A 56,908-nucleotide genomic window follows, 5' to 3' on the forward strand; every position below is an offset into this window, starting at 1 on the left:
CGGTGACGGCGACCTTGGCGGCCACTGAATCGGGCATCATGCGGTGAAAGTGGTGCAGGCCCCGACGGGCCAGACCCGGCGTCAATCGAGTCATCCACAGTGCGGCCGTGCCGAGAGGGTTCTCCAGATGTTCCGGGCGGCGCACGATGGCGTCGACCATCATCTCGACGGCGTCCTCGATCGGCAGGGCCTTATACCCGGACCAGCCGGTGGGCCCGATCATGTCGGTGTCGACGAGCGGGATATGCACATTGGTGAAAACCACTCCGTCGGAGAGGCATTCGACCGCCGCCACCCGCACGACAGCTTCCAGCGCGGCCTTGGATCCGATATAGGCCGAGAAGCGCGGCAGATCGGAGACGACACCGATGGAGGAGCTGGTGATCACCTGGCCGGACCCGCGGCGGCGCATGGGCGGCAGCATTCGCAGCATGAGCCCGACCGCACCGAGATAGTTGGTGCGCATGGTGCGCTCGTAATCATGCAGGCGGCGTTCGGAATTGGCGATCGAGCGCCGGATGGAACGGCCCGCATTGTTGACCAGGATGTCGGGTGCACCGAATTCGGCGAGCACCTCATCGGCCAGCCGGTCGATACCGTCATCGGTGGACAGGTCCGCGACGAGTGCGAACGCTTGGCCGCCCGTCGCCCGGATCTCCTCGACCAGTTCCGCCAATTCGCTTGCGCGGCGTGCGGTTACCAGCGTTATCGCGCCCGCCGCCGCGACCCGCAGCGCCAGCCCGCGACCGATGCCGCTGGACGCGCCGGTGATCAGCACCGTCCTGCCGTCGACCCGTTCCCGCAGACCCGGCCCCCACGGACGCGGAAAACCGCGTGGTGGCGTGAGCGCGTTGATGGTCAGCCGAGCCAGCTCGTTCTGGGTCCGCGCCAGTTTCTTTCGGACGCTCACCGCGCCACCACCCGATACTTGTCCAGGTCGATCCGGCGGGTGCGGCGGCGGTACTCACTCATCAGGCCGGGCCAGTTATTGGTGACCTTGCCCTGGTCGTTGCGGTACCAGGTGCTGCAGCCGCCCTTGGCCCACACCGAACCCGCCAGTCGCCGTTGGGCTTCCGTGCTGAAGGCGTCGAAGGCTGTCTGCAGGACGTCGAAATACTTTGCGCCGCTGCGGTCGAGCTCCCGCACCGCGTCGACGATGTAGCGGGCCTGGCTCTCTAGGATGTAGACGATGGACCCACCGCCGAAATTGGTGTTGGGGCCGTACATGAGGAACAGATTCGGGAACCCGGAGACCGTCAGACCCAGGTACGCCTCGGGTCCAGTCGCCCATTTCGCGTTGAGATCCTGCCCGTCCAGTCCCCGCACGGCCATCGGCGCGATGAACCCATTGGAGTGGAATCCGGTCGCGAGGATGACGGCGTCGAACTCCCGCTTGGTCCCGTCCTCGGTAATGATTCCGGTGGGCGCGATCTCGGTGATCGCCTCGGTCACGACATCGGCATTGTCCCGCGCCAGTGCCGGATAGTAGTTGCTGGACAGCAGGATTCGCTTACAGCCCATCTGATAGTCGGGGGTCAGCTTCGCGCGCAGCCCCGGATCCTTGATCTGCCACCGCAGCTGCGCCTTCGCGGCGTAGTAGAGCGGCGCGAGATAGGCCTTGCGTACCGCCGGGCTCATATCCAGGGTGAGCGCCGGGTTGACGTACTCGCCGATCGTCCACCAGGCCCCGCGCAGCAGTTTCAGCGCACCGGGGACCCGCTTGTACAGGCTGTGTTCGGCGGCGCGGTGCGGGTAGTCCGGCTTGGGAATCAGGTACTCGGCGCTGCGCTGGAACACGGTGAGCTGCTCGACCTTCGGGGCGATCTGCGGCACCAGCTGCACCGCGCTCGCGCCATTGCCGACCACCGCGACCCGCTTGCCGTTCAGGTCGTACTCGTGGTCCCACTCCGCCGAATGGAAGATCTGTCCGGTAAATCCTTCCAGCCCGGGGATGTTCGGGATCTTCGGCCGGGTCAGCTGACCGCAGGCCGAGATCACGACTCGGGCGGTGTGTCGCTCACCGGCGGTGGTGGTTATCGTCCACTCCCCCGCCGCCTCGTCGAAGTCTGCCGCGGCGATCTCGGTGCCGCAGCGCAGATGCGATGCGATGCCGTACTTTTCGGCGCAGTGCTCGAGATACCCCTTGATCTCCGGCTGCGGCGCGAACGGCCGTGACCAGTTCGCGTTGGGCTCGAAGGAGAACGAATACAGCGACGACGCCACATCGCAGGCCGCGCCCGGATATTCATTGTGCCGCCACACCCCGCCGACGCCCTCGGCCCGCTCGAACAGCACGAAGTCGTCGAACCCGGCCCGCTTCAATCCGATCGCCGCGGCCAATCCGCTGAATCCGCCGCCGATGATCGCCACGGAAACCCTTCCGGCCGGGCGGGACGTCTGCGCCCGCGCCGCTGCGGTCGTATCCATCGAAAGCACCTCTTCACTGCACTGTGGTCTCGGTCATGTTCGACGGTATTGCCGCTGACCTGGCCGAACCATGAGATGCCGGGCCACTAACTTGCGAAGTTGGGCCAAATCGGAGCACTATGGCTCCATGACCGATCCCTGGGCGAAGGTCCGCGCGGTCACCAGCGCCACGCTGCTGACCGACTTCGCCGTCGAGCACGGCGCATCGACGACGCGGCTCCTGCGCGGCACCGGAATCCGCACGGCTGTGCTGCACGACCCGACCGCCGAAATCACCGCCGACCAGGAATTGACCCTCTTGCGAAACCTCGTCGAGGCACTCGGCGACCGGCCCGGTCTCGGCCTGGCCGCCGGAGCCCGCTATCACGCGAGCAGCCACGGCGTGTGGGGCTTCGCCATACTCAGCAGCCCGGACGTCCGCAGCGCACTCGAGGTCGGCATCGGGTTCGCCGAACTGTCATTCTCGTTCGCGCGCATCACTCTCGATCACGACGGACCGCATCCGGCCATCACGTTCGACGACCGCGCGGTCCCCGCCGCGGTGCGCCGCTTCCACATGGAGCGTGATCTGCAGGCGACACTGACGATCCAACGCGAGTTGATCCCGACGGCACTACCGGTCCGCCGCATCGAGATTCCCTTCCCTGCCGACCCCGCCTACGACGAACTCCTGACCTACAGCTCCGGCATCACCGCCGTTTTCGATGCGCCCAGGCCGCTGCTGAGCTTCGATGCCTCGGCCCTGGACATGCCACTGCCGCAGGCGAATCGGACCATCGCCGCCATGTACGAACGCCAGTGCGCCGAACTGGTGAACCGGCGCAGCGAACGCCTGGGCATCAGCGGCCGCGTCCGCGACGCCCTGGTCCGCCGCGGTGGCCTCGCGGGTCAACCCGAGGTCGCCGCCGACCTCAACCTGAGCATCCGCACTCTGCGTCGCCGACTCTCCGAGGAAGGCACCACCTTCCGCGAACTCAGCGAGGAGACCTTCGGCCTGCTCGCCGAGGAGCTACTCGACGCGGGCCTCACCGTCGAACAGACCGCCGAACGCCTCGGCTACTCCAGCGCCTCCGCCTTCACTCACGCGTTCAAGTCCTGGCGCGGCCAGCCCCCAGGCCGGTACTCGCGAACGCGTCGCACATCAGGTAAGGCGAACTGATCGCTACGGTGACTGCGGTCGAACGGCGGCCGGACCGGAGACGCCGGCCAACTTGGCGACATCCATCACCTCGCCGAACCGCTCGAACGGGGCTCGGCCGATCGGTGCAACCCATCGCGAGCGCGCCGCGCTCCACCATGGCGCGTCCACCCATGTCATTCCCACCATTGCTTGCTAACCGCTGTTCACTTATGAAATGACTGCATGCCGCTATCAGGCACAATGAGCCTATCTATCGCGCGAAAGCGTCTAGTCTTCCACTAGACAGACTTCACATCTCTAGCTAGCGTGACGGTATGTGCGCTCAACGTCGAGCCGGTAGCCGGACCTTTCAGCAGCCCTCACTCGACGCCACTCCCCCTCGGGACGGAACAGGCACGAGGGCAGGGAGGTGGCGTTCGCTGGGCCGCCGCCAGCTAGCTCGGCTCCAGGACCACGCTGAGTTCCGGCTGTTCGACAGCCTGCCCTCCGGCCGGGCATCGGAGGTGCGATCCGCCGACGGCACCCGCATCCATGTCGAAGTGTTCGGCCCCGAGCACGGATACCCGATCGTGCTCAGCCACGGCGTCTGCTGCGGTATCCGCTTCTGGAGCCATCAGATCGCCGACCTGTCCGAGAACTACCGCGTCATCGCATTCGACCACCGCGGACACGGACTCAGCGCCCGTCCCGCACGAGCCGCGCATACCATCCAACGCCTCGGCGACGATCTGGCCGCGGTGCTGCGCTCGACGCTCCACAGCGGCGAACGCGCCCTGCTCGCAGGACACTCCATGGGCGGCATCACGATTCAAGCATGGGCGGACCAATACCCCGCCGACGTAGCCCGTTTCGCCGACGCCACCGCGCTGATCAACACCTCCCCCGGCGAACTGGCCGAGGGCCTGACGACACCGCCCGCAGGGTCACGGATGCCCGAATCGATGACCGCGCTCATGACATCGCTCAGCGGGCTCATGATCGAAACATTCGGCGGCACACCGGTTCCGGTGCGCCTACCCCTGCGATCGGCGCTGCTCTCACCCCTCGCGATCGGCTCGACCGCCACCCCGGCGGCACGAGCACTGATACAGGAGCTGATCCTCACTACCCCGGCTACCACCCGCGGCCACTTCATTCGCACCCTAGCGGCGCTGCGCACCGAACAGCTCGATCACAGCCGGCTCACCGCCCCGACACTTGTGATCGGCAGCACCGACGACAGGCTGCTACCGATGTCCCACTCGATCCGGCTCGAGTCCCTGTTGCCGAACCCACTGGGAGTGCAGGAGTTGCCCGGAGGCCACTGCGGGCCGGTCGAACAGCCGACCGTCATCACGGCAGCATTACACCAGCTCGCCCAGAAGGCACGCGAATCGACATCGGCATGACCGCCCGTCTCGCGCCGACACTGAAGACCAGGGAATAACGCTCAGCAAGGCAGCCGCTCGCCCCGCGCGGTGCGCAACGCCAGTGGAGCAGCCACCAGCAGCACTCCTACCGGCACATTCACGAAGAATACCCAACGCCACGAACAGAATTCGGTGCAGAGTCCGCCGAGTCGCTCGCCACCGATCGCACCCAGCCCGGCGATCGCCGCGTACAGGGTCATGGCCCGCTGCCGACTTGGCCGTAGAGCACCGTCACCAGCGACAGTGCGGTGAGATGATGTGGATCTACCGAAACTATCGCCGCCGCAACCATTCCGGCGACCATTGATGGAATGGCGCGTTAGAATTAGGCCGGGGCCAGGTGTGGCGCTGGTGCGATTACCGCACAGCACCTCTGTCCATGAGCTGTTGTGACTCTGCTTCCGACAAACCCCAATTCGTCAGTGCCGCCCGGGCATCGCGTCCGCCGGCGTCCATCGCTGTGGGTGTGTCGAGTTGTGAGCGGCTGAATCGCGGGGCGGGGGCGGGCTGGATCAGGCCGGAGACTTCGACGAACGCGTCCCGTGCCTGATTGTGTGGGTGTTCGTGTGCTTCCCAGGGGGACAATACCGGCGTCACACAGGCATCCGAGTCGGCGAAGAGGGCGGCCCATTCGTCGCGGGTCTTGGTGCGGAACGTGTCACCGAGGAGTTTGCTTGTCTGCTCGAATCCAGTGGCGTCGAGTTGGAACGGGAGTCCCGAGGCGTCGATGCCGAGAGTGTCGAGCAGTTGCGCGTAGAACTGCGGTTCGACGCAGCCGACGGCCATGAACTTACCGTCGGCGGTTTCATAGGTGTCGTAGAAGGGTGCGGCGCCGTCGAGCATGTTCTCGCCGCGCGGGTTCGGCCACATTCCGCCGGCGCGCATGCCGTGCAGGAACGACATCAGGATGTTCGCGCCGTCGACCATGGCCGCGTCGATGACCTGGCCCCGGCCCGAGCGCTCGCGCTCATAGAGCGCGGCGAGCACGCCGAGGGCGAGGAATGTACCGCCACCGGCGAAGTCGCCCAGCAGATTCAGCGGTGCGTGCGGGCGTTCACCGGCCCGGCCGATCGGCTCGAGCGCCCCCGCGATCGCGATGTAGTTGATGTCGTGACCCGCGCGGGGAGCCAGCGGGCCCTGCTGACCCCAGCCGGTCATCCGACCGTAGATCAGCCGCGGATTCACCGCGAGCAGTGCATCGGGTCCGATACCGAGTCGTTCCGCGACCCCCGGGCGGAACCCCTCGACGAAGACATCCGCCTCCCGTGCGAAACGGTGTACGGCGGCAACGCCTTCCGGATTCTTCAGATCCACGGCGACGCTGCGTCGACCCCGATCGAGGGGGCCCGCCGGTGCGGTGACGGCAGCCGAACCGCTTGCCCGATCGACCCGCAGTATCTGCGCGCCCAGGTCGGCGAGGATCATGCAGCCGAACGGCGCCGGAGCGAGACTTGCGATTTCGACTACTTTGACTCCGGTCAGAGGACCCATCGTCGATTCACTTTCTGTCGAGAGTTATGGGGCGACTACAGGCTTCGTGAAATCAGTTCCTTCATGATCTCGCTGGTGCCGCCGTAGATCTTCTGGATGCGCGAGTCGGCGTACATGCGGGCGATCGGGTACTCCGTCATATAGCCGTAGCCGCCGAATACCTGCACGCAGCGGTCGACCACGGTGCACTGCTGCTCGGTGAGCCACCATTTCGCCTTGGCCGCGGTCGTGATGTCGAGTTCGCTTTTCAGATGCTTTTCGACGCAGTCGTCGAGAAAGCTCCAGCACACCGAGGCGAGCGTGTCGCATTCGGCCAGCACGAACTTCGTGTTCTGGAAGGCGAACAGTGGTTTGTTGAAGGCGGTGCGTTCCCGCGCGTAGTCGACGGTCACCTGTACCGCCTTCTCGACGGTCGCGGCCGCCGAGACCGCCAGCAGGAGCCGTTCCTGGGGGAGCTGGTGCATGAGCTGGACGAAGCCCAGCCCCTCGTCGCTGCCCAGGAGGTTCGACCGGGGGACGCGCACATTCTCGAAATTGAGTTCACAGGTGTCCTGGCCGTGCTGGCCGACCTTCTCCAGATTCCGGCCGCGCGAGAAACCCGGCAGATCCGCGGTTTCCACGCCGATCAGCGAGATATCGCCGATGCTGCCCTCGTCACCGGTTTTGGCCACCACGAGGACGAGATCGCACAGGAATCCGTTGGAGATGAAGGTCTTCGCGCCGTTGATGACATAGTCGTCACCTTCTTTGACCGCGCGCGTCTTGACGTTCTGCAGATCCGATCCGGTGCCGGGCTCGGTCATCGCGATGGCGGCGATCATCTCGCCGCTGGCCATCTTCGGCAACCAGGCGCGTTTCTGTTCCTCGGTACCGTACGCGTTGATGTAGTGCGCGATGATGCCGCTGTGCAGCACGCCGCCGAAGCTCGGCGCGAGGGCCCGCACCTGTTCGATCGCGATCACGGCCTCATGGGCGAAATCCCCACCGCCGCCGTCATATTCCTCGGGAATGCTGGCGCACAGCAGGCCAAGCTGCCCCGCCGTGGTCCAGACTTCCCGGTCGACATGTTGCTGTTTTCCCCAGCGAGCTTCGTGCGGGGCACAGAATTTCGCGAAGAAGCCGCCGGCGAGTTCGGCGACTTGATCGAGCTCCTCGTTCATCCAATGGGGTCGGTGGGTGGTCACGAGATCTCCTTGGTGTCGGTCGACATGGTCGCGAATTCCCTTGCGAGACGGGCTATGACGGTGGCCGCGTCGAGTTGCGGGCAATGGCCGGCGTGTGGCAGCACGACGAGCCTGCTGCCCGGATTGGCATCGCGAAGAATTCGGCTGGTCGATACCGGTACCAGCCGATCCCGCGCGCCGTGTACGACGACCATCGGGACGGCCACACCGCCGTGATTCCGGGTGCGGTCGAGCTCCCTTTTGAACTCCGCTCCCTGGCGTGCCAGCCGGCGGGCCTCGATCGGGTCGTCGGCACCATCCGCCAGTTGCCTGATAACAGCGGGTTCGATGGCCGATCTGCGTCCGTACAGCAGGTGGCTCAGCGCCCGTTCGACCAGAACCCGATGCACAGCGCGCGGCATCCGGATCCTGGCGGCCAGGCCGATGGCCGCGATCAGCGGCCTCAGACCGGCCGAAACCAAAGGCTTCCAGGTGATTCCCGCGGTATCGAGGGCCAGCACGGCGGTGATGGGCAGCTCACTGTTGCGGCACGCGCGCAGGGCCGTGGCCGCGCCGAGTGAATTCCCCACCAGCACAACCGCGTCAGAGCGACCGTGGTGCTGGATCACGGCGCCGAGGAACGAATCGAGCTGCGGCATGAGCTCGCCCGGGCGCAGCGGATCCGCCTCCCCGAAGCCGGGCAGGTCGACGGCGACCGCCGACTGCCCGGCCTGGTGCATCGAGTCCAGGACCCGCCGCCAGATTTCCGATGTGTTCGCGAATCCGTGTACCAGCACGATCGTGGGACCGGCGCCCGCCACCACCAACTCCCGGGTACCGAATCCCGCGTAGGTCACGCGTCGCTCGACGATGAACGACGTGCTCATTACGACCAGCGATCGAACTGCCCGGGCAGCTCGTCGAGCAGCCAGGGGCCTTCGGTTTCCACGGTCTCCTTGAACGTCCAGCCTTCCAGCAGCGAGACGGCCCCGCCCTGCACCGCGAGCACCTTGCCGTTCAGCGGGCACTTCTCGCTCGCCAGGTAGGCGACGACGGGCGCGATGTTCGCCGGGCTGAAGGCGTCGAACTCGCCGTCGGGCACCTCTTCGGCGAAGATGGCGCTCATTCCCGGGGTGGCCAGGGTGAGCCGGGTGCGGGCCACCGGGGCGATCGCGTTCACCCGCACGCCGTAGCGCGAGAGTTCCTCGGCGGCAACGAGTGTCATGGCCGCGATGCCCGCCTTGGCCGCGGCGTAATTGACCTGGCCGGGTAGCGTCGAGAAGGTGCCCGACGCCGAGGCGGTATTGATCACCGCGGCATTGCGCGGAGTACCGGCCTTCGACTGCTCCTTCCAATACACCGCCGCGTGCCGCAACAGGTTGAAGTGACCGTTCAGGTGCACACCCAGGACCGAGTCCCACTGCGACTTGTCGATACCCGCGATGAACCCATCGCGCAGAATGCCCGCATTGTTCACCACGACATCGAGTCCGCCGAACTCCGATATCGCTTGGTCGACAAGACGTTTCGCGCCATCCCAGTCGGCGACGCTGTCGGTGTTGGCGATCGCCGCGCCACCCGCGGCGACAATCTCGTCGACGACCTCCTGCGCGGGACCGGCGTCGGAGCCGCTGCCGTCATTACCGCCACCGAGATCGTTGACGACGACGCTCGCGCCCTCCCTGGCCAGTAGCAGCGCGTGTTCCCGGCCGATGCCGCGCCCGGCACCGGTGACGATGGCGACCCGATTGTCCATTGATCCCATGTGAATTCCCTTGTCTACGTGGCTGAGTGGTCAGGCGACGAGAGCGGCGAGCCGTTCCAGCGAGGCGTCGAGTTCCTTGAGCGCGGTCCGCTCGATCGCCTTGCCGATGGCGCCGACCATCATCTGGCTGATGAATTCGGCGTCGATCCTCGTCACCGACCCGGCGTCATGGGCCTGGACCGACAGCGTGAAGGTGACCTTCGCGTTCGCCATGCCGACGCCGGAGATGGTGAAGGTCTTGGGGGCGTCGTATTCGGTGACGGTCCAGGTGATGGTGTTGGGCATACCCATGATCGAGAGAATCTCGTTCATCGTGGAACCCTGTGACACCTGGGTGGGCGGCTCGTCTTTCCACTTGGTGTGCATGGTGTTCCATTCCGCGTTGCGGCTGGGGTCGGCGAGGATCGCCCACACTTTGTCCGGGGTGGCCGCGATTTCCTTGGATGCCGAAGCGAGTGCCATGAGTTGTTCCCTTCTCGAAATATGTTGTCGGATTCTGTGTTTGACGCAGTCGGATCAGCGTTCGGCCGGGCGGTAGGCGGTCACCACGACCGAGCCGCCGAGGCCGATATTGTGTGCCAGCGCGACTTTCGCCCCCGCCACCTGACGCTTGTCGGCGAGACCGCGCAGCTGCCAGGTCAATTCGGCGGTCTGCGCCAAACCGGTGGCACCGAGCGGATGTCCCTTGGAGATCAGGCCACCGGACGGGTTGACCACCCAGCGACCGCCGTAGGTGGTGTCACCGGCGTCGACGAGCTTGTGCGCCTCGCCCTCGCCGGCCAACCCGAGCGCCTCGTAGGTGAGCAGTTCGTTGGGTGCGAAGCAGTCGTGCAACTCGATCACGTCGATGTCCTCGGGACCGAGCTGCGCCTGCTCGTACACGCGCTGGGCGGCGGTGCGGCTCATATCCGCGCCGACCAGCGTGATCAGGCTGGCGCTGTCGAGGGTGCCGGGAAGATCGGTGACCAGCGACTGACCGACGATCTCGATCGCCTGACCTGCGAGATCGTTGTCCTCGACGAACCGCTCGCTGGCCAGGATGGCCGCGCCCGACCCGTCGGAGGTCGGCGAACACATCGGCCTGGTCAGCCCGGCCGCGGCATACACCATCTTGTCCGCCTTGATCTGATCCTCGGTGTAGTCGTCCTGGAACTGCGCGTACGGGTTGTGCACGGAGTGCCGATGGTTCTTGGCTGCGATCTTCACGAAATGTTCCGGCGTGGAGCCGTACTTCTCGTTGTGTTCGAGTCCGGCGGCGCCGAACATCCACGGCGCGGGCGGGAACGCGATCTCGCGCAGTTCCGCCATGGCCAGCAGGTGGCGCTGCATGGGCGGCTCGCGGTCGTCGAAGGTGGAGCCGAGCGAGCCGGGCTGCATCTTCTCGAACCCGATGGCCAGCGTGCAGTCGGCCATCCCGCTCCGAATAGCTTGGGCGGCAAGGAACATCGCACTCGAACCGGTCGAGCAGTTGCTGTTCACATTGAACACCGGGATGCCGGTCATACCGAGCCCGTAGACGGCGCGGTGACCGGAGCAGGAATCGCCGTAGCAGTAGCCCGCGTAGGCCTGCTCGACTTTGTCGTAGGCGATGCCCGCGTCCGCGAGCGCCTTGGTGCCGGATTCCAAGGCCATGGCCGGGTAATCCCAGTCGGCGCGGCGGCCGGGCTTCTCGAATTTCGTCAAACCGACACCGACGACGTAGACGCGATTGGTCATTGGTCGAACTCCTCTGCCTGAAGGTCGTGGCATAGCCGTTGTGGTCCAGTGGATTACGCGATTTCGGCAATGCCGTCGCGAATGAGCGCGTCGCCATCGCCGCTCGCGCTTTCGAACGCGTAGACCCTGCGATCCTCGGTGTCACCGGTGCGCCAGATCGAGGTGGTGATGATCTGCTCCGGACGGGCGGGCTTGCTGAACCGCACCGCGAGGCGTCGCAACCGGGCCGGGTCGTCGAGCGCTACCTGCGAGAGCACCGCGTGTGAGGTGAAGGCCATGGTGCACAGCCCGTGGATGATGATGCCGGGCAGCCCCATCTGCCTGGCGAATTCGTCATCCAGGTGGATGGGCATCGGATCGCCCGCTGGTTCGGCGTAACGGAAGGTCTGATCCTTGTCGAACCGCTGCTCGACCACGAAGTCGGCCGCACGGTCGCGCAGCGCCTCATCGAAAGTGTGTGTGGGAGCGGTGATTCCGGCCTCGCGCGGCCAGACGCCGCCCTTGAAGAAGCCGGTGAAGTACTGCTCGTTGACCAGCGCGCCGGCCGCGTCCCGCGTTTCGCCGAGGGTGGTCACCACGACGCCGGTCGACTTGCCGTGGATGCCGACGACCTTGGACCGCACCCGCAGCGTCTCGCCGGGCACGATCGGACGGTGGAAGCGGAAGTCCTGCTCACCGTGCAGGATTCGGAACATCAGCTCGTCGGGCACCACGGACAACGTCTGGTCGGCCATGTCGGTCAACGCGGGGACCACCGCGAAAACCGGGGGCGCGAAGGTGCCGTCCAGGTGCTGGGCGATCGGGTCGTTGGTCGCCTCGGCGTAGGCGATCGAGCGTTGCTTCTCGACCGGGAACTCGATCTCGGGCCCCCACACACCGATGCCGGCGATATCGAATACGTGCTCGGACATTCACCATCCTCCTCGCGTCACAGAGTCGTGCGTGGCCGCAAGCACGGCCGCATCGCTCGTCCCTCGAGCCTATGAACTGGGAAGATCGCCGGAAATGACTCGACTTCGCATGGTTTGTGACAGAAACGTGCATGGCCGCTTTGGTAGGTTGCCGACACGGAAGGAGAGACGATGGCGACGCGCACCGTGGCGATCCAGTTCATTCGTGCCGCGATGACGACCGCCGCCGCGCGCGGCATCGACATCCGCGGCGCACTGCGTGCGGCGCGCATCACTCCCGAAATGATCGGCCACGACCGGGTCCGCGTCACCGAGGCGCAGGCCGCCCGCATCGTGCGAGCGTTGTGGGAGCTCACCGAGGACGAGCTGGCCGGGCTCGGTCCACGGCCGATTCCGCGTGGCACCTTCCGGATGATCAGCTACGGCGTCGTACACGCGCCCGACCTGCGTACCGCGCTGACCCGCTTCACCGAATTCGTCGCCCTCAGCACCGAAGCCCGTGCCACGCTGACCGTGGACGGCTCCCAGGCTCGGGTAGTGATGCACGGCGATCCGGCGAAACCACTGGATCCACTAGTCGTCGATATAGCGGTCGCGGTCATCCACCGATTCGCATCGTGGCTGATACGCAAGCAAATACCGCTCACGGCAGTGGAATTGCCGTATCCGGCACCACCTTACGAGTCCGAATATCGGCTCATCTACGGTGTCACACCCACTTTCGACACGACCGGCACCGGTTTCGCCTTCGACTCGATGTACCTGTCGATACCGGTCGTTCGCACCGAAGCGGAGCTGGACGAATTCCTGCGCACCGCGCCGGCCGGGCTGCTGTTCCGCAACCGCTACGACGTGACCACTGCCGATCGGGTGCGAAACATACTGGAGCGCAACACTTCTACCGATTGGCTCGCCGCGGAGGATGTCGCCAAGCGGCTGTCGCTGAGCGCCCAGCATGTGCGCCGTCTGCTGCGCGAAGAGGGAACCTCGTACCGGACGATCCAGGAAGACATCCTGCGCGATCGCGCCATCGAAAGCCTGGTCCAGGGCCAGGAGACCATCGAGGAACTCTCCGAACGGCTCGGCTACTCCGAGCCGAGCGCCTTCCGCCGCGCTTTCCGCCGGTGGACCGGCATCGCACCCGGCTCGTATCGCCTCGACTCGCGCTGATCGCCGACACCCCGCGACCGGCCGGATCATGCGCGGTGTGGTCACACACTGCGCGCATTGCGGTCATCGGCACGCGCCCGCGGTGTGCGTAGCGTCACATCTCGGTTAGCGATGCGGCTGAGAGGGAGACCATGTCCGATACTCCGATGATTCGATGCGGGTCCGTCGAACGGACCCATCCGCAGTTGCAGGAACGAGCCGCACGCATCGCGTCCGGCCTCGCCGGCCTAGGCGTGACCGCGGGCGACAATATCGCTGTCGTACTGGCGAATTCGGTGGAGTTCCTCGAGATCAGCGCCGGGATCTCGTTGTCGGGCGCGAATCCGGTTCCGGTGAACTGGCATTGGAAGTCCGAGGAGCTCGCCCACCTCTTGACCGACAGCGCCGCCAAGGCGGCGTTCGTGCATTCGGACTTCGTGTCCGCGGTCGACGACGCGACCGCCGGGTCTCTCCCCTTGATTGTGGTGGACTCGGCAGCCGCGTCCGTGCCCGGTTCACATCGCGAGTACGAGTCTTGGCTTGCCGGGCACGAGCCCGAGGGCTCGGCTACGGCCGCTACGAGCGGGCTCGGGATGATCTACACCTCCGGTACCACCGGCAAACCCAAAGGAATCGTGCGCGAGCCGGTTTCCGCCGAGTCGATGGTGCGAATGGCGATGGGCGCGATGGCCCGGATGGGATTGCGGCCCGGCGGCCGCACCCTCATTCCAGCCCCGCTGTACCACACGGCGCCGAATACGATGGGGGTGTTCGCTGTACGCCTAGGGATGGACACCACCATCCTGACGCGCTTCGATCCCGAGGAGTTCCTCGCCGCGATCGAACGCCATCGCGTCGAGCAGGTACAGATGGTGCCCACCATGTTCACTCGCCTGCTGCGCCTGCCGGAGCAGGTGCGCCGCAGCTACGATCTCTCGTCGCTGACCTCGATCGTGCACTCGGCCGCACCCTGCCCGCAGCATGTGAAGCAGCAGATGATCGACTGGCTCGGCCCGATCGTCACGGAGTATTACGGCGGCTCGGAAACGGGACCGATCGTGTGGTGTTCGGCCGAAGAGTGGCTGCGCCACCCGGGAACCGTCGGCGCACCGGTCGACGGTGCGGCCGTTCGAATTGTCGGCCCGGACAATCGGGAAGCGCCGGTCGGGGAGGTAGGCGTCGTGTACCTGAAACCGGCGGACTACTGGCCCGGATTCACCTACCGCGGGGACGACACCAAGCGCCGCGATATCGAGCTCGACGGATTCGTGACCGTCGGTGATATGGGCCGCGTCGATGCCGAGGGGTACTTGTATCTGACCGACCGGATGAGCGACATGGTGATCTCGGGTGGGGTGAACATCTATCCGGCCGAGATCGAGGGCGTGCTGCACGAGCTGCCCGGGGTGGCGGACTGTGCGGTATTCGGCATTCCCGACGAGGAGTACGGCGAATCCCTCGCTGCCCATATCGAATTGGCCGACGGGGCCGAACTGACCGAGGCCGGGGTGCGCGACTTCGTGCGTGCCCGGCTCGCGGGGTTCAAGGTCCCCAGAGTGGTCGTCTTCGACGATGAGCTGCCTCGCGAGGAGTCGGGAAAGCTGTTCAAGCGTCGCCTGCGCGACCGTTACTGGCGGGATGCCGCGACCAAGATATGACCCCCGGAGATCGCGGGGTTGGCACCCCAGCGATCTCATCGTCCCGCTGCGTTCGCCTGGTTCCGCCGAGAATCGCCTGGCAACAATGCGTTTCACAGTTCTCATGTACCGAGTAGGCGCAGACATATCGGCCGAGTTGCCAAATCCGTTGCCACGAACCTCGACAAAGATTGAGGGCGGTCCTGAAACCTACCGGTCAGGACCGTCCTCGTGAGTAGCGGGGACAAGATTTGAACCTGCGACCTCTGGGTTATGAGCCAACGGGAAACAGTCCTGGACGTGTCATGAGGTTTCGCCGCATCCCGCTCGTGCAGGTCAGCGGGGCTTCATTCGTCTATGGTGTCCGTCTGATCCCACCCTGCCCCATAGGTCGCGCCCTGTCATGATGCCAAATTTGATGCCAAATCCCCTGGCGTGACCGGCGATTTCGCCGTCTGTGGCAGCGCACCGCAGAACGGTGATCGGCAGGCGACTTCGACTCTTACATCGCCGTTCCGATGCCGAATGCGGTAACAGCGACCCGGTCAGGGGCGTGTTGTGGTCCGATGCCGTCCGTCCCGTCTAGGTCAAGTCCAAATGCGTGGTGTAACTGGGGTGGTCCCGCTTAATCTGATATTCGGTCAGGCGGTGAGGTCTGCCGGTGCGGGGTCCTCCTGTTCGTCGGTGGGCGTGAGCCCGCGTGAGCGGGCCAGAACATCGAGGCCGAGGTAGCTCGCCCAGAAGCCCGCGTTGCTGGGTACTGGCGACCGATGAGAACTCACATGCTCTTGCGTCGAGGCATGCCTGGTCGACCACCTCCGACCGCACCCCGGCGTGTTTTCAGTGGATCGTGTGGATTCCGGCCAGTTCGGCGAGCAGGGCCGTCAAGTCGTGCCACCGCTCCGACTCGGTCAGGCGGACATTGACCTGGATTCGGTGCGGGGTGAGATCGACTGCGGCGCTGTCGAATTTCACCTGCGAAATGGTGAATTCGAAGCCGTGCAGCCCGTCGCGCTCGAGTCAGGTTGGCTACCGTCTGCGGGCTCGCGAGCACGGCGTACACGCGGTCGGCGTCGGTGGACAGTTCCGCGGCCCAGCAGGCACACGTGCGGGAACCCAGCTGTGTCCACGGTCAGCAGGGGAATATGGTACCCACGCGCCGACCTCGGGACAACCGGCCAGCGCCGTACGAATATCCGCGGGAACCGTCATGACCAGCGATCGAACAGGGAGTGCTCGATGTCGAACTGGTCCAGCACCTTTCCCACTGTCTGATTCAGTAGGTGGTCGATGGTGCGCGGCTGCTTCCGCCGGGGCGAACGCGGCGGTCGCCCCCAGATCGGCGCCCACAGCGCAACATATTCTCCGGCACCGCACAATTCGCGTAGAGCTCCGGCGACCTGCAGCGCGCAGGTGTACAGCTGCCGATAGGTGAGTCGTTGTATTTCGTTGCTGCCGTGCGGGGTCGCGATGAGTGCGATGCGGTCAGGGTATGTGGCGGCACGCTCGACCAGCAATGAACCGATGGTGTGGTCGGAGAGCGGGATGCGGGTGTCCGGGGAGCGATACGCGGACACAGTGGTGTGGTGGGTTCGGTGGCCATCTCGGCTCCAAGCAGAATGAGAAATCGGGTGGGGAACAACAGGCGCGGAACGCTCAGGGGCGGCAGACAGCCGAGTGGGAGTTGCCACCGATTTGGCTGAATACGCCGCGGGGAAACAACACGCCGTACAGGGACACATCGAGACTGCAGATGTATCCGTTCGCGTAGGCGCCGGTCTGGCTGGCCTTCCCCACTCCGAGCAGCAAGGCGGTGAAATCGGGTAGGCCTTTGTCCAGTCTGTCGCCGTTGGCAAGCAACAGGTTCAGGGCGGCGCTGGTGGAACTCTGAGCGAGAGTGAGCTTGGGTTGGATCCGCTCCAGCATCGTTGCCAATGCTGCAGTGCCGGAGGCGATCTGAGTGGTCGAGTCCTGGAGTGCTTGCCCTTGGTCGTAGAGTCCGCCGATCAACGCCCGGGTCTGGGTCACCAGGGTTTCCAGTTCGTCGCCGCGTGCGGCGAGACCCTGCATGACGGTCGAGAGGTTGGTGATCACGTCGGCGAGGATGGTGTCGCGGCGCTGGAAGTCTCCGGCGAGGGTGGCGGCCTGGGTGATGAAGGCGCTCAGGGACACCCGGTCGCCCTGCAGTGCTTGGATGAGGGTGGCGGACAGGTCGTTGACCTGCTGGGGGTCGAGTATTTGGAATAGCGGCTGGAAACCGTTGAGCAGCCCGGAGATATCGAACGACGGTTCGGTGCGGGTCAGCGGGATCCGCGCGCCGGGGTGCAGCGGTGTCGAAGCGGCCGCCGTGCCGGGCGCTAGGGCAATGAATCGCTGTCCGATCAGATTCTGGTACCGGACCAGTGCTTTGGTGTCGTCGTAGAGTGTCTGGTCGCGTTCGACGACGAAGGTGACCTTCGCGGCGTAGCGCTTGGTGTCGGCCTGGCGTTCGATGTCGATCGTGGCCACTTTCCCGACCCGCACACCGGCCATCCGGACATCATCGCCCTTCCGCAGTCCCTGCACATCGGTGAAGAGTGCGGTGTAGGTGTTCACCGGGCCGGAGACATTGCGCGCCAAGGTATTCCAAATGACCGTCGTCACCAGGACCGCCGCCAGCGCGAAGAGGGAAAACCCGAGGAGTGGTTTGCCGAGTCCGGTCACGGTCTGTCACCTGGCCGGTTGGTGGTCGCGGTGCCCGTCCACGGAGAACGGTGCTCCCGGGTGTGGGCAATCGTATTCCGTGGTGGGACCGCACATGTCGTTGACCAGGTAACTGGGCACATTCGAGGGCATGGTGTCTCCGGGGTACAGGCTCACCGCCACCGCGCTCACCGCGTAACCGAGCATGGCGGTGGTGGTGTAGCCGACCACGGCCAGAGTCGAGACCAACGTCCGGATTCGTACCGGTAGCCGGTCGGTGCCGCGTTCGACGAAACTAGGGCCGTCCGGGTCCCGGAAGTACCGCAGCACCGCGAGGGCGGCGAACATGGCGCCCCAGAACATGACGTCCGGGATGATCGGCAGCTGCCAGCGGGTACCGGCGAAGATGGTGAGATCTCGTTGCGGTGTCGTCCACATCGCCCAGCCGGAGCGTTGCACCAGTACCTGGTGGATAATCACGACCGCGACCATCATGAAAACCCATACGGCGACGGTGAGTCCCACCGGACCGGTACCAGGGCGGCGGCGGGCGACGAACCGCATGACGTAGCAGCCCAGGACGGCGGCGAGCGGCAATGTGGCGTACCCGGTGAACTCCACCAGCAGTGGATTGGGCAGATTGCCCGCGTTGGGGCTGATCCAGCCAGGGATGTACGGAGTCCATGAACCACGGTTGAGGTAGTAGGAGTTCATGAAGAACTGGATGCGCACCATATTGCCGATCGGGTCCAGCCACGTCAGGGCGAGGGTGCCGATGAACAATTTCGCATCGAAGATCAGTCGGCGGCGACGCACACACCTGACCACGATCCACCCCAGGGTCCCGACCGCTGCGGCGGTGAAAGCGCCCTGTTCGATCCAGGCGGTGACCTTCTCCCACTGCGGAACCGGATCCGATCCCGTTGGCGTGGAACGGAAATGGCCGGAAGTGACCCACCGGGCATACACGTAGAGCTGGACCACCACCGCCGCTGTGCCGATCGTGGCCCACCACAGCACCGGCCGCTGGATGACGGTCCGGTTCGTCGTGTCAGAAATGGTCGCGGTCATGGCGCTCCTGGTGCTTCGGCCCGAATTCGCGGGCTATGAGGTCGAGCATGATTTCGTCGGTGCCGGCGGCGATGCGGAAGACACGCAGGTCCCGCCAGGCGCGTTCGATGCCGTACTCGTTCATGCAGCCGACACCGCCGTGGATCTGCAGGGCGGCATCGGCGATATCGCAGGCGCTGCGGGCTGCGAACAGTTTGGCGATGGAGATCTCCCGGATCGGGTATTCACCGCGCTGGACCTGCCAGGCGGCCGAATAGACCAGTTGCCGAGCGGCTTCGAGCGCGACGGCCATCTCCGCGAGCTTGTGCCCGACGGCCTGGTGCGCGACCAGCGCACGCCCGAAGGTGTGCCGCTCCCGGGCATAGCGCGCGGTGGTCTCGAGGAGCCATTCCGCAGCGCCGACGCAGTACGCGGCGGCGGTCAGCCGCTCACCCTGCAACTCCCACATGATGTGCTGGAACCCGCGTCCCGGCTCGCCGAGCACCGCGGCCGCTTGCACCCGGACCTCGTCGAAGGTGATGAGGGCGGTGTCGGAGGCACACAATCCGACCTTGGCCAGCGGTCGGCTGCGGGTGATGCCCGGCAGGGTCATCGGCAGCAGGAACAGGGTGAATCCTGATCCGATACCCTCACTGCGCGTCAGCAGCACGATCGCGTCCGCGCGTAAACCGTTGGTGATGAACATCTTCGAGCCCGAGATGATCCAGTCCGCACCGTCGCGACGAGCATTCGTCCGGATCGCCGCCACATCGGAGCCCGCATCGGGTTCGGAAATGCCCAAACACAAGATCGCGGTACCCGCGATCGCGGGACCCAGCCACTGCTGCTGTTGTTCGGGGCTGCCGAAAGCGACGATCGGGGGCATCGCCATATCGGTGTGTACCGACACCCCCATCTCCACCCCCGCGCTGTTGAGGCGGCCGAGTTCCTCGGCCAAGACCAGCGTCGCGGTCAGATCGCCACCCTGACCACCGAATTCGGCGGGTTTGTCCAGGCCGAGCAGCCCTGCGGCACCGAAGCCGGGAAACACACTGTCGGGGAAGGACGATTGTTCCCATTCGTCGATCTGCGGGGCGATCTCGCGAGAGAGGAACCCCCGCACGCTTTTTCGTAGCGTGGTGTGCTCGTCGGTGAAGATCGGGTGCGCGGTCACGAGTTGCTCCCCGCCACGCGAGCACCCAATGCGCTTGCCGCGCGCAGGAAATCGGCCGATGAATAGCAGTCCGCCTGCTCGCGCTGCGCCACTTCGCGCGCCTGCTCGAAAGTCAGTTCCGCACCGGCCTCGAGTACCCGCTTGGCAGCGCGAACAGCGGTCCCCGAATGGGCGGCGATACTTCGCGCCAACCTGTCGGCACAGGCATCGAGTTCGGCGTCATCGACGACGTGCTCGGCCAACCCGATCCGTCCGGCCTCGCTGCCCTCGATAGTCATGCCGGTCAGGATCAGCTCGCGGGCCTTACCGAGGCCGACCAGGCGCGGGAGCCAGTAGGCGGTACCCGTATCGGGGATCAGGCCGAACCGGATGCCCATCGCCGAGAGTCTCGCGGTCGGTGTGACCACCCGCAGGTCGCATGCCACGGCCAGTTCGAACCCGGCGCCCAGCGCGTGACCGCGAATCGCCGCGATCGTGACGAACGGCGCTCGGCTGAGCTTCGCGAAGCCCTCGGTCCAGGCCAAGCCCTGCCGACGGCGTTCCTCACGATCCTCCGGAGTGTCGAGCGGGCGAGCGAGCGACGACATTGCCGTGCCGTCGAATCCGGCGCTGAGCGAGCGGCCCGCGCCGGTGACCACCAGACACCGCAGGTCCTGGCGTGGGCTGAGTCGGTTCATCATTTCGGTCAGGTCCAGCCACATCGCCGGGTTCTGGGCATTGAGCACGTCCGGCCGGTTCAACCGCAGTTGCCCCACTCCGTCCTCACCTGCGATGAACTGCATCGTTTCGAGATCGATCACTGCGCCCCTTCCGCCCTACTACGCCATGTGGCCTCGGATGCGGAATTTACTATAGTGTTGACTATATTATCTAGATCTGGCCGGGATTGAGGGGCGAAGAGCGTTGTTGCCGGGGAATATCGGTAAGGTCGGCGCAATGGCCACCTCCTCGACCGGGCATGATCGCCGCCCCGGCCGCCCGCAACGGCCTTCCGCCGACGCGACGCGGCGGGCACTGCTCGACGCAGGACGAACCCAGTTCGCCCGTAATGGCTTCGCGGGCACGGGCGTTCAGGACATCCTCGACAGCGCAGGTGTGACGGTCCCGGTGCTGTATCACCATTTCGGCAACAAGCTCGGACTCTTCATAGCCGTGGCCGAAGACGTCTACTCACACTTCCTCGCCGACCTGCAACAGGCGATCGCACCCGCAACCACCTTCGAACAAGCCATGGACGCGGTGCTCGACGCGGCCCAGCGAATCCATCGAGCCGACCCGACCATGGCCGCCATGACCTTGACCGTCCAGATCGAAGCGCGCCGCGACGCGGAGCTCGCCGAGAGGCTGCGTCCCAGCCTGCACGCATTCCGTGAATTCACCGACACACTGGCCCACCGCGCCCCCGACGCAGTCATCGCCACAATCGGTCGCCGCCACCTCGCCCGCGCCATCGCCGCAATCCTCAACGGACTCAACAGCATCGCCGACAACGCCGACCCCGACGGGTTCGACCTCACCGTCAGCGGGCTGCGCCACCTGCTACGACTGGATGCAGCTCCAGAGCATCGCTGACAACCGAACCACTCCGGCCCGTTGCGAGTCCCAACTCATGGAGTGTCGCCAGACACCCATTGACAAGATTGCTCTGTTGAATGCGCTGCATTCGGCAATGCCGGATGTTCGAGAGACGCATGCGGATGCCTCCATCTCGTGTTCGGCATCGACGGTTCGCCCGTACAGGGCAATCGTGAAAATGAATAAAGCTATTCGGAAGCGGAGTCGCGATTAGTGGGCCAGCAGTTGGGCTTTCGCTGCCGCGAACTCCGCTTCGGACAACACTCCGGATGAGCGCAGCTCGCCGAGCTGCTTCAGCTTCGACACCAGGTCGTCGGCGGGGGCTGCCGCCGGTGCGGGTGGTGGCTGGTAGGCGGGTGGCTGCTGAGGAACCGATTGCTGTTCGGCGTAGGCCTGCTGTTCGGCCGAACGCTGCTGCGAACGGCGTTTCATCGCGTTCGCCGTGGCGCTGGCGGTGCCAGTCACCACGGCGGTTCGGGCGATCGTACCGAGCAGACCGGGGCGGCCGATTCTTCCTCCGCGAAATACCATGTGTTCCAACCTTTCTAGGATGCGGCCAGCGCCGCTTCGACAGCATCGCGCGGTACCTGCACGTGCAGCGCCACCTCACCACCGGCGCCGCTCACCGCTGTGGAGAGCGTGCGCGCCCAGGTCTGCTCGTACACCACGACCAAGGCCGACGTGCCCGGCCGCATGGTCGAGCGCACCACGTCGAGGTCGTCATCACTGACCAGGCCGCGCGCGTCGACCGTGATGCCGTCGAGCCCGACCTCCTCGAGGGGTTCGTCGATCTCGACCTGGGTGAGCGCCCCATCCGGAGCCATATGGAGAAAGACCAGGTCCAGTACTGTCACATAGCCGCGATCCACCACATCGTGCAGCGCGTTCTTCGCACTCGCTCCGACGCGAGCACCGGGAAAGGTGAAGACCACCAGTTCAACAGGCCCGAGGTCCGATGTTTCCGCCATGTCGCCATCCTCACTGTCGAACACCGGGGTGTGCGCCTCATCCGTAACCGATGAAGCGCACCCCGCGGTGCGGGTTATCGCTTGTCGGGATTCCAGGTCGCCAGTGCCCAGATCACCACGATGTCGAGGGCGATGATGAGGATCGACCACAGCGGGTAGTACGGCAGCCAGAGGAAGTTGCTGATAATCGACAGCGCGGCCAGGCCGATGGCGGTGATCCGGGCCCACAGCGCACCGGTCATCAACGCTATGGCACTGATGATGAGCAGGGCACCGACCAGGATGTGGATCCAACCCCACGAGGTGATGTCCATCCGGTAGATGTAGCTCGGTCCGGCCACGAATAGATCGTCCTTGGCGACCGCGGCAATGCCCTCCAGCAGCGACAGCACACCGGCCGTCAGTAGCAGGACGGCCGCACCGATGGATACGCCGGCGGCGACCCCTTGGCGCACCGGGTGTCCGGTAATCGGCGATTCGGTCATGTGCGATTCCTTTCTCGAGTGCCCGCGAGATCGCGAACGGCATGTGTGTCGACGGCTCAGTGCAGCCAAGGCGACGAACACGACGGGTCCGGCGAGGCCCCTCGTCGCCGCGGTGCCTCGCAACGGTCAGGGTGTGACGATGGCGAAATCGGGGTCGGGTTCGTCGAACAGGGTCACCAGTTTGGCGAAGCTCGCCACGTCACCGTCGATGGTGACGGCCCCCGATTGCACGGCCGCGCCGAGGTCTTGGCCGTCGAGCAGGACCCCGATGAGGGTGGCGCGGGTCAGGGTGAAGGTGACCTCGGCCGGGGGCAGCGTGTCGCCGTCGCGGCGGTCGTAGTGCAGCAGTACGCCATTGCGCAGTTCGAGGCGGCGGGTGCGATTCTCATCGGTGAATATCCAGTCGCTGATGGCCTTCTCGTGCCACGCCTTGGGCCCGTCCAAGCGCAGGGACATAGCGTCGAAGACCTGTTCCACGGTCAGCGCGGCCAGCATGGTCGGCGAACTCGCCGGGGTCGGGGTACCGACATTGCCGTTGCGCAGCTCGTAGGCGCCCATCAGATAGAAGTTGCGCCATGGACCGTTCTCGGCGCCGTACCCGAGCTGATCGAAGGTGCTGGCCTGCAAGGTCTTCGCGGCTTCGTTGGACGGGTCGGCGAAGATCACATAGTTGACCACCTGCGCCACCCAGCGGTAGTCACCGTCGTCGTAGGCAGCACGCGCCTTGCGCAGCACCTGGTCGGCACCGCCCATGAATTCCACATGGCGTTTGGCGGATTCGACCGGGGGGTGCTCCCACAGGTGTGCCGGATTGCCGTCGAACCAGCCCATGTAGCGCTGGTAGACAGCCTTCACATTGTGGCTGACCGAGCCGTAATAACCCCTGGCGTGCCAGGAGTTTTCGACTGCGGGCGGCAGCTCGAAATCCTCGGCGATCTCCGAACCCACCAGGCCCTGGTTGAGCTTGCGCAACGTCTGATCGTTGAGGTAGGCGTACAGATCTCGTTGCAGCGACAGGTATTCGACGAGCCGCTCGGTATCCCAGGTGGGCCAGTGATGGGAGGCGAAGACGACATCGCTGTCGCGCGCGTAGAGATTGATGGCCTCGGTGAGGTACTGCGACCACACGTGTGGGTCGCGGACCAGCGCGCCACGCAGGGTCAGCAGGTTGTGCAGGGTGTGGGTCGCGTTCTCCGCCATGCACAGTGCCCGGAAGTCCGGGAAGTAGAAGTTCATCTCCGCGGGCGCTTCGGTACCCGGCGTGATTTGGAAGACGATGCGTACACCGTCGATCGTCATTTCCTGCCCCGTGTGGGTGATGTCGTGAGTCGGGGCGATGAGGGTGATGGTGCCGACCGAATTGGTCTGCCCCAGACCGGCTCCCACCTGTCCCTGCGGGCCGCGGGGCAGGACCGCGCCGTACATGTAGGCCGAACGGCGCGCCATAGCCGTTCCGGCATAGACGTTCTCGGCGACCGCGTGCTCGAGGAAGCCCGCGGGAGCGACCACGGGAAGGCGACCGGCCTCCGCGTCCTCGGCCGAGGCGACGCCGCGCGCGCCGCCGAAATGGTCCACGTGCGAATGAGTGAAGATGAGCCCGGTCACCGGTTTGTCGCCGCGATGAGCACGGTAGAGCGCCAGTCCGGCCGCAGCGGTTTCGGCGGAGATCAGCGGATCGATCACGATCACACCGGTTTTACCCTCGATGAGGGTCATATTCGACAGATCCAGCCCCCGAACCTGATAGATGCCCGCAACCACCTCATAGAGCCCCTGACGGGCGACCAGACCGGCCTGCCGCCACAGGCTCGGGTTCACCGAAGCCGGGCAGGTGCCCTGCAAAAAGTCGTAGGAGTCGCTGTCCCACAACACCTTCCCCTCGGCGTCTCGCACCACCCCGGGTTCGAGCGCGGCGATGAACCCGCGGTCGGCGTCCTCCTGATCAGTGGTGTCGGCCAAGGGCAACTCAGCGGCGATCCGCTGCTGCTGGTCGATAATGAAATCGCTCGGATCGGTCGCTGCGCTCATTTCACTCCTTCTAGTTCCTCTGATGTCAGACTGCGACGCACCCACAGCCAGGTGCCGGCCAGCATCACCACCAGTGCGGGCTTGCCGAACACGAGTGCGACCGTGCCCAGGACCACCACCTTGTCGGCGATATACAGCGGCACCATCACCACCAGGTGCAGCGCCCAAAAGACGAACCACGCGAAAGTCACCTTGCGGTGCAACATGATTCGGGTGGGCCGGGCTGCAGACTCCGCGGGTTCGAGCCCGATCCGGGTGCACGCCCAATGACTGAGCGGTCGACCGACGAGCAGGCTCGCCCCGAAGGCCACCGTGCCCACCGCACAGATCAGCAGGTCGGGAAGATAGAAGCCGCGCCCCTCCCCGGTAATGCCGACGAATAGCGAGAAGACCACGACCACCGCCACTGCGGTGAGGACCACCCGCGCGGAATCTCCCCGCACCAGCCGGAAGCCGGCGATCGCGCAGGCCACGGCGAGTGCGATGAGGACGCCGATCTTGGCATTGGCCGTGGCGTACCCGATGAGGAAACCCACGGCCGGGGCGGCGCCGTCGATAATGTGCCGAGGGCCGCCCAGCGATTTGAACTTGCCCCACATCTCGGCGGTCGTCGACCGCCGAGAATTGTCGGCAGATTCCACGTCACCCCCTGTGCTCACGCATCAACAAGGCATCAGCTATCCACTGGCAACATACATCGTTGCACGGTTCAGGCCCGAACGAGTGAAGCTGGCAAACATGTCGACCTACGAGGCACCCGCGAAGGGGTCGGCGTCAGCGGAACGAGCGCGTCTCGACCCGGTTGTCGACTCGCCGCGGTGAAGACTGTCAGCCGACCAATGAAGGAGAGCCGATGCCACCGCGAAGTCCTCAGTCCGCCCACCCGATTCCGGCCCTCTCCGCCGCGACCGGCTGGTCGATCCCGCGAGGTCTGATCGTCCTACTGGCGGCGGCGCGCGGCGCGGCGGCGGTCACCGATATTGTCGCCACGCGACCCGATGCCACCGCGCTAGATTTGGCCGGATTCTCCACCCCCACACAGCGATTGGTGGTGGCGCTGGCGCTGCTCGATGATCTGTGGGCTCGGCGCGATGAACGGCGACCGGTCCTGCTCGTCATCGACGAGGCGCATAATCTCGCCTCGCCACAACTTGATTCGCCGATCGCGGCCGCGGTCCGTGAACGACTTATCCAGATCGCCGCGGAGGGCCGCAAATACGGGCGGTGGCTACCGCTCTCGACACAGCGGCCCTCCAAGGTGCACCCCGGGGCATCCTGTCCCAGTGCGACAATCTCGCGCTCATGAAAACGACCTCGCCGGTTGACCTGGCGGAACTGGGGACCTACTTCGGATATGCACCGACCGCGCTCCTGGAGCAGGCCCCCTGGTTCCGACAGGGCGAGGCGCTGTTCGCGGGTGGATTCGTGCCCGCACCGACGCTGGCCAAAGTCCACGCCCGACTCACAGCGGAAGGAGGCAGCGATGTCAGCGTGCCGATGCGCTGACCGCTGACTTGTCCCGCATTCTGGACCGAGTCGAGCAGCATCGTCGATGCCCTGCGGTCCCGGCACCAGCCGAGAGCACGGTCCGATACGACGCGCACGGACCTGGATCGCGGCAATGCCGCGGTGGCGCGGGCCGCGCCACCGCGCGCGGTGAAACTCCTCGAGCCATCACATCCCGGCGCCAACGCAATTCGTGCCCTACGCAACAGGCCCCTTCGCACCTGAGCCCTCCGAATTCTGGTCGAGCCAGCCAAGGGTCTGGTCGAGCGAGCCAACGGATATCTGGAGACCTCGTTCCTCCCAGACCGCGCGTTCAACGATCCGGCCGACGTCAATACCCGGCTGAGCGCCAATCAGCGTCATCACCGGCGGCTGGAATGTCGTCTCAGCGACCGTTGGGCTCGGCACAGTGAGGTGGCCTCAGCGACTTTGATCGGGAGCCGCGGAGACCGAAGCGGCCCCCAACCCGTGACGGTTCGAAGATAGATCGCGCGCACATATGGCGCCGTTCAGGAATGCGGCCGCTGCACCAATCGCGGCCTACAGCTGGGTAATGCCCGCACCTTCGCGGTCGAGGTGAAGCGCGTCGCGCAGGGCGGTGAATGGCTCGGCGCAGGTCGACGAGCATCTCCTGGCGTACCGGTTGATCGCAGGCCGCCCGGTCCGAGGTCGCCGCGAGCGGACACACGACCCCTCGACGCCACCTCCTCGACGCGTCAGAAGTCGTGGTCCGCTCGATACGCTGCCGATTCCTCCCTGAAGGGTCGACAGGTTGCCCACTCGGCTGCGACCGCACCCCTCGGACGCCGCAGACAAACGAGTCGCAGAAACCCTACGGAGGGCGGGTATTTCCGCGCATGCCCCGAATTCCCTGGGCATGCGGGTAGCTACTGGACAGCAACCCACTCCGTTGTGGTCGGACCGCACATTCCTGAACAGCGCAGCCCGGCCGCAGGTGTGCGACCGGGCTGCGATTGTCCGCCGAGACTGCGTCAGGGCAGGGCGTTGATCAGCTTCTCGACATCGACGCGGGGGCCGGTGAAGAACGGGATCTCTTCGCGCACGTGCAGGCGCGCCTCGGTGGCGCGCAGGTCGCGCATGAGGTCGACGATGCGGTGGAGTTCGGGGGCCTCGAAGGCGAGGATCCACTCGTAGTCGCCGAGGGCGAAGGAGGCGACCGTATTGGCGCGCACGTCGGGGTAGCCGCGGGCGGCCTTACCGTGATCGGCGAGCATCTTGCGACGCTCCTCGTCGGGCAGCAGGTACCAGTCGTAGGAGCGGACGAAGGGGTAGACGCAGATGTAGTTGCCGGGTTCTTCGCCCGCGATGAACGCCGGGACGTGACTCTTGTTGAATTCGGCGGGGCGGTGCAGGGCGGCATTGCTCCATACGGGGGCGCTGGCGCGGCCCAGTTCGGTGGTGCGGCGGAAATCGGCGTAGGCCGCCTGCAACTCCTCGATATTCTCCGCGTGCCACCAGATCATGAAGTCGGCGTCGGCGCGCATACCGGCGACGTCGTAGAGGCCGCGCACCACGACACCCTTCTCCTCGAGAGCATCGAAGAAAGCCTTGGCCTCCTTGATGATCGCCTCGCGCTCCTCCCCCAGCGCACCGGGCTGAACCTGGAACACCGAGAACATGAGGTAGCGGATGGTGTCGTTGAGTGCCTTGTAGTCGAGTCGCGCCATGAGACCATCGTGCCATTCGGGCGAAGTCGAGGCGCGTGGCGGGCTGACATGTGAGCCCTCGTACCCGCAACCGGACATAGTGGTCACAGATCGCGATGCGGCGGTGCCTCCCGCCACCTCACCACGGGATGACCGCGCGGGCCCGGCGTCATTCCGACGTGTTTCGGCCGGAATCCACACTCCTGCCGTAGTGGATCCCGGCCAAAAGCATGCCGGGATGACGGGGGTGCCGGCCACCGCGTTCGGGCGGCGTGCCCACCCGGCGTTCGGGCGGCGTGCCCACCCGGCGGAACCGCTGGTGATGCACGCCGGGCCAGAACGCTCAGATCAACTGATCGGCAATGCGGGTCGCGGCGGCGGTGCCGGAGGCGGCGCAGGCGGGGACGCCGACGCCGTCGAGGTACGCACCGGCCACGGCTATTCCGTCGAGATCGGCGATCGTATTACGCAGGGCGGCAATGCGATCGGTGTGGCCGGGAGCGTACTGCGGGAGGCCGCCGGGCCACCGTTGGACGATGGCGGTCAGCGGGCAGAGGGGTGCGTCTACCACCGTTGAGAGGTCTTCGGTGGCGGCGGTGATGAGGTCGGCGTCCGACCAGGACAGCGGGGCGGGGTCGCCGAAGCGGCCGAAGGAGGCGCGGACCAGGGCTACGTCACGGGTGGCGAGGTGGGGCCATTTGCGGCTGGAGAGGGTGAAGGCCTTGGCGCGCAGGGGTTCACCGGTGGCGACGAGAATGCCGGAGTTGTCGGGGAGCGGGGCATCCCGCGGGAGGGCGAGTGCCACCACCGCCGACGATGACAGCTCGATTCCCCCGGCGATATCGGCGGCCTGTGGCGCGATATCGCGCAGCAAGGCGGCCGTGACGGGTGCGGGGGTCGCCAGGATCACCGCATCCACGGGACCGACCGGGTCGAGTTGCCAGCCTGCCGCTGTGCGGGTGAGACGGGTTGCGGCCGTGTCGGTTTCGATCTTCACGTTGGCGGCGGCGCGCAGCGCGTCCAGCAGAACCCGGTAGCCGTCCCGGATCCCGCCGAATACCGGGGTATTCGACTTCGGGGGCAGGGCATTTCGCACGGCTTCGGTCAGACTCGACGCGCCGCCGTCGAGGGCGGCGGCCAATGTCGGCAGCGCGGCGCGTACTCCGATGGAGTCGGCCGTACCGGCGTACACGCCACCGAGCAGCGGATCGACACTGCGACGAACCACCTGCTCCCCGAACCGATCCGCGACCAAAGCCCCCACCGAGGTATCGCCGCCGCGCTCCCAGCGCAGTGGGCGGTTGGGTTCATCGGCGATGCGCGCCAGGGTCTGCGCATCGACCAGCCCCTCGACCGCTTCCGGCCCGGAAGGAATACCCATCAGGGTGTCCTCCGGCAGCCGATGGCCACTGCCCTCGGACCAGATCAACGGCCGTCGTCCCGCCGGGTGAACCAGCTGCTCGGAGATCCCCAATTCCCGCATCAACTCCGGGATTTCGGGCCGACGGCCGACAAACGCCTCCGCCCCGAGATCCACCGGATCGCCCGCGATATCAGTGGTCCGCAGAATCCCGCCGATCCGCCCGGACCGCTCCACCAGCACCAGTTCCGCGTCCAGGCCCAATGCCATCCGCAACCGGTAGGCCGCCACCAGCCCGCTGATACCCCCGCCGACCACCGCGACCCGCATCGACCACTCCTCAGTCACCTTCGTGAACGCCGAGCGCGGCCCCGACCCGCGAGCCCGGCGCAGCGAACGCGGCACCGCACCTCACCGGCGAGCCGCTCCCCTGCAAACTACTCCCGCCGCCGCTGTGATCGGCACAACCCCGCACTCGAAGGGTTTGGAGACCGAGTGGTCAGGGGGACATGAGGGCGGGGGTCTCTCGGCCGATGCCGCCACCATGTCCCCCTGACCGCACGGTCTGTTCTCTGGTGTCTCTTGTCTTGTTGTCTCGAGTCGGGACCACGGCCAGCCAGCCAGGGGTGGAAGGTGAGGATCCGCGCCTGACTGGGGAGCCAAGGTCGGGTACGGCACACGACGCCACCACACTGATCGGTTTTGCCCTTCCTCCGGAACCCAGCTGGAACCGAAACCCACGCTCCCAACCTGGCTACGTAGGCCCCGAGAACAGCAGTTGCCCCGCACGTATCTTCAGAGCGGCGAAGGCAGGCTGTGGATCAGTTCGACGGCCGCGGTGATCGCGCCCGGATCGGTGTCCGGCAGCACCCCGTGGCCGAGGTTGAAGATGTGCCCCGTCGCGCCCATGGCAATGGCGGAATCGGCCTCGTGGGCGATGCGGCGGATTTCGGATTCGACGGCGGCGGGGCCCGCGAAGAGGACGGCGGGATCGAGGTTGCCCTGCAAGGCTTTTCCGGGGCCGACGCGGCGGACGGCATCGGTCAGGGGGACTCGCCAGTCGACGCCCACCACATCCGCGCCCGCTTCGCCCATGGCTCCCAGCAGCTCTCCGGTGCCGACGCCGAAGTGAATGCGCGGGACGCCGTAGGAGGCGAGCTCGGCGAAGATGCGCTCCGAATGGGGGAGAACGAATTCGCGGTACTGGGCGAGGGTGAGCGCACCCGCCCAGGAATCGAACAGCTGCATGGCATCCACGCCGGTATCGAGTTGGGCGCGCAGGAATTCGGTGGTGATGTCGGTGAGGACGCCCATGAGTTCGTGCCAGGTATCGGGGTCGGCGAGCATCATCGCCTTGGTCTTCTCGTGGTGCTTGCTGGGACCGCCCTCGACCAGGTACGACGCCAGGGTGAAGGGGGCTCCGGCGAAACCGATGAGCGGAGTGTCGCCTAGTTCGTCGAGCAGGAGCTTGATGCCCGCGAGGACCGCGCCCACCTCTTCGGTACGCAGGCGCGGGAGGGCGCGCACATCGGCGAGACCGCGAATGGGATTGGCGACCACGGGACCGACGCCGGGGACGATATCGAGGTCGATACCGGCGGCCTTGAGCGGAACCACGATGTCGGAGAACAGAATTGCCGCGTCGACGCCATGGCGGCGGATCGGCTGCATGGTGATCTCGCAGACCAGCTCCGGATTGAAGCAGGATTCCAGCATGCCGACGCCGACGCGCAGCTTGCGGTACTCGGGCAGCGACCGTCCGGCCTGGCGCATGAACCACACCGGACGCCGGGTGGGCGTGCCACCGGTGGCGGCTGCGAGGAAGGGGGCGTCGGTCAAACGGCGGCGGGTGTGAGTGCTCATCACCGCCATCGTAAAGGTCACGGGCGGCGCGCCTCCGCCCACGCCGCGCCCGACAGGTCTAGCGTCGTTGAACGTGACACCGCTCGACTTCCGCGACGGCGCCGCACCGACCCCGGAACCCGAAGAACCAGCCCGGTTCCGCGACGCGGTCGAGGCGATGGGGACCGTACAAGTGCACCCTAGGATCGAGCTCGCACCGATCCGCCCGCCGCAACGCCTAGCCCCCTATTCCTACGCGGTCGGGGCGGAAGTCACGCACGGCGACTCCAATGTGGTGCCCGTCGACTCCGACGGTGACGCCTTCGGACGGCTCATCCTCTTACACGACCCAGACGGGCAGGAAGCCTGGCACGGGGTCTTCCGGCTGGTCGCCTATATCCAGGCCGATATCGACGCCGCGCTGGCCGCCGACCCGCTGCTGCCGGAGGTCGCGTGGAGTTGGCTGGTGGACGCGCTCGAATCGCGGGCACCGTTCACCGCACTGGGTGGGACGGTCACCGCGACCAGTTCGGTGCGCTTCGGTGATATCGCGGGACCGCCGCGCGCTCAGCAGCTGGAACTGCGGGCGTCGTGGACGGTCGGCGACACCGAGATGCAGCCGCATGTGGAGGCCTTCTGCGAGGTGCTCGCCTACGCGGCGGGGCTACCACCGGCCGGAGTGACGCGCCTGGAGATCCGTCCCGGCGGCGCGGACGACACGCACCAGTAGCAATCTGGATATCACCCTCGTCACATCTGCCCCACCCGTGTGTCCAGAAGGCTGGACATCAAACTTTCTGTACCGCAACGAAATCGGCGCCGGACACGTACGATACCGATCAGTCCGACGCTGCCTCCGTCCCCGCGATTAACCGAATGGGACGCGGAACCGGTCGCGCCCAACACGTAAAGTTCAAGACCATGTCCGTACCAGACGATTCCGACGCCACTGTCGCGGTCCCCTTGCTCGCGCCAGCGGACGGCGTACCCCCGGTATTGGACAGTGCTGCCCAAATCGTTGCCGCCGCGGCCGCCCTGGCCGCCGGATCCGGGCCGCTCGCGGTCGACGCCGAACGCGCCTCGGGCTTTCGCTACTCCCCCCGCGCCTACCTGATTCAGCTGCGCCGCGCCGGAGCGGGCTCCTTCCTCATCGACCCGCTTCCGGTCCAGCACGATCTCGACTCCCTGGCCGCGGCCATCAACGAGCTGGAGTGGGTGCTGCACTCCGCCGACCAGGATCTGCCCGGGCTCGCCGAGCTGGGTCTGTTCCCGGCGCGACTGTTCGATACCGAGCTGGGTGGACGGCTGGCCGGATTCGAACGCGTCGGCCTGGCCGCCATGGTGGAGAAGCTGCTCGGCCGCGAACTGCGCAAGGGCCACGGCGCGGCCGACTGGTCGACGCGTCCATTGCCCGCCGAATGGCTCAATTACGCGGCACTCGACGTGGAACTGCTACTCGAACTGCGTGACGCCGTGGCCGCCGACCTCGAGGAGCAGGGCAAAACCGATTGGGCGGCCCAGGAGTTCGAGCATGTGCGCACCCTCGAGGCCGCACCGCCGAAATCCGACCGGTGGAGACGTACCTCCGGTATCCACAATCTGCGGCGCACCCGCCAGCTCGCCGTCGTGCGCGAACTGTGGACCACCCGCGACAAACTCGCCCGCCTGCGCGATGTCGCCCCCGCGCGCATCCTCCCGGATTCGGCCATTATCGCCGCCGCCGAAAACGATCCCAAAACCATCGCGCAGCTGCGCACCCTCCCCGTTTTCGGCGGCCCCCGCCAACGCCGCTACTCCCGCGAATGGCTCGGTGCCGTCGAACGCGCCCGGGCCCTCCCGGACAATGCCCTGCCGCCCCTCACACAGCCCTTCGACGGCCCACCCCCGGTCAACCGTTGGGAACGTCGCGACCCGGCCGCAGCGGCCCGCCTACAGGCCGCCCGCGCCGCCATGACGGATTTGTCCACCGAGGTGTCGATCCCCGTGGAGAACCTCCTCACCCCGGACCTGCTGCGCCGTATGTGCTGGGACGGGCTGCCCAAGACCGCCACCAATGGCGACTCGACCGCGGTGATCGAGGACTACCTGGTCGCCGGAGGGGCACGCCAGTGGCAGCGCGACCTGGCGGTGCCGCGCCTGGCGGAGGCGCTGTTCCCGCCAGCGAAGGCCGAGTAGACCGGAGCTATTCAGTCCTCGTAGACCGGTGGGCGGCGATCCTTCCGCGCCCGCATCGCCTCGTCGAAGTTGTCGGTGGTCAGCCGGACATACAGCTGCGCCATGCCCTCCTGCTGCATGTGCGATTCGAAGCTGCCCGCCTCCATGCCGCCCCACAGCATGCGCTTGGTGAGTTCGGTGCCGACGCGGCTGTAGCGGAGGATTTGTTCGGCCAGGTCGTAGCTGGTTTCCAGCAATTTGTCGGCGGGGACCACGCGGGAGACCAGGCCGATGCGTTCGGCTTCGGCGGCATCGACGTCGCGGCCGGAGAGCATGATTTCGAAGGCTCGGGAGGAGCCGATGGCGCGCGGTAGCAGGTAGCTGAAGCCGAGTTCGGCGGAGGTGAGGCCATTGTTGATACCCGCGGCGCGGAAGTACGCGTCCTCGGCGGCGATGCGGATATCCGCGCCGACGCTGAGGCAGAAACCGCCGCCGATGGCCGCGCCATTGATGGCGGCGATGACCGGTTGGTGCATGCGGCGCAGGGCCAGCATCACGTCATTGAAGATATCCATGGATCGGCGGGCGATGCTGGTGCGGGTGAGTCCGGCGACGCCCGGGACGCCGCCCGAATGGTTGAGGTCCGCGCCCGAGCAGAAACCCTCGCCCGCGCCGGTGAGCACCACCACGCGCACCTCGTTATCGGCGGCGACCGCCTGCAGGGTTTCCCGCAGCGGCACCATCACATCGAACGCCATGGCGTTCATGCGCTCGGGGCGATTGAGGGTGATGAGCGCGATCTGCGGGCGCGGCTTCTCGACGAGAACGAACGTCATGCGGACTCCTGAACCGGCGGTGTAATCCAAAACTGCAACCGGTTCTAGAATCTACGGGAGAAGCCGCGACCCGCGCATGGAATCAGGAAGCGGCCTGCCCCTGTGCCGCATCGCCGGTCAGCGTGCCGCCGCCCAGCCATCCGGTTATCCGCTGTGCCACATCCGACGGGGTGAGCCCCAACTCCTGATGCAGCTGCGCGCGCGTACCGTGATCCAGGAAGCGTTGCGGCACACCGAGTTCGCGGGTCGGCACATCCAGTCCGGCGGCGCGAATCCGGGCCGATACCGTACAACCGATACCGCCGTGCAGACCGCCGTCCTCGACGGTCAGCACCATGCGGTAGTTCTCGGCCAGTTTCACAATGCCCTCATTGACCGGCAGCACCCAGCGCGGATCGATGACCGTGACCGAAATCCCTTCCGGCTCCAGCAGTTCCGCCACTTTCAGCGCCAGATCTGCGAAGGCGCCGACACCGACGAGCAGAACATCGCCGTGCACCGACTGCACCGAATCCGCGCCGTCGGGCAGCCGCAGCACATCAATGCCGTCATAGCGCTCCACCGCCGAGATATCCTCGGAGACAGTGCCCTTGGGGAAGCGGATAGCGGTCGGGCCGTCGCAGACCAGTAGCGCCTCACCCAACTCCTCGCGCAGTGTCGCCGCATCACGCGGGGCCGCCACCCGAATCCCGGGCACAATGCCGAGCACCGACATATCCCACATGCCATTGTGCGACGCACCGTCGTCACCGGTAATGCCCGCGCGATCGAGCACCAGCGTCACCGGCAGTTTCAGCAGCGCCACATCCATGAGCAGCTGATCGAAGGCACGATTGAGGAAGGTGGAGTAGATGGCCACCACCGGATGCATGCCACCGAGTGCCAATCCGGCCGCCGAGGCGACGCCGTGCTGTTCAGCGATCCCGACGTCGAACATGCGCTCCGGGAAGCGTTTTCCGAAAGCGGTCAATCCGGTCGGGCCGGGCATGGCGGCGGTAATGGCGACGACATCATCGCGCTGTTCGGCCTGTTCGATGAGCTCGCTGGAGAACACCGATGTCCACGACTGGTTCTTCGACGTCCCCACCGACTCACCGGTAATCGGGTCGATCCGACCGACGGCGTGCATCTGATCGGCCTCATGGTCCTCGGCCGGTTTGTAGCCGCGTCCCTTCTGGGTGACCACATGCACCACCACCGGACCGCCGAAATCCTTGGCACGCCGCAGCGCGGCCTCCAGCGCGACGGTGTCGTGCCCGTCCACCGGCCCCACATATTTCAGCCCGATATCGCTGAACAGTTCCTGCGGCGCGACGGCGTCCTTGATCCCGGTCTTCAGGGCATGCAGCATCGAATATGCCGAATCCCCTACGCGCGGAATGGATTGCACGATCCGCTTGGTGGCATCCAGGGCCTGCTCGTAGGCGGGCTGCATGCGCAGCGCCGTCAACCGATCGGCGAGGCCGCCGATGGTCGGCGCGTAGGAGCGGCCATTGTCATTGACCACGATGACAACCGAGCGATCCTGTCCGGCGGCGATATTGTTCATCGCCTCCCAGCACATACCGCCGGTCAGCGCGCCGTCCCCGACGACCGCGACCACATGCCGCTTCTGCCGCGACAGCGCGAACGCCTTGGCCAATCCATCCGCGTAGGACAGTGAGGCCGAGGCGTGCGAGGACTCCACCCAGTCGTGCGCGCTTTCGGCACGACACGGATATCCGGACAGACCACCCTGCTTGCGCAGCGTGTCGAAACCGTCCTTGCGGCCGGTCAGAATCTTGTGCACGTAGGCCTGGTGGCCGGTGTCGAAGATAATCGGGTCGGCTGGCGAATCGAAGGTGCGATGCAGCGCGATGGTGAGCTCCACGACGCCGAGGTTCGGCCCCAGGTGCCCGCCCGTGACGGCGACCTTCCGCACCAGGAACTCGCGAATCTCCTCGGCCAACTCGCGCAGCTCCGGTGTCGTCAGCCGACGCAGGTCCTCGGGCGTATCGACCCGGGAAAGCACTCCCACGGCTATTGCTCCCTCCGGAAAACTCCTGTGTTTGGCACAGTCTACGGAGCCCGTATCGGCTCCTGATGCCGGGAATGAAACCCCACCTGCGACATCGCCTTCGAACGTGATGCTCCCCACACGATACCCGCCCGTTATCTTCCCGTGGCGGCAACGACCCGGGACATCCCTGGCGGTATGGCACGCCTCCTCGACCTCCCCGACTCCGTGTATATCCCCCGATACGGTGAGCGCGTGGCTCCGACCGGCGAACACCTCACTCCCCCATCCAGCGGTGTCGTCGCCCGCATCATCGACGAGGTGTACGAGCTGTGCCGCGGTGACACTTCCGGCGCACTCGCCGACTACATTCCGGAACTCGCTGCGGTGCAACCGGATTCGTTCGCCCTCTGCCTGGCGACCGCGGACGGTCAGGTGTACGGGAGCGGGGATCTGGACACGGCGTTCACCATTCAATCCATCTCGAAACCGTTCACCTACGCGCTGGCGCTGGCCGATCGGGGTACGGCGGCGGTGGCCGAACGCATCGATGTGGAGCCCTCCGGGGAACCGTTCTTCGAAATCAGTCTCGACCCGACAACGCAGCGCCCGCGCAATCCCATGATCAACGCGGGCGCGATCACCGCCGCCTCACTCGTGACCGGCCACGACGCCGCCGACCGCTTCGAACGCATCCGGCGCAGCTATTGCCGCTTCGCGGGACGCGATCTGCGCCTCAACGCGGACGTGTACGCCTCCGAGGCGCGCACCGGATACCGCAATCTGGCTATCGGCTATCTACTGCGCGGCGCGGGGATTATCGATATCGATCCGGATGAGGCGGTGGACCGCTATTTCCGGCAGTGCTCGATCGATATCACCTGCCGGGATCTGGCGATAATGGCCGCCACGCTCGCCAATAACGGCGTCAACCCGCTCACCCACGAACGGGCGCTGACGGCACCGCTGGTGGAACAGGTGCTCAGTGTCATGACCACCTGCGGTATGTACGACGCGGCCGGAGACTGGGTGACCACGGTCGGACTGCCCGCGAAAAGCGGTGTGGGCGGCGGGATTCTGGCCGTACTGCCCGGACAGTTGGGCATCGCGGTGTACTCGCCGCGACTGGACGCGCACGGCAGCAGCGTGCGCGGGGTCAAGGCCTGCCGCGAACTGTCGAATCGGTTGGGACTGCACTTCCTGCACGTGACCCGCGCCGCGCATACCGCCATTCGAGCCTCCTACTCGGTGGCCGAAGCGCCCTCGCGATTGCGCCGCGACCCGGAGGAATTGGCGCTGCTGCGCCAATTCGGTGACCGGGCGCGCATGGTCGAACTGAACGGCGATCTGCTGTTCGCGGGCGCCGAGTCGGCGGTGCGCGCCGTGGAGGAGATCACCGGCGACCTCGAGGCCCTGGTCCTCGATGTGCGCGAGGTCGGCGATGTCAGCGCCATCGCGGTGCGCATGCTCGAGGATCTCCAGGCCGAGCTGGCGGCCGACGGATGCCGGGTCGCCCTGGTCGATCCGGATGCCAAACTCGGACATCTGGAGTCGAGTCTCGATCCGGCCGATCCGCGTGGGCGGGTATTCATCGACCGCGATACCGCCGCCGAGTGGTGTGAGCAGATCATCCTCGAACGCCACGGCCCGCACCGCACCGCGCACGCCGCCCTGACCGTCGCGGACCATCCGGCGCTGGCCGGGCTGCCCGCCGACGAACAACACCGGCTGGCACAGGAATTCGAGATCCGAACCCTCGCCCGCGGCGAACTGGTGGTAGCCAAGGGCAGCCCGCGGGCCGGACTGTTCCTGATTCTCGACGGCCGCGTCCGCATGAGCTTCGCCGCCCGCGACGGCCGCCGCCACCGCCTCATCTCGCTGTCGACCGGGATGTCCTTCGGCGAGATCTCCATGCTCCTCGACGAACCGTTCACCCACGACATCCACGCCGAGACCACGGTGCGATTGGCGGTGCTGTCGCCCAAACGCTTCGACACCCTCACCGAACAGGCTCCCGAGGTCAAGGTAGCGCTGCTCGAACGCCTCGCGGTCGCCGCCTACGGCCAGGCGGACGCGGCGGTTCGCGCGCTCGCCGCGCACGGTGGGGCTTACTGAGCGCTCCCGCCCGCGGCGGTACACCGCCGAGTCACCCTCGCGATCTCGGCGTCCTCGCCATCCCGGCGTGCCCGCCATCCCCGCGTGCCTGCCATCCCCGCGTGCTCACCATCCCAACGTGCTTTGGCCGGGAACCCCTACTTTCGACGGTGTGGATTCCGGTCAGAGGCACGCCGGAATGAAGGGGTGCGGCGCGCCGGAATACCGGGGCCGCGGCGTGCCGGGGTGGCGGCGTGAGGCAGGGCGCGGCGTGCCGGGGAGCGGTGTGGCAGGGTGCCGGGTGCGGCGCGCCGGAATACCGGGGCCGCGGGCACGCCGAGGTGGCAGAGTGCGGCAGGGCGCGGCGTGCGGCGTGCCGGGGCGCAGGGTGTGGCGTGCCGGGGGCGCGGGGGTGCGGAGTGGCTAGGTGCCGGGGCGCAGGGTGGCGGGGTGGCAGGGTGGCGTTGCGGGCGCACCGGAATGACGCGAACCGTGGGAGCCGCCGGACGGCGCGGCCAGGCGGGTGGGTATTGCCGGCGTCGGTAGCATCGGCCGTGTCTTATTGGTCTGATCCGATTCAGGAGGAATGCTTGTGACCGGCATGGAGAACGGCACCGTCACCACGTTCGGGAACGGAGCCGCCCGGGCCACCCCGGATCTCATGCGCGTCACTATTTCGATCGAATCGCGCGAGGATACGGTCGCGGCCGCCTACTCCCGGGCCGGGGAACGCTCCGACGCCGTCGTCGGCACCCTGCGTGCCGATGGGGTGCGGCCCACCGATATCGCCACCAGCGGGCTGTCGGTGCGGACCGAGACGATCTGGACCGAGAACAATCGCGAGCGCATTACCGGGTATATCGCGTCGACTTCGTTGACCGTGGTGCTGCGCAATGTCGGAACATCCGACGCCACCACCGAATCCGGTACACCTCCGGCGGCCGTTATCGCGCACGCGGTGGACGCGGGAGGCGACGATGTCCGCCTCGGCGGTCTCACCCTGACCGTCTCCGATGAGGAGGCGTTGCTGGGCGAGGCCCGAGATGCCGCCTGGGACAACGCTCTTGCCAAGGCCACCCAGTACGCCAGCCGGGCGGGTACCGTCCTCGGCCCGGTCGTCGAAATCACCGAGAACACCTCGGCACCGACCCCGATCCCGCGCGCCTACGCCATGGCCGCCAAGAGCAGCGGCCCGGTAGGGGGTGCGGATATGGCCATCGAACTCGGTGAGAGCGAACTGTCCGCGACCATTCGAGTCACCTGGCAGCTGATCTGACCCCCGACGGCACTTGGCCGACATCACAGGTGAATTCGTCCCGGAATCCTTGCTCGGAATACGACCCGGGAGTACACGTTGACCATGAGCGAAATCCTCGTGACGGGTGGGACCGGGGCGCTGGGCCGACATATTGTCGACCGCTTGCGCGAACAGGGACATAAGGTTCGGGTGCTGTCACGGCGGGCCGGGGCCGGGACGCATACCGGGGATCTCAGTACGGGCGCGGGCGTAGCGGAAGCCGTTGCGGGCGTGGACGCGGTCGTGCACGCGGCCTCGGATTTCCGCAAGTTCGGCGGACCCGATCTGACGCAGACCGAGCAGCTGCTGCGGGCTTCGGGCGGGGTGGCGCATCTGCTGTACGTCTCGATCGTGGGAATCGAGAAATTCCCGTTCCGCTACTACCGCAATAAGCTCGCCTGCGAGCGGATGGTCGTGAATAGTGGTGTGCCACATACCATTCTGCGGGCCACGCAGTTCCACGAACTCATCGCCTCGGCGCTGCGTTCGGTCGAGCGCCTACCGGTGGCGCCGCTGCCCACCGACTTCCGCTTCCAGCCGGTGGCCACGCCCGATGTGGCGCGGCGGATTGCCGAACTGGTCGCGAGTGAACCACTCGGCCGAGCATCCGATTTCGGCGGGCCCGAGGTGCTGACCCTCGCCGAATTGGCGCAGACCTGGCGAGCCGCGCGTCAGCGGCCGCGGCGCGTAGTCCGAATCCCGCTGCCCGGCCGCATCGCTCGGGCCTATCGGGCCGGGGAGAACACCTGCCCCGACCACACCGATGGGGTGCTGACCTGGGCCGAATACGTGGCCTCCAATCCGGCGAACGCCTACACCATCACCGGAACTCCACCGCCTCCCTGACCGATCCGCCCCACAGATCCACCAGTGACAGCAGTGTCGACGCCCGCACGGTGGCCAACTGGACGCGGAAGCGCGAGGCGTCGGCCCTGGTGCGGTGCGGGTACGGATTCTCCGACGTCATGGTGCGGATATCGCGCAGTAGCCGAGTGGCGACGGCGATCGGCAGGCGATTGGTATCGACCAGGTGGCGAATATTCTTGGTCAGGTCGTCATCGAGGCTGCCCACGGCGTAGGCGACGAGCAATTCCATTGCGGTAGCGAGATGTTCGTCGCAGGCCGGGTAGTCGCGGCGCAGATAGCACTCGGTGGCCTCATGCAATTGTTCCAGGGACTTCTGCTGGCCCCGGAGTTCGAGTTCGATCTCGGCGAGCTCGACCTTCTCGGCCAGGGGCACCGGCAGCACATCGGTGGGCCGCAGGCGACAGCGCACCTCACCGTCCGCCGGTGTGCCGACGGAATCGATATAGAGGTCGTACCCGTCGAACAACAGGGCCGCCCGCAGATCGGACACCCAGGGCGGCAAGTCTCTCCGTTCGACCGACTGTCCCTTCAGCAACCGTTCGACGGTGTATTCGACCAACAGCAGTACCGCCCGATCGGCCTCGGCATTGCCCTGCAACGACGCCTGCCGGGCACCGTAGGCCGGGATCACCAGGCGACCCCAATAACTTTCGGTATTCACCCACATATCGACCTGGTACTCCGGCCGCTTCAAGTCGGTATGCATCAGCAGCGCCTCGAGCGAGTGGAATTTGGTCTGATCGCCGCGAATACGGTCCACGACGAGCTCGAGCGTCGGGTCGGACAACGTGGTCATGGCCGAAATACTTACGCCCGCCACCTGATGATGCGCTTATGTAGACCTTAAAGCTCCAGGAGAGCCAGGCATTCCACGTGGTGGGTACCGGGGAAGGCGTCGAAGGCACGCAGTTCCGTGGGCATATAGCCCGCGGCACGGTAGAGGTTGATATCGCGGGCGAAAGACGCCGGATCGCAACCGATGTGGACGATGCGGCGCGGGGCGTGTTCGGCGAGCGCGGCGATCACTTCCTTGCCCGCACCGGCGCGCGGCGGGTCGAGGACCACCACTTCCGGTGCGATGTAGGGCTGTTCGGCGATCCAGCGTTCCACGCGTTCGGCGCGCAGCTCGATCCAGGGCAGGTCGCGCAAGGCTTCGGCGCCGTCGGCGACGGCCGACCGTGCCGATTCGACACCGTGCACCGAGCCGGTGGGGCCGACCTGTTCGGCGACGCGGGCGGCGAAAACGCCGACCCCGCTGTAGAGATCCCAGGCCGAACTGCCCGGGGCAGCGTAGGCCCATTCGGCCACGACATCCGAATATGCCTGTGCGGCAGCGTAATGCGGCTGCCAGAAACCGGTGGCAGCCAACTCCCAGCGGCGACCCTCCACATACTGCACCGCGCGGCCACTGCCTTCCACAACCGTCTCGGCGCGCACAGCCGATGCGGCCGACCGGCGGGCAACGGCACTGCGCCGGTCACCGGCACCGCCCCGCGCAACACGATCATCGCGACCGCGACCGCGACGACCATGCGCCCGATCACCGCGTCGGCCCGGGGCGTATTCCGCCGGAGGCGCGAGCTCCACGATATGGCGCTGCCCCTCACCATCCACGGCCACAACGAGATCCGCGCCGGGCGTCCACTTGCGGTCGGCGATCCCCGCCATGGCTCCGGTCATCGGCTGCGGACAGCGCAGATCCGTGATCACCTCACTACCGCGATACCGATGTACCCCGGCGCGACCGTCGGCATCCACGGCCAATCGCATCCGGCTCCGCCAGCCCCGCGTCGCTTCCGCGCCGTCCACCGGAATCGGTTCGACGACAATATCTTTCTCCCACCCGGCCAGCCTGCGCAGCTGCTCGGCGACCACCGCCGCCTTCAGACCACGCTGCGCCTCGGGCGTGGCGAAGGAGAAATCACAGCATCCCGCTCCGCCCGGACCGGAGACCGGGCAGATGGCGTCCACGCGGTCCGAGGACGCCTCCAGAATCTCGATGGCCTCGGCGCGACAGAAGGATCCGCCGCGATCCTCGGTCACCAGGGCCCGCACCAGCTCCCCCGGCAGTCCGTGCCGGACGAACAGCACTCGCCCCTCGTGCCGCGCCACACAGAACCCGCCATGTCCGGGTGTGCCGAGGCGTACCTCGAATACTTCTCCGCTCCAGTCGCTCACGAGCCATCTCCGAATCCACGCCGAATGGCACCGGGCGCGTTCACCACTTCGCCGCCGCGAGCCTTGGCCGAGGAGCTCAGCTGCCACGGCACGCTGGTCACCATCACACCGGGTTCGAACAGCAGTCGGCCCTTGAGTCGCAGTGCACTCTGATTGTGCAGCAACTGTTCCCACCAACGCCCCACCACGTATTCGGGAATGAACACCGTCACCACGTCACGCGGTGCGTCCTTCCGTACTCGCTTCACGTAATCCACGACCGGCTTGGTGATTTCCCGGTACGGCGATTCGATCACCTTGAGCGGCACCGAAATATCGCTGCGCTCCCATTCCCGTACCAGCTTGCGGGTATCGGGTTCGTCGACATTCACCGTGATGGCCTCGAGGGTATCGGGGCGGGTTGCGCGCGCGTAAGCGATGGCCCGCTTGGTGGGCAGGTGCAGTTTCGACACCAGCACAATGGAGTGGGTACGGCTGGGAAGTACACCGTCCCATTCGGTCTCGTCCAATTCCCGCGCCACCGTGTCGTAGTGACGGCGAATGAGCTTCATGAGCCCGAAGATGGCGGCCATGGTGGCGATGGCGATCCAGGCGCCGGCGAAGAACTTGGTCACGAGCACGATGACGAGCACGGTGCCGGTGGCCGCCAGACCGAGCGCGTTGATCACCCGCGAGCGCTTCATCTTCGACCGCTGCAGCGGATCGGTCTCGGTGCGCAACAGTCGAGTCCAATGCCGCAGCATGCCGGTCTGACTCAACGTGAAGGAGACGAAAACGCCGATGATGTAGAGCTGGATCAGCTGGGTCACCTCGGCGCCGAAGGCCACCACGAACGCCATCGCGCCCATCGACAGGAACAGGATGCCATTGCTGAAAGCCAGCCGATCACCGCGCGTGTGCAGCTGCCGCGGCAGGTAGCGGTGCTGCGCCAGCACCGAACCGAGCACCGGAAACCCGTTGAACGCGGTATTGGCGGCCAGTACCAGGATCAGCGCGGTCACGCCGGTCACGAAGTAGAACCCGATCGGGAACTCGCTGAATACCGCGTGCGCGATCTGGGCGACGAGCGTCTTCTGCTGGTACCCCTCCGGGGCGCCGGCCAGCTGGGTCGCCGGATGTTCGGCGATCACCGCGCCGATCTTGCGAGCCAGCATGATCATCCCGATGAACAGGGTGATCGCGATGATCCCGAGCATGAGCAGCGTGGTCGCCGCATTGCGCGACTTGGGCTTGCGGAAGGCTGGAACGCCATTGCTGATCGCCTCCACACCGGTCAATGCGGCACTGCCGGAGGAGAAGGCCCGCGCCAGCAGGAAGACGAACGCGAGGCCGACCATGTGATGGTCCTCGGCGATCAACTCGAAGTCCGCCGACTCCGCCCGCACGGTGTCACCGAGCACGTAGACCCGGATCAGACCCCAGCCCAGCATGCCGAACATGCCGATCAGGAAGGCGTAGGCGGGGATCGCGAAGGCGGTGCCCGACTCCCGGATACCGCGCAGATTCATCGCGGTGAGAATGACGATCGCCGCCACCGCGAACAGCACCTTGTGGGTCGCCACGAACGGGATGGCCGAACCGATATTGGAGGCCGCCGACGCGATCGACACCGCCACCGTCAGCACATAGTCCACCAGCAGCGCACTGCCGACGATCAGGCCCGCGGTAGGACCGAGATTGGTGGTGGCGACCTCGAAATCGCCACCGCCGGAGGGATAGGCGTGCACGTTCTGTCGGTAGCTGGCGACCACGATCGCCAGCACCACCGCCACCATCAGTCCGATCCACGGCGCGTACACGTAGGCCGACAGACCGGCGACCGACAGCACCAGGAAGATCTCCTCCGGCGCGTACGCCACCGAGGACATCGGATCGGAGGCGAATACCGGCAGGGCAATCCGCTTGGGGAGCAGCGTGTGACCTAGGGAATCGCTACGGAAGGGGCGGCCCACCAACACACGCTTGGTGGCCGTCGTCAGCTTTGACACTCGAGCCAGCATAAGGGAGCAACGGTGTGGAGCAATTCGCGGCGCGGCCCGTCGCGAATACACGCGGCGAAACGGTGTGACGTTTTCCGGTTCCGGTTTGAAACCATTCTGGAGGGGGCACATGCCCTCGGAGGAACTCGAGCGGTACGGTTGCCCCCCTGGCAGACAACCAGACCGCACACCACGGTTTTCGGGAATGGGGTTCGAACGGTGTACGTAGTGGTCATGGGGTGCGGGCGAGTAGGTTCCTCGCTCGCGCGGGCCCTGGTCCGGATCGGGCACGAGGTCGCGGTCATCGACCAGAATTCCAGCGCTTTCCTGCGCTTGGGCCGCGATTTCCCCGGGATTTGCGTCACCGGCGTCGGATTCGATCGAGATGTATTGGTACGCGCCGGGATAGAACGAGCGGGTGCTTTCGCCGCCGTCTCCTCGGGCGATAACTCGAACATTATCTCGGCGCGGGTGGCGCGGGAGACCTTCGCGGTCGAGCGCGTGGTCGCGCGCATCTACGACGCCAAACGCGCCGCCGTCTACGAGCGCCTCGGTATTCCCACCATCGCCACCGTGCCGTGGACCACCGACCGATTCCTGCGCACCCTGATTTCCGACGAGGCAACCACTTCGTGGCGCGACCCCACCGGCACCGTCTCGGTGACCGAATTGACACTGCACGAGGACTGGTACGGGCGCACGGTCGCAAGTCTGGAAGTAGCCACCCGCGCGCGGGTCGCATTCATTATTCGCTTCGGACAGGGCGTACTGCCCAACGGCAAGACCGTCATCCAGGCGGATGACGCGGTCTATATCGCCGCCACCTCGGGCAGCGTCGGCGAGGCCGTCGCCTTGGCCGCCACTCCCCCCGCCCACGAGGACTGATCATGAAGGTAGCCATTGCCGGGGCCGGAGCGGTCGGCCGCAGCATCGCCCAGGAACTCCTGCGCGGCGGGCACGAGGTGACCCTGCTCGAACGCCGCCTCGATCACATCGACCCCACCGTCGCCGCCAACGCCACCTGGGTGCACGCCGATGCCTGTGAGCTGGAACTGCTGGAAGAAGCCGGACTGGAGAACTCCGAGGTGGTCATCGCCGCCACCGGTGACGACAAGGTGAATCTGGTGTTCAGCCTGCTCGCCAAGACCGAATTCGGGGTGCGCCGGGTGGTGGCCCGCGTCAACGACCCGCGCAATGAATGGCTGTTCGACACCTCATGGGGTGTGGATGTGGCCGTCTCCACACCGCGGCTGCTGGCCTCGCTGGTGGAGGAGGCGGTAACGGTGGGTGATCTGGTGCGGCTGATGACCCTGCGCCAGGGTCAGGCCAATCTGGTCGAGATCACGCTGCCCAGCGATACACCCTTGGCAGGCAAGGCCGTTCGCACCCTGGATATCCCCAGGAACGCCGCGCTGGTAACCATTCTGCGCGGCGGCCGGGTGATCGTGCCGCAGGGCGACGATCCCCTCGAGGGCGAGGACGAACTACTGTTCGTCACCTCCGTCGAGGCCGAGGACGCTCTGCGGAAAGCCCTCGGTGCCAACGGCTCCGGCTCCAAGCTCGGCACCACGGCGGAATTCGGCGCCGGAGCCGACTTCTCCGACTGACAGCGGCTCGTCCATCCGGCACGCCGCCGACCAGCCGTTCAGGACGCCACGCGCAGTTCGGCGCGCAGCTTATTGAGCGCGCGATGCTGCATGACCCGCACCACGCCCGGGCTGGTACCGATGGCCTCGGCGGTCTGTGCCGCGGTCCAGCCCAGCACAATCCGCATGACCAGTACCTCGCGGTGCGTCGGGGCCAGCACCTTCATCAGCAGGTTCCGGGTGGCGTCGCGGATTTCCGACTGCAATGCCCGCTCCTCCGGACCGGCCTCGGTCATCGGCTGATCCGGGAACTCCGCCACCGGGTAGGCCGGGTGGATCTGCGCCCGGCGGTAGGCATCGGCCACCTTATTGGCGGAGATGCCGTACACGAATGCCAGGAACGATTTGCCCTGATCCCGGTAGCGCGGAATCGCCTGCACGGTCGCCATGCAGATCTCCTGCGCCACATCATCGGTGGTGACGTGCAGATGCCCCGCACCGTGCAGGCGGGCCGCGCAGTAGCGCCGCACCAGCGGGTAGACGATCTTCAGAATGTCGGAGATCGCGTTCTTGTCGCCATTGGCGGCCGGATCGATCAACCTGTCCAATTCCGCTGCCGCCCGGCGACTCTCCGAAGTCGCCGCACTGTTCTTCGCTCCCCGCCCCGCCAGATGCCGCCGGGAGGCCGCTCCGGTCACCGCCGCACCGCGCCCCTCGTCGCGAGTGTCGGACGCTGCCGCTGCCTTGCGCTCGGTATGCAACTCCGGTGTCCTTTCGCCGTTTCGTCTCACAACGATCGTGCGATGAACCGGGTCACCGAAATAGGTACCCCAGGGGTGGGTTGGGTTCCCCCTCCTACCCCAAAAGTGTTGCGTCTCGAACGTTTCCCGCGATAAGTGCCCCGAATGTCAGGGGCGTACCCGGGGTCTTCAGGAGCGGGCGGTGGGCAGATGACCCGCGCGGCGTACCGCCCAGATCGTCACCAGGAAGGCGATAGCGGTCAGCGGCCAGCCCATGGCGATACGCGCGGTGGCCAGCAAACCGGTGGCATCGCTGTCGTAGAGGTGGTTCTGCACCAGGTAGCGGGCCCCGAAAACCAGCGCCCACACCGCGGTCGCGATGTCGTAGAGGCGCATGGCGCGGCGATCGGAGCGCCAGTCGGTGCCATGACCGTTCAGGAAGCCCCAGATAACGCCCGCCAGGGGCCAGCGCAGCACCAGCGAGAGCAGGAACGCGCCCGCGTACACCAGGCTGGCGTAGATGCCGAACAGGAAGAAGCCCTTGGCCTCACCCATGCGGTAGGCGATGAACGCGCACACGCCGACACCCATGAATCCGGAGATCGCGGGCTGGATCGGATCGCGGCGCACCAGCCGCCAGATCAGGATGGCCGTCGCCACGCCCAGCGCCGCCCAGATGGCGGTGGTGAGCCCGCGCAGCGAGTTGACCGGGACGAAGATCAGGACCGGCAGCGAGGAGTAGATGAGGCCGCTGAAGCCGCCCATCTGCTCGAGCATGGTCTGCTGGACGGCTTCCGCGTGCTCGAGTTCGGCCTCTTCGGCCGCCTCATCGGCGGCTGGCTTGGTGAGCGAGTACTCGGCGGCGGCGAGCTCGGCATCGGTGACCGCCGCGAAGACAGCGGTATCGGCTTCGGTCAGCATCGCGTCGTCGTTGCTGTGGGTCGGGTCGACGCCCTCGTCGTTGCGGCTCGGAATCGGCATATGTTTCAGGAGTTCTCGCGCAATTCGTAGTAGGGGTTGAAGATCACTTTGCCGCCGTCCCGGTCACCGATACGGCCGCGGACCAGAATCCTACGGCCCGGTTCGATACCGGGGATGCGCCTGCGGCCGATCCATACCAGCGCGATGCTGTCGGTGCCGTCGAAGAATTCGGCCTCGACCTCCGCACAGGTGGATTTGGGGCTACAGGCTTCGACACTGCGCAATCGTCCCAGCATGGTGACTTCTTCGCCACGTCGACACTCCGATGCCCGACACGCGCCCGACGCTTCTGACGTCTCGGCGAGTTCTTCGGCATCCAACCGATCCAGGTCCTCGGTCAATCGGCGACTCAGTCGCCGGAAATAGCCCGAAGGTGTGTCCTTCCCACCCGAGGATGGCATCTCGCACGCTTTCGTTGTAGAGCAAGACGGCGCGGGTCTCACGTCGTCGGGTCCCGCACGACCGGCTGTGGCCGTACACCGCCACTGTAGAGGTGTGGGCCTGCCCCCGCCATGCGTGCCCGTCGTGGGTACGCTTTGCCCGATGTCCGATCAACCACGTCCGGCGGTCGCCGTCGCCCTGCCCGGAACCGGCTCCGATGCCGACTTCGCGCGCCGCGCCTTCGGATCCGCCTGCGCCGCATTCGATCTGCCGTTCCACGCGGTGGATCCGGACCCGTGCGACGTGGTCGCGAGCTATCACGCCGCCCTCGATGCCGCCGCTCGCTCGGGACCGGTGCTTGTCGCCGGAATCTCACTCGGTGCGGCCGTCGCCGTCGACTGGGCCGCGCGAAATCCGCACGCCGCCTTCGGGGTGATCGCCGCTCTCCCCGCCTGGACCGGCGCCGATATCACCGGCTGCCCCGCCGCCCTCAGCGCCGCCGCCACCGCCGCCCAACTCCGCGCCGACGGCCTCGACGCCGTCACCACCCGCATGCGCGCCTCCACCCCGGCATGGTTGGCCGCCGCCCTCACTCAATCCTGGCGCTCACAATGGCCGCATCTCCCCCAGGCCCTGGACGAGGCCGCCGCCTATCGCTGGCCCGAACCGACCCTCCTGGCCACGGTGCCCGTCCCGGTCGCGGTCGTGGGTGCCGTGGACGATCCGGTGCACCCGATCACGGTCGCCGAACAGTGGGCGGCGCTCATCCCCCACGCCGATGTGCACCGCATCACCCTCGATGAACTCGGCGCGGACCCCGCGGTCCTGGGCGCGCGCGGCGTCCCGGCACTGCTCCGAAACCTTGTGAGCCGCAATACCATCGCGTGAGATCCCGGCCCCGGCACGCGACTCGTACACCATCCCGGCGCGACTCGTACCCACGATTCCAGCGCGACCGCCCCGGTCACTCCAGCGCGACCCACCCGGTCGATCCGGCGCGACCACCTCACCATCCCCGGTGTGACCCACCCCGTCATTCCGACGCGGTGACCCACCCCGTCATTCCGGCGCGCTTTTGGCCGGAATCCACCGCTGCACCCGGCGAGGACCGAGAATCCGACGCCGACGTCGCGAGACCAGAGAATCCGCCACGCCGCTGCGAATGGCATGGGTTCCACCACGCCGCGGTCGCGGCAGGAGGCCCCGAACGCCCCGTGCTATCCCGCGGCAATAGCGCTCCCTCAACGACAACGGCCCGCTCACTGTCCAGTGAGCGGGCCGTATTGTCCTGCGTGACTCAACCGTTCAGACCGAGCTGCTGCATGGCGGAACCCTCGGCTCCGCGGCGCGGCTGGCCGGGTTCCCCGGTCGGTGCGATCACCGGCTGCTGGCCGGTGTTCATCGCGGCCATCTGGGCGGCTACGGCCTGCTGCTGGGCCGCCACCTGCTGCTGGTGTGCGGCGGCGAGTTGATCGGCCAACTCCTGGGGTAGGACCACCGGTAGTGGTTCCCGCACGGGCATCGGGTCGTCGCCGCGGCGGATGACCGTCTCGCTCATGATCGCTCGGGCGGCGGCCACCAGGGGCTGCCCCTCATTCGCCGCGCCCGACGGACCGGCCGCGACCAGGCGCACCATCCAGCGGTGCCCGTCCACGCCGATGAAGCGCAGATCCGCGCCCTGGGTGATGGCGTGGATCTCACGACCCCACGGGCCCTGCTGCGTCGACACCTGTGCGCCATCGTTGCGCAGCGTCTCCGCGAGGTCGGCGGCGACCGAACGCCACTGGCCCGGCGATTTGGGGGCCGCGTAGGCGGCGACGGTGATGCGACCGTGCTGAGTGGCCAGATGTACCGCCTGCGGCGTGCCCTCGGGCGTCATCTCGACCTGGAGCTGACCGCCCGGCGGCACCGGGACGATGACCGAGCCGAGGTCCAGGCGCTGGTCGGCTACCTTTTCCAGGAGTTCGGAGACATCGTTGTAGTCGTAGGGGCCGGTACGCTCGGCGAGTTCGGCGGCCGCCCCGTCGTAATCGGGTGCGCTGTCGTACTCGTCACCCTCGTCGTATTCGGCTGCCTCGTACTCGGATTCGTCGTATTCGGCTTCGCTGTACTCGTCGTCGTACCGCTCATCGGGCCCATCACCCGCCCGGGTCTTCTTTCTTCCGAACATCTCGTCATGCCTCCTTGCCGGTCACTGCGCCCGCCCCACCGGACCCCTCGGACAGGCTCGCGTGCCCACCGCTCGATCCATATCCTCCCGCGCCGCGCGCGGTGTCGTCGAGCTGGGTGACCTCCACGAAGTCGACCAGCTCCACCTTCTGCACCAGCAGCTGCGCGATACGGTCCCCGCGGCGGAGCTCGATGGGTGTGCGCAAATCATGGTTGATCAGGCATACCTTGATTTCGCCGCGGTAACCGGCGTCGACCGTGCCGGGGGTGTTGACAACCGACAGACCAGCTTTGGCGGCCAGACCCGAACGCGGATGGATCAGGCCGACCGTGCCGATCGGTAGCGCGACGGCGATCCCCGTCCCGACGAGCACCCGCTCCCCGGGTTCGATGATGACGTCCTCGGTGGTGCACAGGTCCACACCCGCGTCGCCGGCATGGGCACGCGTGGGTACGGGGATGCTGGGATCGAGCCGCAGCAGGGGAATAGGCGAAATACCGGTCACGTGCGCCGAGCCTACGCGTTCACCGCTATCGCGGCGGGAGCGACGGGCCCGAAGGCGGTAGCGGAGCGTCACCACGCAGGGACCCGCTCCCGCTGCCGTTTAACACTGCGATCTGGCTTAGTCTGATGTCGTGTCCGACCAGCCCCCTTCTCAGGTGACCATGGATCAGCAACAGACGAGCATCCTCTACCGCGAGCGCCTCTGGGTGCCACTGTGGTGGTGGCCGGTGGCCTTTGCCGTCACCGCCCTGCTGGCAGCCGAAATACATATGGGTGCACCCGGATTGCGGGCCTGGCTGCCCTATGTGCTGTTGCTGCCGATTCCGGTGTGGGTGCTGCTGTGGCTGTCCCGGCACCGGGTGGAAGTGACTCGCGAGGGCTCCGCAGCTCCGGAGCTGCGCTCGGACCGCGCACATCTGCCCGCCACCTTCGTGGCCCGGGCGGCCGATGTGCCCGCCAGCGCGAAGAGCGCGGCGCTGGGTCGTCAACTCGACCCCGCCGCCTATGTGCAACACCGGGCCTGGATCGGCTCGATGGTCCTACTGGTACTCGATGATCCCGACGACCCGACGCCGTACTGGTTGGTCAGTACCCGTCGGCCCGACAAGGTCATCGCGGCCCTCGGCCTGTAGGGCGCTCGGTGATCTGCAGAGCGCTTGGTGATCTGCAGAGCGCTTGGTCAGGCTGTGCCGATGGGCCCGACAAGGTCATCGCGGCCCTCGGCCTGTAGGGCGCTCGGTGATCTGCAGAGCGCTTGGTCAGGCTGTGCCGATGGGCCCGACAAGGTCATCACGGCGCTCGGACCGCCGAGCGCCTGGTCGAACGATATCGATTTGCCCGGCAAAGTCTTGGCCGCGCTCGGCGTACCGAGCGCGGACTGACTTTCCTCCCGAGCGGATAGTCGGCCCTCAGGCCGCGCAATCCATGCAGATCAGCTGGCCGCCGGATTCGGTGGCCAGTCGGCTGCGGTGGTGCACCAGGAAGCAGCTGGAACAGGTGAACTCGTCAGCCTGCTTCGGAACCACCCGTACCGAGAGCACTTCCTCGGACAGGTCCGCGCCCGGAAGCTCGAACGATTCCGCAGTATCGGACTCGTCGATATCCACGACAGCGGACGCGGCCTCGTTGCGTCGAGCCTTCAGCTCCTCGAGCGAGTCCTCCGAAACTTCATCGGTTTCACTGCGCCGTGGTGCGTCATAGTCGGTTGCCATGTCGTCTTCCCCTCGTCCTTACTCCGTATATCCCGGACCGGCCATCCCGCACCGACTCCTGCCGGAATCGGATCGGGGTGTTGCCGCCCCGCCCGTGGTGTACGTCACGACGCACACCGGTCACTGATCGGCCCGGATCTGGTAGATCCGTTCCGGATCGCGCTCGGTCAACGCAGGACACGCCTTTGTTGTTCCCGAAATCGCACCCCCGATTCACGTCGGATGATCCGATCTGGCCGCCAGACAATAGCGGACCCCATGGCAAAAGTCGCAATCAAAACACGCGTGATTCGAAACAGAGAGGCAATCGTCACCCTCGGGGGAACTCGCCGAGACCTTCCGCACCGTTGGCGCGACCTTTTCGTAGAGTGTGACCGTGGTTTCACTGATCACCCAAGGCAAAGCGACCGATCCGGAAGGTCGACCCTTCCTCCGACGGCGCTGGGAGCCGTGGGCCGCCCTGGTGGGCGCGTTGGCCGTTATCTGTCTCATCATCTGGTGGGGCGCGTTTTCGCAGGGCGAGGCCGGTACCGGCGCGATCGCCTGCAACTCCCCCAGCCCGGCACAGAGCACTTCGGCACCCCAGGCGGCCCCATTGGGCCAGCGGATGTCGCCGTCCCTGTTCCAGGATGTGGAGCCGAGCGCGCTGGCCAGGTCCAAGGTGCGGGTGCTCAACGCCAACGGGCAGCGCGGGCAGGCGACACATATCGCCTCCCAGCTCAGTGATCTCGGATTCGCTTCCGCGCCGGAGGCATTCGGCAATGACAGTGTGTACGTCAACGGTGACCTGGAATGCTCCGGGCAGATCCGCTTCGGCGTGGACGGCCGCGCGGCCGCCGCGGCGGTTCAGCTGGTCGCGCCGTGTGCCGAGCTGATCCAGGATCAGCGCACCGATGAGACCGTGGATCTGGTGCTGGGCTCGCTGTTCCGCGATATCCGGCCCAGTACCGACGCCGAGGAAGTGCTGCGCTCGCTGAAGAACCCGGCGCCGGGGAGCACTCCGGCGATCGATCCGAGCCTGCTCGACGCGGCACGTACGGCGAAGTGCTGAGCTGAGCGGACCGGCTCGAACGCGGCGCGCCGACCGGCGCAGCCGTCAAGCCCGATAAACGAGGGGCCGTGAACGGGGGTTCACGGCCCCTCGGCGTATCTGATGGCCGATTCCCGCCCCTGTGCGCGGCCACAGAGCGCCTCGCGCGCCGATACCGGCCCCTGGTGAGGCCCAGCGGTTCCGCGCGGCCCAGGGGCTTTCTATACGGGCCGGGCGGTTTCCGGACGGCCAAGGGTTTCCGTGCGGTATCGCGCTCGGATCAGCCCTCGGGGATGGCGTCCGTCGCCCCGAGTTCCTCCAGGAGGCCGAACATCTCATCGGCGACGCCGGGGGCGGCGGCGACCACGAGCGCCCCCTCGGCGCCGGAGCTCTCCGGCGCCGGAAGGATCAGGCGCGCACCGGCTTCCGCCGCGATGAGCGCCCCGGCGGCCCAGTCCCACAGGTTGAGACCGTGCTCGTAGTGGGCATCCACGCGACCCTCGGCGACCATGCACAGGTCCAGGGCGGCCGCGCCGACCCGCCGGATATCGCGGATATGCGGCAGTAGTTCGGCGATCAGCTGCCCCTGTCGGGTGCGGCGGTGCCGGTTGTAGGCGAAGCCGGTCGCGACCAGGGACATGGCCGCCGAATCGACCTCGTTGCAGCGCAGCGGAATCGGATCGACACCGGGCTGGATGAGATGCGCGCCCTGACCGAGACCCGCGCTGTAGACGGTCCCGTGCGCCACATCGGCGACGGCTCCGGCGAGCGAGCGACCGCCGCGCATAGCGGCCACCGACACCGCGTAGGCCGGGATGCCGTAGAGGAAATTGACGGTGCCGTCGATGGGGTCGAGCACCCAGTGCACGGCGTCGCCGTTGAGCGCGCCGCCACCCTCCTCGCCGATGATTCGATCATCCGGGCGCAGTTCGTCGAGGAGTTTGCGAATGAGTTGTTCGGCCTCGGTGTCGACCACCGTGACCGGATCGGTGGGGGTGCTCTTGGCCTGTACCGAGTCCGCCGCACGCGTGCCGGGGCCGAAGACCTCGGGGCGTCTGGACCGCACATGGGCGGCCGCGGTCTCGGCCAGATATACAGCTACACGGCGCAGTTCGGCGATATCGGCCACGTCGGCGGCCGTTGTGGTGTTCGATGCGGTCGAGGTGGAGTAGGAGTCCGGCACGACTCCATCGGAGCACAGATCCGCGCGGTCGCGCACTAGGCTTGTCACATTCGACACAGCCCATACGCCGGGTATGGGAGAGAACGAGGAGTTCGTCATGTCCGCTCGGGGACACGCGTTCGGTATCGACATCGGTGGTAGCGGCGTCAAGGGCGCCGCGGTGGATCTGGCCACCGGCGAACTGGTCCAAGAGCGCATCAAGATTCCGACCCCGCAGCCCGCCACGCCCAATGCCGTCGCGGAAGCGGTGGCGAAATTGGTGGCACAGGCCGGATGGGACGGACCGGTCGGCATCACCTTGCCGAGCGTGATCATCGGCGGTGTCGCCCGCAGTGCCGCCAATATCGACAAGTCCTGGATCGGTACCGATGCCCGGGCGCTCTTCTCGGCGGCGCTCGGCGGCCGCAGGGTGACCGTCCTCAATGACGCCGATGCCGCCGGACTCGCCGAGGATCGCTACGGCGCGGCGAAAGAACTGTCCGGTCTAGTGGTGCTGCTCACCTTCGGCACCGGTATCGGATCAGCCGTGATGTACAACGGCGTGTTGATGCCCAATAGCGAACTCGGCCATCTCGAAGTGGCCGGTCGCGAGGCCGAACACCGCGCCGCCGCCTCCATCAAGGATCGCGACGGCCTCACCTACCCGCAGTGGGCGGCAGAAGTCAGTAAGGTGCTGGTCACGCTGGAAGATCTGTTCTGGCCGAATGTGTTCGTGGCGGGCGGCGGAATCAGCCGTGACCACCAGGAATGGATCCCGTTGCTGACCAATAGAACCCCCGTTGTGGCGGCCCGTTTGAGGAACTCCGCAGGCATCGTCGGAGCCGCCATGGCCATCGATGCCGGTATCGCGCCGTAAGCAGGCTGGTTCGATCGTTACAATGGAACAAGCCCGGCGGTGAGCCGGTGAAACCAACCCGGCGATCAGCCGGTACCACCCGACCGAAACCGCTCCGCCGGATGTATCTGGCGTGACGCCGCACGAGACCGTCACGAAAGGGCGTACGTGGTAGCCACGAATACCCGAGAGACCGCCGAATCGGCAGACCCTGCCGACTCAGCAGACACCACCGCAGCACGGCCGGTCAAGGCTGCCGCCAAGAAAGCCCCGGCCAAGAAGGCCGTAGCGAAGAAGGCTGCCGCCAAGAAGACCCCGGCCAAGAAGACTGCGAAGGCGACCAAGGCCACGAAGAAGGCCGCTACCAAGAAGGCCGACGGCACCGAGGGTGACGGGGGCGACGCGACTGTCGAAGACGAGTCGCTCGAACTCGACGATCTCGAAGTCGATCCGACCGATCTCGCCGAAGAGGAGATCGAGGTCGACGACGACGAGGAAGAGGCCGTCGCCGCCCCCGAGGCCGAAGAGGAAGCCGAGGAGCCCACCGCCAAGGACAAGGCTTCCGGTGACTTCGTCTGGGACGAGGAGGAATCCGAGGCCCTGCGCCAGGCTCGCAAGGACGCCGAGCTCACCGCTTCGGCCGACTCGGTCCGCGCTTACCTCAAGCAGATCGGCAAGGTCGCGCTGCTCAATGCCGAGGAGGAGGTGGAACTCGCCAAGCGCATCGAGGCCGGTCTGTACGCGACCGAGAAGCTGCGCGAGTTCGCCGAAAAGGGCGAGAAGCTCCCCGTGCAGTCGCGGCGTGATTTCCAGTGGATCATGCGCGACGGCAACCGGGCCAAGAACCACCTGCTGGAGGCCAACCTCCGACTGGTCGTTTCGCTCGCCAAGCGCTACACCGGCCGCGGCATGGCATTCCTGGATCTCATCCAGGAGGGCAACCTCGGTCTGATCCGCGCGGTCGAGAAGTTCGACTACACCAAGGGCTACAAGTTCTCCACGTACGCCACCTGGTGGATCCGTCAGGCGATCACCCGCGCCATGGCCGATCAGGCCCGCACCATCCGCATCCCGGTGCATATGGTCGAGGTCATCAACAAGCTGGGCCGTATCCAGCGCGAGCTCCTTCAGGACCTGGGCCGCGAGCCCACGCCCGAAGAGCTCGCGAAGGAAATGGACATCACCCCGGAGAAGGTCCTCGAGATCCAGCAGTACGCGCGAGAGCCCATCTCGCTGGATCAGACCATCGGCGACGAAGGCGATAGCCAGCTCGGCGATTTCATCGAGGACTCCGAAGCGGTAGTCGCGGTCGACGCGGTGAGCTTCACCCTCCTGCAGGACCAGCTCCAGTCGGTCCTGGAAACCCTCTCCGAGCGCGAAGCCGGCGTAGTCCGCCTCCGCTTCGGTCTCACCGACGGCCAGCCCCGCACCCTGGACGAGATCGGCCAGGTCTACGGCGTCACCCGTGAACGCATCCGCCAGATCGAATCCAAGACCATGAGCAAGCTCCGCCACCCGAGCCGCTCACAGGTTTTGCGCGACTACCTGGACTGATACGAGAACCAGAAAGGGCCGCTGAGCTTGCGCTTCGCGGCCCTTTCTCGTATCCGGGGACCGGGTGACACCTACTCCCGGGGTTTTCGCACCCCTCGATCCAATTCGCCGAGCGCCGCCGAGACTTCTCGGCGGCGCTCGGCGCAGTCGGTGCCCGCCGAGGGCGTTGCGCAATACGCAACCCGC

Annotated in this window: 56 protein-coding genes (1 of these 56 running past the window's edge); 19 read left to right on the plus strand and 37 right to left on the minus strand. The window is 66.5% G+C overall.

Going from position 1 to position 56,908, the window contains the following annotated elements:
• A protein-coding gene (locus NU1_RS23960) for an SDR family NAD(P)-dependent oxidoreductase (protein ID WP_067524357.1) crosses the window boundary here: on the minus strand, positions 1-910 show its 5' portion. The gene continues 35 nt to the left of window position 1, outside the view; the window shows 910 of its 945 coding nt (coding positions 1-910); its start codon is at positions 908-910; the stop codon falls past the left edge of the window.
• Positions 907-2,427 (minus strand): flavin-containing monooxygenase, encoded by a 1,521-nt coding sequence (locus NU1_RS23965; protein ID WP_067524359.1) that lies wholly within the window; start codon positions 2,425-2,427, stop codon positions 907-909. Before NU1_RS23965 ends, NU1_RS23960 begins: the two co-directional genes overlap by 4 nt.
• Before the next feature lie 127 nt (positions 2,428-2,554).
• Here NU1_RS23965 and NU1_RS23970 point away from each other — a divergent pair, with 127 nt between their 5' ends.
• On the plus strand, positions 2,555-3,586 hold the full coding sequence (locus NU1_RS23970) for an AraC family transcriptional regulator (protein ID WP_067524361.1): 1,032 nt from the start codon (positions 2,555-2,557) through the stop codon (positions 3,584-3,586).
• Between the two features lie 296 nt (positions 3,587-3,882).
• Positions 3,883-4,956: an alpha/beta fold hydrolase gene (locus NU1_RS23975; RefSeq protein ID WP_084521753.1), complete on the plus strand. Its 1,074-nt coding sequence runs from the start codon at positions 3,883-3,885 to the stop codon at positions 4,954-4,956.
• Positions 4,957-4,997: 41 nt separating this feature from the next.
• Here the strand turns inward: NU1_RS23975 and NU1_RS44335 are convergent, their stop codons facing one another.
• From NU1_RS44335 to NU1_RS24015, 8 genes are read right to left on the minus strand one after another with little or no spacing between them, the layout of a single operon-like run.
• Positions 4,998-5,348 carry an MFS transporter gene (locus tag NU1_RS44335; RefSeq protein WP_371859833.1) on the minus strand — a complete coding sequence of 117 codons (351 nt, stop codon included), beginning with the start codon at positions 5,346-5,348 and terminating at the stop codon, positions 4,998-5,000.
• Positions 5,335-6,468 carry a CaiB/BaiF CoA transferase family protein gene (locus NU1_RS23985; RefSeq protein ID WP_067524365.1) on the minus strand — a complete coding sequence of 378 codons (1,134 nt, stop codon included), beginning with the start codon at positions 6,466-6,468 and terminating at the stop codon, positions 5,335-5,337. Before NU1_RS23985 ends, NU1_RS44335 begins: the two co-directional genes overlap by 14 nt.
• 35 nt (positions 6,469-6,503) lie before the next feature.
• Positions 6,504-7,652: an acyl-CoA dehydrogenase family protein gene (locus NU1_RS23990; protein ID WP_371859834.1), complete on the minus strand. Its 1,149-nt coding sequence runs from the start codon at positions 7,650-7,652 to the stop codon at positions 6,504-6,506.
• Positions 7,649-8,518, minus strand: coding sequence for an alpha/beta fold hydrolase (locus tag NU1_RS23995; RefSeq protein WP_067524367.1), 870 nt, complete (start codon positions 8,516-8,518; stop codon positions 7,649-7,651). Before NU1_RS23995 ends, NU1_RS23990 begins: the two co-directional genes overlap by 4 nt.
• Complete coding sequence (locus NU1_RS24000) at positions 8,518-9,396, minus strand: SDR family oxidoreductase (RefSeq protein ID WP_067524370.1); 879 nt, start codon at positions 9,394-9,396, stop codon at positions 8,518-8,520. The genes NU1_RS23995 and NU1_RS24000 overlap by 1 nt, the downstream gene beginning before the upstream one ends.
• A gap of 30 nt (positions 9,397-9,426) precedes the next feature.
• On the minus strand, positions 9,427-9,858 hold the full coding sequence (locus tag NU1_RS24005) for a type II toxin-antitoxin system Rv0910 family toxin (RefSeq protein ID WP_067524373.1): 432 nt from the start codon (positions 9,856-9,858) through the stop codon (positions 9,427-9,429).
• Between the two features lie 54 nt (positions 9,859-9,912).
• Positions 9,913-11,112 (minus strand): lipid-transfer protein, encoded by a 1,200-nt coding sequence (locus NU1_RS24010; RefSeq protein ID WP_067524375.1) that lies wholly within the window; start codon positions 11,110-11,112, stop codon positions 9,913-9,915.
• 53 nt (positions 11,113-11,165) lie between these two features.
• Positions 11,166-12,023 (minus strand): MaoC/PaaZ C-terminal domain-containing protein, encoded by an 858-nt coding sequence (locus tag NU1_RS24015; protein WP_067524377.1) that lies wholly within the window; start codon positions 12,021-12,023, stop codon positions 11,166-11,168.
• A 171-nt stretch (positions 12,024-12,194) separates the two neighbouring features.
• Here NU1_RS24015 and NU1_RS24020 point away from each other — a divergent pair, with 171 nt between their 5' ends.
• Together NU1_RS24020 and NU1_RS24025 are read left to right on the plus strand one after the other, a co-directional pair.
• Positions 12,195-13,193 (plus strand): AraC family transcriptional regulator, encoded by a 999-nt coding sequence (locus NU1_RS24020; protein WP_067524379.1) that lies wholly within the window; start codon positions 12,195-12,197, stop codon positions 13,191-13,193.
• Between the two features lie 131 nt (positions 13,194-13,324).
• Positions 13,325-14,830 (plus strand): AMP-binding protein, encoded by a 1,506-nt coding sequence (locus NU1_RS24025; RefSeq protein WP_067524381.1) that lies wholly within the window; start codon positions 13,325-13,327, stop codon positions 14,828-14,830.
• A 620-nt stretch (positions 14,831-15,450) separates the two neighbouring features.
• Here NU1_RS24025 and NU1_RS42340 read toward each other — a convergent pair.
• The 7 genes from NU1_RS42340 to NU1_RS24050 all read right to left on the minus strand — a co-directional run bounded on the left by NU1_RS42340 (position 15,451) and on the right by NU1_RS24050 (position 20,515).
• Entirely contained in the window at positions 15,451-15,591 is a 141-nt protein-coding gene (locus NU1_RS42340; RefSeq protein WP_169815129.1) for a hypothetical protein, read from the minus strand.
• A 58-nt stretch (positions 15,592-15,649) separates the two neighbouring features.
• Positions 15,650-15,784 (minus strand): hypothetical protein, encoded by a 135-nt coding sequence (locus NU1_RS43845; protein WP_281221265.1) that lies wholly within the window; start codon positions 15,782-15,784, stop codon positions 15,650-15,652.
• 233 nt (positions 15,785-16,017) lie between these two features.
• Entirely contained in the window at positions 16,018-16,386 is a 369-nt protein-coding gene (locus NU1_RS42575) for an AMP-binding protein (protein ID WP_067524383.1), read from the minus strand.
• Positions 16,387-16,465: 79 nt separating this feature from the next.
• Positions 16,466-17,512 carry an MCE family protein gene (locus tag NU1_RS24035; protein WP_067524385.1) on the minus strand — a complete coding sequence of 349 codons (1,047 nt, stop codon included), beginning with the start codon at positions 17,510-17,512 and terminating at the stop codon, positions 16,466-16,468.
• Between the two features lie 6 nt (positions 17,513-17,518).
• Entirely contained in the window at positions 17,519-18,562 is a 1,044-nt protein-coding gene (locus NU1_RS24040) for a spirocyclase AveC family protein (RefSeq protein ID WP_067524387.1), read from the minus strand.
• Positions 18,543-19,715: an acyl-CoA dehydrogenase family protein gene (locus NU1_RS24045; protein ID WP_067524389.1), complete on the minus strand. Its 1,173-nt coding sequence runs from the start codon at positions 19,713-19,715 to the stop codon at positions 18,543-18,545. Before NU1_RS24045 ends, NU1_RS24040 begins: the two co-directional genes overlap by 20 nt.
• The gene (locus NU1_RS24050; protein ID WP_067524391.1) at positions 19,712-20,515 is read right to left on the minus strand and encodes an enoyl-CoA hydratase/isomerase family protein; all 804 of its coding nucleotides are present in this window, start codon (positions 20,513-20,515) and stop codon (positions 19,712-19,714) included. The genes NU1_RS24045 and NU1_RS24050 overlap by 4 nt, the downstream gene beginning before the upstream one ends.
• A 136-nt stretch (positions 20,516-20,651) precedes the next feature.
• Here NU1_RS24050 and NU1_RS24055 point away from each other — a divergent pair, with 136 nt between their 5' ends.
• On the plus strand, positions 20,652-21,287 hold the full coding sequence (locus tag NU1_RS24055; protein WP_067524393.1) for a TetR/AcrR family transcriptional regulator: 636 nt from the start codon (positions 20,652-20,654) through the stop codon (positions 21,285-21,287).
• A 213-nt stretch (positions 21,288-21,500) separates the two neighbouring features.
• On the opposite strand, the gene NU1_RS24060 is transcribed toward NU1_RS24055, so the two are convergent.
• The 5 genes from NU1_RS24060 to NU1_RS24080 all read right to left on the minus strand — a co-directional run bounded on the left by NU1_RS24060 (position 21,501) and on the right by NU1_RS24080 (position 25,430).
• Complete coding sequence (locus tag NU1_RS24060) at positions 21,501-21,821, minus strand: SHOCT domain-containing protein (RefSeq protein WP_067524478.1); 321 nt, start codon at positions 21,819-21,821, stop codon at positions 21,501-21,503.
• Positions 21,822-21,835: 14 nt separating this feature from the next.
• Positions 21,836-22,258 (minus strand): DUF6325 family protein, encoded by a 423-nt coding sequence (locus NU1_RS24065; protein ID WP_067524480.1) that lies wholly within the window; start codon positions 22,256-22,258, stop codon positions 21,836-21,838.
• Between the two features lie 74 nt (positions 22,259-22,332).
• Positions 22,333-22,743 (minus strand): DUF7144 family membrane protein, encoded by a 411-nt coding sequence (locus NU1_RS24070; RefSeq protein WP_067524396.1) that lies wholly within the window; start codon positions 22,741-22,743, stop codon positions 22,333-22,335.
• A gap of 126 nt (positions 22,744-22,869) precedes the next feature.
• On the minus strand, positions 22,870-24,771 hold the full coding sequence (locus NU1_RS24075; RefSeq protein ID WP_067524398.1) for an alkyl/aryl-sulfatase: 1,902 nt from the start codon (positions 24,769-24,771) through the stop codon (positions 22,870-22,872).
• Positions 24,768-25,430: a DUF3159 domain-containing protein gene (locus tag NU1_RS24080; RefSeq protein WP_157552938.1), complete on the minus strand. Its 663-nt coding sequence runs from the start codon at positions 25,428-25,430 to the stop codon at positions 24,768-24,770. Before NU1_RS24080 ends, NU1_RS24075 begins: the two co-directional genes overlap by 4 nt.
• A gap of 194 nt (positions 25,431-25,624) precedes the next feature.
• On the opposite strand from NU1_RS24080, the gene NU1_RS42580 reads away from it, so the two are divergent.
• Both NU1_RS42580 and NU1_RS42585 read left to right on the plus strand, forming a co-directional pair.
• Entirely contained in the window at positions 25,625-26,077 is a 453-nt protein-coding gene (locus NU1_RS42580; protein WP_067524403.1) for an ATP-binding protein, read from the plus strand.
• Complete coding sequence (locus NU1_RS42585) at positions 26,074-26,277, plus strand: hypothetical protein (RefSeq protein ID WP_067524405.1); 204 nt, start codon at positions 26,074-26,076, stop codon at positions 26,275-26,277. Before NU1_RS42580 ends, NU1_RS42585 begins: the two co-directional genes overlap by 4 nt.
• 992 nt (positions 26,278-27,269) lie before the next feature.
• Here NU1_RS42585 and hemQ read toward each other — a convergent pair.
• The 3 genes from hemQ to hemE form a co-directional block, all read right to left on the minus strand.
• Positions 27,270-27,965 carry a hydrogen peroxide-dependent heme synthase gene (gene hemQ, locus NU1_RS24100; RefSeq protein WP_067524409.1) on the minus strand — a complete coding sequence of 232 codons (696 nt, stop codon included), beginning with the start codon at positions 27,963-27,965 and terminating at the stop codon, positions 27,270-27,272.
• A gap of 322 nt (positions 27,966-28,287) precedes the next feature.
• A complete protein-coding gene (locus NU1_RS24105; protein WP_067524411.1) occupies positions 28,288-29,634 on the minus strand; it encodes a protoporphyrinogen oxidase in 1,347 nt (448 codons plus the stop codon).
• A 465-nt stretch (positions 29,635-30,099) separates the two neighbouring features.
• Positions 30,100-31,176, minus strand: a complete 1,077-nt coding sequence (gene hemE, locus NU1_RS24110) for a uroporphyrinogen decarboxylase (protein WP_067524413.1) — start codon at positions 31,174-31,176, stop codon at positions 30,100-30,102.
• A 64-nt stretch (positions 31,177-31,240) separates the two neighbouring features.
• On the opposite strand from hemE, the gene NU1_RS24115 reads away from it, so the two are divergent.
• Positions 31,241-31,876 carry a DUF3000 domain-containing protein gene (locus NU1_RS24115; RefSeq protein WP_084521755.1) on the plus strand — a complete coding sequence of 212 codons (636 nt, stop codon included), beginning with the start codon at positions 31,241-31,243 and terminating at the stop codon, positions 31,874-31,876.
• A gap of 191 nt (positions 31,877-32,067) precedes the next feature.
• On the plus strand, positions 32,068-33,321 hold the full coding sequence (locus NU1_RS24120; RefSeq protein ID WP_067524484.1) for a ribonuclease D: 1,254 nt from the start codon (positions 32,068-32,070) through the stop codon (positions 33,319-33,321).
• An 11-nt stretch (positions 33,322-33,332) separates the two neighbouring features.
• Here NU1_RS24120 and NU1_RS24125 read toward each other — a convergent pair whose 3' ends face one another.
• Both NU1_RS24125 and dxs read right to left on the minus strand, forming a co-directional pair.
• Positions 33,333-34,136: an enoyl-CoA hydratase gene (locus NU1_RS24125; RefSeq protein ID WP_067524416.1), complete on the minus strand. Its 804-nt coding sequence runs from the start codon at positions 34,134-34,136 to the stop codon at positions 33,333-33,335.
• 82 nt (positions 34,137-34,218) lie between these two features.
• A complete protein-coding gene (gene dxs, locus NU1_RS24130; protein ID WP_067524418.1) occupies positions 34,219-36,153 on the minus strand; it encodes a 1-deoxy-D-xylulose-5-phosphate synthase in 1,935 nt (644 codons plus the stop codon).
• Positions 36,154-36,387: 234 nt separating this feature from the next.
• Here dxs and glsA point away from each other — a divergent pair, with 234 nt between their 5' ends.
• The 3 genes from glsA to NU1_RS24145 all read left to right on the plus strand — a co-directional run bounded on the left by glsA (position 36,388) and on the right by NU1_RS24145 (position 40,369).
• Complete coding sequence (gene glsA, locus NU1_RS24135) at positions 36,388-38,247, plus strand: glutaminase A (protein ID WP_245720282.1); 1,860 nt, start codon at positions 36,388-36,390, stop codon at positions 38,245-38,247.
• Positions 38,248-38,827: 580 nt separating this feature from the next.
• Complete coding sequence (locus NU1_RS24140; protein ID WP_245720284.1) at positions 38,828-39,502, plus strand: SIMPL domain-containing protein; 675 nt, start codon at positions 38,828-38,830, stop codon at positions 39,500-39,502.
• An 84-nt stretch (positions 39,503-39,586) separates the two neighbouring features.
• Positions 39,587-40,369 (plus strand): SDR family oxidoreductase, encoded by a 783-nt coding sequence (locus tag NU1_RS24145; RefSeq protein ID WP_067524423.1) that lies wholly within the window; start codon positions 39,587-39,589, stop codon positions 40,367-40,369.
• Here the strand turns inward: NU1_RS24145 and NU1_RS24150 are convergent.
• Genes NU1_RS24150 through NU1_RS24160 form a run of 3 tightly spaced genes read right to left on the minus strand, consistent with a single transcriptional unit; the run spans position 40,344 to position 44,556 of the window.
• The gene (locus NU1_RS24150) at positions 40,344-41,186 is read right to left on the minus strand and encodes a hypothetical protein (RefSeq protein ID WP_067524425.1); all 843 of its coding nucleotides are present in this window, start codon (positions 41,184-41,186) and stop codon (positions 40,344-40,346) included. The two genes, NU1_RS24145 and NU1_RS24150, sit on opposite strands and share 26 nt — an antisense overlap.
• 47 nt (positions 41,187-41,233) lie before the next feature.
• A complete protein-coding gene (locus tag NU1_RS24155; protein ID WP_067524428.1) occupies positions 41,234-42,568 on the minus strand; it encodes a class I SAM-dependent RNA methyltransferase in 1,335 nt (444 codons plus the stop codon).
• Positions 42,565-44,556 carry an APC family permease gene (locus NU1_RS24160; protein ID WP_067524490.1) on the minus strand — a complete coding sequence of 664 codons (1,992 nt, stop codon included), beginning with the start codon at positions 44,554-44,556 and terminating at the stop codon, positions 42,565-42,567. The genes NU1_RS24155 and NU1_RS24160 overlap by 4 nt, the downstream gene beginning before the upstream one ends.
• Positions 44,557-44,766: 210 nt before the next feature.
• Between NU1_RS24160 and NU1_RS24165 the strand changes: the two genes are divergently transcribed.
• Together NU1_RS24165 and NU1_RS24170 are read left to right on the plus strand one after the other, a co-directional pair.
• Positions 44,767-45,432 carry a potassium channel family protein gene (locus NU1_RS24165; RefSeq protein ID WP_067524431.1) on the plus strand — a complete coding sequence of 222 codons (666 nt, stop codon included), beginning with the start codon at positions 44,767-44,769 and terminating at the stop codon, positions 45,430-45,432.
• Between the two features lie 2 nt (positions 45,433-45,434).
• The gene (locus NU1_RS24170; RefSeq protein ID WP_067524433.1) at positions 45,435-46,154 is read left to right on the plus strand and encodes a potassium channel family protein; all 720 of its coding nucleotides are present in this window, start codon (positions 45,435-45,437) and stop codon (positions 46,152-46,154) included.
• Between the two features lie 38 nt (positions 46,155-46,192).
• On the opposite strand, the gene shbA is transcribed toward NU1_RS24170, so the two are convergent.
• The 3 genes from shbA to NU1_RS24185 form a co-directional block, all read right to left on the minus strand.
• A complete protein-coding gene (shbA, locus tag NU1_RS24175) occupies positions 46,193-46,804 on the minus strand; it encodes an RNA polymerase sigma factor ShbA (protein ID WP_067524493.1) in 612 nt (203 codons plus the stop codon).
• Positions 46,805-47,062: 258 nt separating this feature from the next.
• The gene (locus tag NU1_RS24180; RefSeq protein WP_245720283.1) at positions 47,063-47,854 is read right to left on the minus strand and encodes a DUF3159 domain-containing protein; all 792 of its coding nucleotides are present in this window, start codon (positions 47,852-47,854) and stop codon (positions 47,063-47,065) included.
• 5 nt (positions 47,855-47,859) lie between these two features.
• Complete coding sequence (locus tag NU1_RS24185; protein WP_067524435.1) at positions 47,860-48,255, minus strand: OB-fold nucleic acid binding domain-containing protein; 396 nt, start codon at positions 48,253-48,255, stop codon at positions 47,860-47,862.
• A gap of 142 nt (positions 48,256-48,397) precedes the next feature.
• On the opposite strand from NU1_RS24185, the gene NU1_RS24190 reads away from it, so the two are divergent.
• Positions 48,398-49,123 (plus strand): alpha/beta fold hydrolase, encoded by a 726-nt coding sequence (locus tag NU1_RS24190; RefSeq protein ID WP_067524437.1) that lies wholly within the window; start codon positions 48,398-48,400, stop codon positions 49,121-49,123.
• A gap of 409 nt (positions 49,124-49,532) precedes the next feature.
• On the opposite strand, the gene NU1_RS24195 is transcribed toward NU1_RS24190, so the two are convergent.
• Both NU1_RS24195 and dut read right to left on the minus strand, forming a co-directional pair.
• Entirely contained in the window at positions 49,533-50,405 is an 873-nt protein-coding gene (locus NU1_RS24195; protein ID WP_067524440.1) for a DUF3710 domain-containing protein, read from the minus strand.
• Positions 50,406-50,409: 4 nt separating this feature from the next.
• Positions 50,410-50,910 carry a dUTP diphosphatase gene (dut, locus tag NU1_RS24200; protein ID WP_067524498.1) on the minus strand — a complete coding sequence of 167 codons (501 nt, stop codon included), beginning with the start codon at positions 50,908-50,910 and terminating at the stop codon, positions 50,410-50,412.
• 160 nt (positions 50,911-51,070) lie between these two features.
• Between dut and NU1_RS24205 the strand changes: the two genes are divergently transcribed.
• Complete coding sequence (locus tag NU1_RS24205) at positions 51,071-51,541, plus strand: DUF3093 domain-containing protein (RefSeq protein ID WP_170264240.1); 471 nt, start codon at positions 51,071-51,073, stop codon at positions 51,539-51,541.
• Between the two features lie 276 nt (positions 51,542-51,817).
• On the opposite strand, the gene NU1_RS24210 is transcribed toward NU1_RS24205, so the two are convergent.
• Positions 51,818-52,120, minus strand: a complete 303-nt coding sequence (locus tag NU1_RS24210; protein WP_067524442.1) for a DUF4193 domain-containing protein — start codon at positions 52,118-52,120, stop codon at positions 51,818-51,820.
• 376 nt (positions 52,121-52,496) lie between these two features.
• Here NU1_RS24210 and cei point away from each other — a divergent pair, with 376 nt between their 5' ends.
• A complete protein-coding gene (gene cei, locus NU1_RS24215; RefSeq protein ID WP_067524503.1) occupies positions 52,497-53,171 on the plus strand; it encodes an envelope integrity protein Cei in 675 nt (224 codons plus the stop codon).
• A gap of 259 nt (positions 53,172-53,430) precedes the next feature.
• Here cei and NU1_RS24220 read toward each other — a convergent pair whose 3' ends face one another.
• Complete coding sequence (locus NU1_RS24220) at positions 53,431-54,333, minus strand: inositol monophosphatase family protein (RefSeq protein ID WP_067524506.1); 903 nt, start codon at positions 54,331-54,333, stop codon at positions 53,431-53,433.
• A 97-nt stretch (positions 54,334-54,430) separates the two neighbouring features.
• Between NU1_RS24220 and ppgK the strand changes: the two genes are divergently transcribed.
• Both ppgK and NU1_RS24230 read left to right on the plus strand, forming a co-directional pair.
• Complete coding sequence (gene ppgK, locus NU1_RS24225; protein ID WP_067524508.1) at positions 54,431-55,189, plus strand: polyphosphate--glucose phosphotransferase; 759 nt, start codon at positions 54,431-54,433, stop codon at positions 55,187-55,189.
• 147 nt (positions 55,190-55,336) lie between these two features.
• On the plus strand, positions 55,337-56,722 hold the full coding sequence (locus NU1_RS24230) for an RNA polymerase sigma factor (protein WP_067524445.1): 1,386 nt from the start codon (positions 55,337-55,339) through the stop codon (positions 56,720-56,722).
• The last annotated feature ends 186 nt before the right edge of the window (positions 56,723-56,908 follow it).

Origin of the sequence: Nocardia uniformis NBRC 13702, from assembly GCF_001613345.1 — a bacterium.
Lineage (GTDB): Bacteria > Actinomycetota > Actinomycetes > Mycobacteriales > Mycobacteriaceae > Nocardia > Nocardia uniformis.

What these genes read in the sequence shown, in the direction of transcription:
- NU1_RS23965 (WP_067524359.1), bottom strand. Translation starts at nt 2,427, where the DNA reads ATGGATACGACCGCAGCGGCGCGGGCGCAGACGTCCCGCCCGGCCGGA.
- NU1_RS23970 (WP_067524361.1), top strand. Translation starts at nt 2,555, where the DNA reads ATGACCGATCCCTGGGCGAAGGTCCGCGCGGTCACCAGCGCCACGCTG.
- NU1_RS23975 (WP_084521753.1), top strand. Translation starts at nt 3,883, where the DNA reads ATGTGCGCTCAACGTCGAGCCGGTAGCCGGACCTTTCAGCAGCCCTCA.
- NU1_RS23985 (WP_067524365.1), bottom strand. Translation starts at nt 6,468, where the DNA reads ATGGGTCCTCTGACCGGAGTCAAAGTAGTCGAAATCGCAAGTCTCGCT.
- NU1_RS23995 (WP_067524367.1), bottom strand. Translation starts at nt 8,518, where the DNA reads ATGAGCACGTCGTTCATCGTCGAGCGACGCGTGACCTACGCGGGATTC.
- NU1_RS24000 (WP_067524370.1), bottom strand. Translation starts at nt 9,396, where the DNA reads ATGGGATCAATGGACAATCGGGTCGCCATCGTCACCGGTGCCGGGCGC.
- NU1_RS24005 (WP_067524373.1), bottom strand. Translation starts at nt 9,858, where the DNA reads ATGGCACTCGCTTCGGCATCCAAGGAAATCGCGGCCACCCCGGACAAA.
- NU1_RS24010 (WP_067524375.1), bottom strand. Translation starts at nt 11,112, where the DNA reads ATGACCAATCGCGTCTACGTCGTCGGTGTCGGTTTGACGAAATTCGAG.
- NU1_RS24015 (WP_067524377.1), bottom strand. Translation starts at nt 12,023, where the DNA reads ATGTCCGAGCACGTATTCGATATCGCCGGCATCGGTGTGTGGGGGCCC.
- NU1_RS24020 (WP_067524379.1), top strand. Translation starts at nt 12,195, where the DNA reads ATGGCGACGCGCACCGTGGCGATCCAGTTCATTCGTGCCGCGATGACG.
- NU1_RS24025 (WP_067524381.1), top strand. Translation starts at nt 13,325, where the DNA reads ATGTCCGATACTCCGATGATTCGATGCGGGTCCGTCGAACGGACCCAT.
- NU1_RS24040 (WP_067524387.1), bottom strand. Translation starts at nt 18,562, where the DNA reads ATGACCGCGACCATTTCTGACACGACGAACCGGACCGTCATCCAGCGG.
- NU1_RS24055 (WP_067524393.1), top strand. Translation starts at nt 20,652, where the DNA reads ATGGCCACCTCCTCGACCGGGCATGATCGCCGCCCCGGCCGCCCGCAA.
- NU1_RS24060 (WP_067524478.1), bottom strand. Translation starts at nt 21,821, where the DNA reads ATGGTATTTCGCGGAGGAAGAATCGGCCGCCCCGGTCTGCTCGGTACG.
- NU1_RS24065 (WP_067524480.1), bottom strand. Translation starts at nt 22,258, where the DNA reads ATGGCGGAAACATCGGACCTCGGGCCTGTTGAACTGGTGGTCTTCACC.
- NU1_RS24070 (WP_067524396.1), bottom strand. Translation starts at nt 22,743, where the DNA reads ATGACCGAATCGCCGATTACCGGACACCCGGTGCGCCAAGGGGTCGCC.
- NU1_RS24075 (WP_067524398.1), bottom strand. Translation starts at nt 24,771, where the DNA reads ATGAGCGCAGCGACCGATCCGAGCGATTTCATTATCGACCAGCAGCAG.
- NU1_RS42580 (WP_067524403.1), top strand. Translation starts at nt 25,625, where the DNA reads ATGCCACCGCGAAGTCCTCAGTCCGCCCACCCGATTCCGGCCCTCTCC.
- NU1_RS42585 (WP_067524405.1), top strand. Translation starts at nt 26,074, where the DNA reads ATGAAAACGACCTCGCCGGTTGACCTGGCGGAACTGGGGACCTACTTC.
- hemQ (WP_067524409.1), bottom strand. Translation starts at nt 27,965, where the DNA reads ATGGCGCGACTCGACTACAAGGCACTCAACGACACCATCCGCTACCTC.
- NU1_RS24105 (WP_067524411.1), bottom strand. Translation starts at nt 29,634, where the DNA reads ATGCGGGTCGCGGTGGTCGGCGGGGGTATCAGCGGGCTGGTGGCGGCC.
- hemE (WP_067524413.1), bottom strand. Translation starts at nt 31,176, where the DNA reads ATGGCGGTGATGAGCACTCACACCCGCCGCCGTTTGACCGACGCCCCC.
- NU1_RS24120 (WP_067524484.1), top strand. Translation starts at nt 32,068, where the DNA reads ATGTCCGTACCAGACGATTCCGACGCCACTGTCGCGGTCCCCTTGCTC.
- NU1_RS24125 (WP_067524416.1), bottom strand. Translation starts at nt 34,136, where the DNA reads ATGACGTTCGTTCTCGTCGAGAAGCCGCGCCCGCAGATCGCGCTCATC.
- NU1_RS24140 (WP_245720284.1), top strand. Translation starts at nt 38,828, where the DNA reads ATGGAGAACGGCACCGTCACCACGTTCGGGAACGGAGCCGCCCGGGCC.
- NU1_RS24145 (WP_067524423.1), top strand. Translation starts at nt 39,587, where the DNA reads ATGAGCGAAATCCTCGTGACGGGTGGGACCGGGGCGCTGGGCCGACAT.
- NU1_RS24150 (WP_067524425.1), bottom strand. Translation starts at nt 41,186, where the DNA reads ATGACCACGTTGTCCGACCCGACGCTCGAGCTCGTCGTGGACCGTATT.
- NU1_RS24170 (WP_067524433.1), top strand. Translation starts at nt 45,435, where the DNA reads ATGAAGGTAGCCATTGCCGGGGCCGGAGCGGTCGGCCGCAGCATCGCC.
- NU1_RS24180 (WP_245720283.1), bottom strand. Translation starts at nt 47,854, where the DNA reads ATGCCGATTCCGAGCCGCAACGACGAGGGCGTCGACCCGACCCACAGC.
- NU1_RS24185 (WP_067524435.1), bottom strand. Translation starts at nt 48,255, where the DNA reads ATGCCATCCTCGGGTGGGAAGGACACACCTTCGGGCTATTTCCGGCGA.
- NU1_RS24190 (WP_067524437.1), top strand. Translation starts at nt 48,398, where the DNA reads ATGTCCGATCAACCACGTCCGGCGGTCGCCGTCGCCCTGCCCGGAACC.
- NU1_RS24195 (WP_067524440.1), bottom strand. Translation starts at nt 50,405, where the DNA reads ATGTTCGGAAGAAAGAAGACCCGGGCGGGTGATGGGCCCGATGAGCGG.
- NU1_RS24205 (WP_170264240.1), top strand. Translation starts at nt 51,071, where the DNA reads ATGGATCAGCAACAGACGAGCATCCTCTACCGCGAGCGCCTCTGGGTG.
- NU1_RS24210 (WP_067524442.1), bottom strand. Translation starts at nt 52,120, where the DNA reads ATGGCAACCGACTATGACGCACCACGGCGCAGTGAAACCGATGAAGTT.
- ppgK (WP_067524508.1), top strand. Translation starts at nt 54,431, where the DNA reads ATGTCCGCTCGGGGACACGCGTTCGGTATCGACATCGGTGGTAGCGGC.